Origin of the sequence: Arthrobacter mobilis, assembly GCF_012395835.1 — a bacterium.
Taxonomy (GTDB): domain Bacteria; phylum Actinomycetota; class Actinomycetes; order Actinomycetales; family Micrococcaceae; genus Crystallibacter; species Crystallibacter mobilis.
The window spans coordinates 55,756-107,672 of sequence record NZ_JAAZSQ010000014.1; the positions used below are offsets into that span (position 1 = coordinate 55,756).

Annotated in this window: 53 protein-coding genes, 1 tRNA gene and 1 pseudogene (1 of these 55 running past the window's edge); 30 read left to right on the top strand and 25 right to left on the bottom strand. The window is 70.9% G+C overall.

Translation table 11 applies throughout. From position 1 onward, the window contains the following. Window positions 1–439: the 5' portion of a hypothetical protein gene (locus HGG74_RS14050; RefSeq protein ID WP_168487319.1), read on the bottom strand. 92 nt of this gene lie to the left of the window's left edge; 439 of the gene's 531 nt are visible here — the first part of the coding sequence; it begins with the start codon at window positions 437–439; its stop codon lies beyond the left edge, outside the window. A gap of 334 nt (window positions 440–773) precedes the next feature. On the opposite strand from HGG74_RS14050, the gene HGG74_RS14055 reads away from it, so the two are divergent. Then, a complete protein-coding gene (locus HGG74_RS14055) occupies window positions 774–1,433 on the top strand; it encodes a transglycosylase family protein (RefSeq protein ID WP_376766144.1) in 660 nt (219 codons plus the stop codon). A 190-nt stretch (window positions 1,434–1,623) separates the two neighbouring features. On the opposite strand, the gene HGG74_RS14060 is transcribed toward HGG74_RS14055, so the two are convergent. The 3 genes and pseudogenes from HGG74_RS14060 to HGG74_RS14070 form a co-directional block, all read right to left on the bottom strand. Beyond that, window positions 1,624–2,208 (bottom strand): LOG family protein, encoded by a 585-nt coding sequence (locus HGG74_RS14060; protein WP_168487321.1) that lies wholly within the window; start codon window positions 2,206–2,208, stop codon window positions 1,624–1,626. A 42-nt stretch (window positions 2,209–2,250) separates the two neighbouring features. Continuing rightward, on the bottom strand, window positions 2,251–2,613 hold the full coding sequence (locus HGG74_RS14065) for a MoaD/ThiS family protein (RefSeq protein WP_312856854.1): 363 nt from the start codon (window positions 2,611–2,613) through the stop codon (window positions 2,251–2,253). Continuing rightward, a pseudogene (locus tag HGG74_RS14070) lies at window positions 2,599–3,693 on the bottom strand (WD40/YVTN/BNR-like repeat-containing protein); the annotation flags it as partial. The gene HGG74_RS14065 and the pseudogene HGG74_RS14070, both read right to left, overlap by 15 nt. 82 nt (window positions 3,694–3,775) lie before the next feature. Between HGG74_RS14070 and HGG74_RS14075 the strand changes: the two are divergent. The 3 genes from HGG74_RS14075 to HGG74_RS14085 all read left to right on the top strand — a co-directional run bounded on the left by HGG74_RS14075 (window position 3,776) and on the right by HGG74_RS14085 (window position 6,840). Then, the gene (locus HGG74_RS14075; RefSeq protein ID WP_312856851.1) at window positions 3,776–5,020 is read left to right on the top strand and encodes an MFS transporter; all 1,245 of its coding nucleotides are present in this window, start codon (window positions 3,776–3,778) and stop codon (window positions 5,018–5,020) included. A gap of 100 nt (window positions 5,021–5,120) precedes the next feature. After that, on the top strand, window positions 5,121–5,603 hold the full coding sequence (locus HGG74_RS14080) for a hypothetical protein (RefSeq protein WP_168487325.1): 483 nt from the start codon (window positions 5,121–5,123) through the stop codon (window positions 5,601–5,603). A 10-nt stretch (window positions 5,604–5,613) separates the two neighbouring features. Beyond that, the gene (locus HGG74_RS14085; protein ID WP_376766142.1) at window positions 5,614–6,840 is read left to right on the top strand and encodes an MFS transporter; all 1,227 of its coding nucleotides are present in this window, start codon (window positions 5,614–5,616) and stop codon (window positions 6,838–6,840) included. Between the two features lies 1 nt (window position 6,841). Here HGG74_RS14085 and HGG74_RS14090 read toward each other — a convergent pair whose 3' ends face one another. Continuing rightward, window positions 6,842–7,672, bottom strand: coding sequence for an alpha/beta fold hydrolase (locus tag HGG74_RS14090; RefSeq protein ID WP_168487327.1), 831 nt, complete (start codon window positions 7,670–7,672; stop codon window positions 6,842–6,844). Between the two features lie 57 nt (window positions 7,673–7,729). On the opposite strand from HGG74_RS14090, the gene HGG74_RS14095 reads away from it, so the two are divergent. The 3 genes from HGG74_RS14095 (at window position 7,730) to HGG74_RS14105 (ending at window position 10,167) form a co-directional block, all read left to right on the top strand. Continuing rightward, the gene (locus HGG74_RS14095; protein WP_168487329.1) at window positions 7,730–9,118 is read left to right on the top strand and encodes an MATE family efflux transporter; all 1,389 of its coding nucleotides are present in this window, start codon (window positions 7,730–7,732) and stop codon (window positions 9,116–9,118) included. Between the two features lie 29 nt (window positions 9,119–9,147). Beyond that, window positions 9,148–9,699, top strand: coding sequence for a hypothetical protein (locus HGG74_RS14100; protein ID WP_168487330.1), 552 nt, complete (start codon window positions 9,148–9,150; stop codon window positions 9,697–9,699). A 75-nt stretch (window positions 9,700–9,774) separates the two neighbouring features. After that, window positions 9,775–10,167 carry a hypothetical protein gene (locus HGG74_RS14105; protein ID WP_168487332.1) on the top strand — a complete coding sequence of 131 codons (393 nt, stop codon included), beginning with the start codon at window positions 9,775–9,777 and terminating at the stop codon, window positions 10,165–10,167. A 60-nt stretch (window positions 10,168–10,227) separates the two neighbouring features. Here the strand turns inward: HGG74_RS14105 and HGG74_RS14110 are convergent, their stop codons facing one another. Then, window positions 10,228–10,782 carry a CGNR zinc finger domain-containing protein gene (locus tag HGG74_RS14110; protein ID WP_168487334.1) on the bottom strand — a complete coding sequence of 185 codons (555 nt, stop codon included), beginning with the start codon at window positions 10,780–10,782 and terminating at the stop codon, window positions 10,228–10,230. 208 nt (window positions 10,783–10,990) lie between these two features. Here HGG74_RS14110 and HGG74_RS14115 point away from each other — a divergent pair, with 208 nt between their 5' ends. Continuing rightward, window positions 10,991–12,037, top strand: coding sequence for an EamA family transporter (locus HGG74_RS14115; RefSeq protein WP_168487402.1), 1,047 nt, complete (start codon window positions 10,991–10,993; stop codon window positions 12,035–12,037). 18 nt (window positions 12,038–12,055) lie between these two features. On the opposite strand, the gene HGG74_RS14120 is transcribed toward HGG74_RS14115, so the two are convergent. Genes HGG74_RS14120 through HGG74_RS14130 form a run of 3 tightly spaced genes read right to left on the bottom strand, consistent with a single transcriptional unit; the run spans window position 12,056 to window position 13,394 of the window. After that, the gene (locus HGG74_RS14120) at window positions 12,056–12,427 is read right to left on the bottom strand and encodes a fluoride efflux transporter FluC (protein WP_168487336.1); all 372 of its coding nucleotides are present in this window, start codon (window positions 12,425–12,427) and stop codon (window positions 12,056–12,058) included. Then, a complete protein-coding gene (locus HGG74_RS14125; RefSeq protein ID WP_168487338.1) occupies window positions 12,424–12,870 on the bottom strand; it encodes a fluoride efflux transporter FluC in 447 nt (148 codons plus the stop codon). Before HGG74_RS14125 ends, HGG74_RS14120 begins: the two co-directional genes overlap by 4 nt. Continuing rightward, a complete protein-coding gene (locus HGG74_RS14130; protein WP_168487340.1) occupies window positions 12,867–13,394 on the bottom strand; it encodes a universal stress protein in 528 nt (175 codons plus the stop codon). Before HGG74_RS14130 ends, HGG74_RS14125 begins: the two co-directional genes overlap by 4 nt. Window positions 13,395–13,588: 194 nt before the next feature. Between HGG74_RS14130 and HGG74_RS14135 the strand changes: the two genes are divergently transcribed. Both HGG74_RS14135 and HGG74_RS14140 read left to right on the top strand, forming a co-directional pair. Next, window positions 13,589–15,067, top strand: coding sequence for an HNH endonuclease signature motif containing protein (locus HGG74_RS14135; protein ID WP_168487342.1), 1,479 nt, complete (start codon window positions 13,589–13,591; stop codon window positions 15,065–15,067). A gap of 75 nt (window positions 15,068–15,142) precedes the next feature. Next, window positions 15,143–15,418, top strand: coding sequence for a DUF2277 domain-containing protein (locus tag HGG74_RS14140; protein ID WP_168487404.1), 276 nt, complete (start codon window positions 15,143–15,145; stop codon window positions 15,416–15,418). 51 nt (window positions 15,419–15,469) lie between these two features. Here HGG74_RS14140 and HGG74_RS14145 read toward each other — a convergent pair whose 3' ends face one another. The 4 genes from HGG74_RS14145 to HGG74_RS14160 form a co-directional block, all read right to left on the bottom strand. Next, on the bottom strand, window positions 15,470–17,836 hold the full coding sequence (locus HGG74_RS14145) for a heavy metal translocating P-type ATPase (RefSeq protein ID WP_168487344.1): 2,367 nt from the start codon (window positions 17,834–17,836) through the stop codon (window positions 15,470–15,472). A 113-nt stretch (window positions 17,837–17,949) separates the two neighbouring features. Then, window positions 17,950–18,174 (bottom strand): heavy-metal-associated domain-containing protein, encoded by a 225-nt coding sequence (locus HGG74_RS14150; RefSeq protein WP_168487345.1) that lies wholly within the window; start codon window positions 18,172–18,174, stop codon window positions 17,950–17,952. A 27-nt stretch (window positions 18,175–18,201) separates the two neighbouring features. Further along, window positions 18,202–18,585 carry a metal-sensitive transcriptional regulator gene (locus HGG74_RS14155; RefSeq protein ID WP_168487347.1) on the bottom strand — a complete coding sequence of 128 codons (384 nt, stop codon included), beginning with the start codon at window positions 18,583–18,585 and terminating at the stop codon, window positions 18,202–18,204. A 31-nt stretch (window positions 18,586–18,616) separates the two neighbouring features. Further along, entirely contained in the window at window positions 18,617–20,137 is a 1,521-nt protein-coding gene (locus tag HGG74_RS14160; protein WP_168487349.1) for an MFS transporter, read from the bottom strand. An 84-nt stretch (window positions 20,138–20,221) separates the two neighbouring features. Here HGG74_RS14160 and HGG74_RS14165 point away from each other — a divergent pair, with 84 nt between their 5' ends. Further along, window positions 20,222–20,761 (top strand): TetR/AcrR family transcriptional regulator, encoded by a 540-nt coding sequence (locus HGG74_RS14165; RefSeq protein ID WP_168487351.1) that lies wholly within the window; start codon window positions 20,222–20,224, stop codon window positions 20,759–20,761. Window positions 20,762–20,787: 26 nt separating this feature from the next. Here HGG74_RS14165 and HGG74_RS14170 read toward each other — a convergent pair whose 3' ends face one another. Further along, the gene (locus tag HGG74_RS14170) at window positions 20,788–21,222 is read right to left on the bottom strand and encodes an arsenate reductase ArsC (RefSeq protein ID WP_168487353.1); all 435 of its coding nucleotides are present in this window, start codon (window positions 21,220–21,222) and stop codon (window positions 20,788–20,790) included. A gap of 133 nt (window positions 21,223–21,355) precedes the next feature. On the opposite strand from HGG74_RS14170, the gene HGG74_RS14175 reads away from it, so the two are divergent. Beyond that, window positions 21,356–21,778, top strand: coding sequence for an arsenate-mycothiol transferase ArsC (locus HGG74_RS14175; RefSeq protein ID WP_168487354.1), 423 nt, complete (start codon window positions 21,356–21,358; stop codon window positions 21,776–21,778). Between the two features lie 41 nt (window positions 21,779–21,819). Here the strand turns inward: HGG74_RS14175 and HGG74_RS14180 are convergent, their stop codons facing one another. Then, window positions 21,820–22,266 (bottom strand): VOC family protein, encoded by a 447-nt coding sequence (locus HGG74_RS14180; RefSeq protein ID WP_168487356.1) that lies wholly within the window; start codon window positions 22,264–22,266, stop codon window positions 21,820–21,822. Window positions 22,267–22,479: 213 nt separating this feature from the next. Here HGG74_RS14180 and HGG74_RS14185 point away from each other — a divergent pair, with 213 nt between their 5' ends. Then, on the top strand, window positions 22,480–22,683 hold the full coding sequence (locus tag HGG74_RS14185) for a hypothetical protein (RefSeq protein WP_168487358.1): 204 nt from the start codon (window positions 22,480–22,482) through the stop codon (window positions 22,681–22,683). A gap of 38 nt (window positions 22,684–22,721) precedes the next feature. Beyond that, a complete protein-coding gene (locus HGG74_RS14190) occupies window positions 22,722–23,963 on the top strand; it encodes a pyridoxal phosphate-dependent aminotransferase (protein ID WP_168487359.1) in 1,242 nt (413 codons plus the stop codon). Between the two features lie 39 nt (window positions 23,964–24,002). Here the strand turns inward: HGG74_RS14190 and HGG74_RS14195 are convergent, their stop codons facing one another. Both HGG74_RS14195 and HGG74_RS14200 read right to left on the bottom strand, forming a co-directional pair. Then, window positions 24,003–24,443 (bottom strand): acyl-CoA thioesterase, encoded by a 441-nt coding sequence (locus tag HGG74_RS14195; RefSeq protein WP_168487360.1) that lies wholly within the window; start codon window positions 24,441–24,443, stop codon window positions 24,003–24,005. Between the two features lie 52 nt (window positions 24,444–24,495). Then, the gene (locus tag HGG74_RS14200) at window positions 24,496–24,984 is read right to left on the bottom strand and encodes a GNAT family N-acetyltransferase (RefSeq protein WP_168487361.1); all 489 of its coding nucleotides are present in this window, start codon (window positions 24,982–24,984) and stop codon (window positions 24,496–24,498) included. 201 nt (window positions 24,985–25,185) lie between these two features. Here HGG74_RS14200 and rlmN point away from each other — a divergent pair, with 201 nt between their 5' ends. Further along, complete coding sequence (gene rlmN, locus HGG74_RS14205) at window positions 25,186–26,439, top strand: dual-specificity RNA methyltransferase RlmN (RefSeq protein ID WP_168487362.1); 1,254 nt, start codon at window positions 25,186–25,188, stop codon at window positions 26,437–26,439. Window positions 26,440–26,607: 168 nt separating this feature from the next. Here rlmN and HGG74_RS14210 read toward each other — a convergent pair. After that, window positions 26,608–26,681 (bottom strand) — tRNA-Met (locus tag HGG74_RS14210). A 183-nt stretch (window positions 26,682–26,864) separates the two neighbouring features. Between HGG74_RS14210 and HGG74_RS14215 the strand changes: the two genes are divergently transcribed. Next, a complete protein-coding gene (locus tag HGG74_RS14215) occupies window positions 26,865–28,601 on the top strand; it encodes a hypothetical protein (protein ID WP_168487363.1) in 1,737 nt (578 codons plus the stop codon). Between the two features lie 105 nt (window positions 28,602–28,706). Here the strand turns inward: HGG74_RS14215 and purB are convergent, their stop codons facing one another. Beyond that, a complete protein-coding gene (gene purB / locus HGG74_RS14220) occupies window positions 28,707–30,122 on the bottom strand; it encodes an adenylosuccinate lyase (RefSeq protein ID WP_168487365.1) in 1,416 nt (471 codons plus the stop codon). Window positions 30,123–30,298: 176 nt separating this feature from the next. Here purB and HGG74_RS14225 point away from each other — a divergent pair, with 176 nt between their 5' ends. After that, the gene (locus HGG74_RS14225; protein ID WP_168487367.1) at window positions 30,299–30,598 is read left to right on the top strand and encodes a hypothetical protein; all 300 of its coding nucleotides are present in this window, start codon (window positions 30,299–30,301) and stop codon (window positions 30,596–30,598) included. Beyond that, window positions 30,595–32,028, top strand: a complete 1,434-nt coding sequence (locus HGG74_RS14230) for a hypothetical protein (protein ID WP_168487368.1) — start codon at window positions 30,595–30,597, stop codon at window positions 32,026–32,028. Before HGG74_RS14225 ends, HGG74_RS14230 begins: the two co-directional genes overlap by 4 nt. Here the strand turns inward: HGG74_RS14230 and HGG74_RS14235 are convergent. From HGG74_RS14235 to HGG74_RS14250, 4 genes are all read right to left on the bottom strand, one after another. Then, on the bottom strand, window positions 32,012–33,619 hold the full coding sequence (locus tag HGG74_RS14235; protein ID WP_312856853.1) for an FAD-dependent oxidoreductase: 1,608 nt from the start codon (window positions 33,617–33,619) through the stop codon (window positions 32,012–32,014). The two genes, HGG74_RS14230 and HGG74_RS14235, sit on opposite strands and share 17 nt — an antisense overlap. After that, window positions 33,616–35,787, bottom strand: coding sequence for a molybdopterin oxidoreductase family protein (locus HGG74_RS14240; protein ID WP_168487370.1), 2,172 nt, complete (start codon window positions 35,785–35,787; stop codon window positions 33,616–33,618). The genes HGG74_RS14235 and HGG74_RS14240 overlap by 4 nt, the downstream gene beginning before the upstream one ends. A gap of 2 nt (window positions 35,788–35,789) precedes the next feature. Next, a complete protein-coding gene (locus tag HGG74_RS14245) occupies window positions 35,790–37,214 on the bottom strand; it encodes an MFS transporter (RefSeq protein WP_376766143.1) in 1,425 nt (474 codons plus the stop codon). A gap of 149 nt (window positions 37,215–37,363) precedes the next feature. Further along, window positions 37,364–37,768: a phage holin family protein gene (locus tag HGG74_RS14250; protein WP_168487371.1), complete on the bottom strand. Its 405-nt coding sequence runs from the start codon at window positions 37,766–37,768 to the stop codon at window positions 37,364–37,366. 65 nt (window positions 37,769–37,833) lie between these two features. On the opposite strand from HGG74_RS14250, the gene HGG74_RS14255 reads away from it, so the two are divergent. The 6 genes from HGG74_RS14255 (at window position 37,834) to HGG74_RS14280 (ending at window position 43,795) form a co-directional block, all read left to right on the top strand. Beyond that, window positions 37,834–39,015: a histidinol-phosphate transaminase gene (locus HGG74_RS14255; RefSeq protein ID WP_168487372.1), complete on the top strand. Its 1,182-nt coding sequence runs from the start codon at window positions 37,834–37,836 to the stop codon at window positions 39,013–39,015. A 166-nt stretch (window positions 39,016–39,181) separates the two neighbouring features. Beyond that, window positions 39,182–40,378 carry a pyruvate dehydrogenase (acetyl-transferring) E1 component subunit alpha gene (gene pdhA, locus HGG74_RS14260; protein WP_168487373.1) on the top strand — a complete coding sequence of 399 codons (1,197 nt, stop codon included), beginning with the start codon at window positions 39,182–39,184 and terminating at the stop codon, window positions 40,376–40,378. Beyond that, window positions 40,378–41,352 (top strand): alpha-ketoacid dehydrogenase subunit beta, encoded by a 975-nt coding sequence (locus HGG74_RS14265; protein WP_168487374.1) that lies wholly within the window; start codon window positions 40,378–40,380, stop codon window positions 41,350–41,352. Before pdhA ends, HGG74_RS14265 begins: the two co-directional genes overlap by 1 nt. A gap of 21 nt (window positions 41,353–41,373) precedes the next feature. After that, window positions 41,374–42,864, top strand: a complete 1,491-nt coding sequence (locus HGG74_RS14270) for a dihydrolipoamide acetyltransferase family protein (RefSeq protein ID WP_168487376.1) — start codon at window positions 41,374–41,376, stop codon at window positions 42,862–42,864. 161 nt (window positions 42,865–43,025) lie between these two features. After that, on the top strand, window positions 43,026–43,511 hold the full coding sequence (gene rraA, locus HGG74_RS14275; RefSeq protein WP_168487378.1) for a ribonuclease E activity regulator RraA: 486 nt from the start codon (window positions 43,026–43,028) through the stop codon (window positions 43,509–43,511). Window positions 43,512–43,573: 62 nt separating this feature from the next. Further along, window positions 43,574–43,795 (top strand): hypothetical protein, encoded by a 222-nt coding sequence (locus HGG74_RS14280; RefSeq protein ID WP_168487380.1) that lies wholly within the window; start codon window positions 43,574–43,576, stop codon window positions 43,793–43,795. A 43-nt stretch (window positions 43,796–43,838) separates the two neighbouring features. Here HGG74_RS14280 and HGG74_RS14285 read toward each other — a convergent pair whose 3' ends face one another. Further along, window positions 43,839–45,143, bottom strand: a complete 1,305-nt coding sequence (locus HGG74_RS14285; RefSeq protein WP_168487382.1) for an aminotransferase-like domain-containing protein — start codon at window positions 45,141–45,143, stop codon at window positions 43,839–43,841. A 64-nt stretch (window positions 45,144–45,207) separates the two neighbouring features. Next, window positions 45,208–46,182 (bottom strand): helix-turn-helix transcriptional regulator, encoded by a 975-nt coding sequence (locus tag HGG74_RS14290; RefSeq protein WP_168487383.1) that lies wholly within the window; start codon window positions 46,180–46,182, stop codon window positions 45,208–45,210. 671 nt (window positions 46,183–46,853) lie between these two features. Here HGG74_RS14290 and HGG74_RS14295 point away from each other — a divergent pair. The 6 genes from HGG74_RS14295 to HGG74_RS14320 all read left to right on the top strand — a co-directional run bounded on the left by HGG74_RS14295 (window position 46,854) and on the right by HGG74_RS14320 (window position 51,786). Then, complete coding sequence (locus HGG74_RS14295) at window positions 46,854–47,828, top strand: lantibiotic dehydratase C-terminal domain-containing protein (protein WP_168487384.1); 975 nt, start codon at window positions 46,854–46,856, stop codon at window positions 47,826–47,828. Then, window positions 47,825–47,992 (top strand): hypothetical protein, encoded by a 168-nt coding sequence (locus HGG74_RS14300; RefSeq protein ID WP_168487385.1) that lies wholly within the window; start codon window positions 47,825–47,827, stop codon window positions 47,990–47,992. The genes HGG74_RS14295 and HGG74_RS14300 overlap by 4 nt, the downstream gene beginning before the upstream one ends. A gap of 291 nt (window positions 47,993–48,283) precedes the next feature. Continuing rightward, the gene (locus HGG74_RS14305) at window positions 48,284–49,267 is read left to right on the top strand and encodes an ABC transporter substrate-binding protein (protein WP_168487386.1); all 984 of its coding nucleotides are present in this window, start codon (window positions 48,284–48,286) and stop codon (window positions 49,265–49,267) included. After that, window positions 49,264–50,109 carry an ABC transporter permease gene (locus HGG74_RS14310; protein WP_168487388.1) on the top strand — a complete coding sequence of 282 codons (846 nt, stop codon included), beginning with the start codon at window positions 49,264–49,266 and terminating at the stop codon, window positions 50,107–50,109. Before HGG74_RS14305 ends, HGG74_RS14310 begins: the two co-directional genes overlap by 4 nt. Then, a complete protein-coding gene (locus tag HGG74_RS14315) occupies window positions 50,106–50,888 on the top strand; it encodes an ABC transporter permease (RefSeq protein WP_168487390.1) in 783 nt (260 codons plus the stop codon). Before HGG74_RS14310 ends, HGG74_RS14315 begins: the two co-directional genes overlap by 4 nt. 106 nt (window positions 50,889–50,994) lie before the next feature. Beyond that, complete coding sequence (locus HGG74_RS14320) at window positions 50,995–51,786, top strand: ABC transporter ATP-binding protein (RefSeq protein WP_168487410.1); 792 nt, start codon at window positions 50,995–50,997, stop codon at window positions 51,784–51,786. Window positions 51,787–51,917 lie beyond the last annotated feature (131 nt).

Consider the following 51,917-nt stretch of genomic DNA (forward strand, 5'->3'; position numbering starts at 1 on the left):
GGCCCAGGCTGAGGATGCCCAGCGGATTGCACAGCGCCGTGGACAGGCCCAGCGCCGAATCGCCGAGCAGCCGGGACATGACCGAGCCGCCCCGGGCGCCAAAATCCGGCACGGTGAAGCCGAAGCCGAGGGCCGCCAGCCAGGCGCCGGCGAGCACCGCGGAGGTGTCCGCCGGCGCGGCAAACGGACGGTACTTCGCCGCCGTCGCCGTCGTGCGCACACCCGCGAGCAGCAGCAGGATCAGCAGCACCGGGCCCAGCGTGAAGGCCAGCAGCACGGTCAGCTGGCCGCCGATGCCGAACAGCACCCGCCCGGCCGCCGCCCACAGCGGCACGAGGAGGGCCATCGGCACGCTCACCGCGGCGACGGCGGTGCGGAAGGCCCCTGCCGGGCGGCTGATGCGGGCCGGGCGGGGCGGACGGACGGAGGCGGAGTTCACCGTTTTACTGTACGTTCCCCGCCGGTCCGGCCGGCCGCCAGTCCGGAAACTTCCGGAACGGCGGCCGGTGGATGGCGGGAGGCCGGAGAGAAAATCTCGATTTGGTAACGGAATAACGTTCGTGTAACGTTGCCCGCGTGCCCGGGGCCAGTTCCCCGGCACGCCGGGCCTATCCGGCATCAAAAAACCGAATATGCTCGGCGCTGCCCACACCATACGCCGTCAACATGGCAGTCGTCGTAAATGACCTCGATCTGACGAGTGGTTGACGGCGGCGCTATGAAATCCGGGGACGGATGGAGCGAAGGTGGCCCTGCGGAGCATCGTGAACGTAATCAAAAACACCAAACTCGGCCGCGTCCTGCGCGGCGGCCTGGCCGTTGCGGCCCTGAGCGGCGCCGGCGTGGCCATGGCCACTCCCGCCAACGCTGCGGACGGCGCGACCTGGGACGCCCTGGCGCAGTGCGAGTCCGGCGGCAACTGGAGCATCAACACCGGCAACGGCTTCTCCGGCGGCCTGCAGTTCACCCCGAGCACCTGGGCTGCCTTCGGCGGCACCGGGGCTCCGGAGAACGCCAGCCGCGAGCAGCAGATCGCCGTGGCCGAGCGCGTCCTGGCCGGCCAGGGCTGGGGTGCCTGGCCCGCCTGCTCGGCCAAGCTCGGCCTGTACGGCAAGGCAGGCGCCGCTCCGGCCGCCGCCCAGGCCCAGGTGAGCACCCAGTCCACCCAGGTCAAGCCGGCCACCCCGGCCCCGGCCGCCCCCGTGCAGCAGCAGGCACCGGCGCAGCAGGCCCCGGCCGCCCCGGTCCAGGCCCCGGCCGCTCCCGCGGTCAGCGGCGACACCTACACGGTCCAGGCCGGCGACACGCTGGGCACCATCGCCGCCAAGCTCGGCATTGCCGACGGCTGGCAGGCCCTGCACGCCGCGAACGCCGGCACCGTGGCCAACCCGAACCTGATCTTCGTCGGCCAGGTTCTGCAGCTGCCGGCCTAAGGATCCGGGCCCTCGGGCCCGTTCCCGGCAGTCTGCCGGAGCGGCTGCGCCTCATGGGCGCGCCGCGACCAGGAAAAAGCCCCGCGCCCTTCCCCATCTGCGCGGGGCTTTTTCCTGCCCCGGGACTGCCCCAGGACGCTTCCGCCGCCGTGCGGCCCGGACCCTCGGCCGGCTGCCCGGCCGGGCCCGCTCAGCTGCCCGGGATCTCCGCGGGCCGCCGCCACTTCCGCTGCGGCGCCCGCCAGCGCACGATGGCTTCCAGCAGCCCCTCGGCGGTCTCCTCGACAATGAGCGCGTTGCGGAACTCGTCCGTGACGAAGCCGGCGCCGACCATGCCGTCCAGGCCCGCCAGCAGCGGATTCCAGAAGCCGTTGACATTGATGAAGGCGATCGGCTTCGCGTGGATGCCCAGCTGCAGCCAGGTCCAGGCCTCGAAGATCTCCTCCAGCGTGCCGATCCCGCCCGGCAGGGCCACGAAGCCGTCGGCGAGGTCGGCCATCAGCTGCTTGCGCTCGTGCATTGAACCCACCACGTGCAGCCGGCTCAGCCCGGTGTGCCCGACTTCCGCGGACTGCAGGGCGTCCGGTATGACGCCGATGACCTCGCCGCCGGCGGCCAGGGCGCTGTCGGCCACCGTGCCCATCAGGCCGACCCGGCCGCCGCCGTAGACGATGCCGACCGAATGCGAGGCGAGCCCGGCGGCGAACCGGCCGGCAGCCTCGGCGAACAGGGGATCATGACCCGGGGACGAACCGGTAAAGACAGCCAGACGCATGCCTGCCATTATCGCACCCGGGACGGGGCGGGCGCTGGATGCTCAGCCGCCGGCGACCGACTGGATGATCAGCACCTCCTGGCCGGGATTCACCCGGGTCCCGGTGCCGTCCAGGCGGCGGATGTCCTCGCCGTCCAGGAAGCAGTTCACATGCCGGCGGATGGCCCCGGTTTCGTTGCGCACCCGGCGGTCGAAGACCGGGTACTCCCTAGCCAGCTCGTCCAGCAGCTGCCCGATGGTGGCCGGCTCCCGGAGCCGGACCGGCAGTTCGCGGCGGTTGCCGGTGTGCTGGGCCAGCAGGCCGGGAACGACGACGGTGACCGTCGGCTCGGCATCGTCCACCTTCGGCGCTCCTTCTGCCGGTGTCCTCAGCGGCCCGGCAGCACGGCGGCGCACGCAGAGCACATCCGGCAGGTGCGCGGCCACCTCGGTGAAGTGCGCTCCCTCGTCCGCGCTGGCGTAGACGCTGCCGCCGCGGGTGCCCAGGTACACGCCCGCCGGTTCGGCGGTGTCGACGGCTGCCGCATCGCGCAGCACCACGTTGAATTCGTGCTCGGGAAGGCCGGCGTCCAGCCGCAGCCAGGAGGCTCCGGCGTCATCGGTGCGGTGCACCGCCAGCCGCCCGTCGGGCGGGATCCGCTCGCAGTCGGCCTTGATCGGCACGATCCACGCCGTGCCGGCGCGGTGCGGGTGGGCCAGCATGACGAAGCCGAAGTCCGTGGGCAGTCCGTCCGCGATGGAGACCCAGGTGTCGGCGTTGTCGTCCGAACGGTAGATGCCGTGGTGGTTCTGTGCGTACAGCCGCCGCGCGTCCCCGGCGTCCCGGGCGATCTTGTGCACGCACTGGCCGACTTCGGGGTTCGGATCCGGCAGGAAGTAGGCGCTGATGCCGTGGTTGCGGGCCTGCCAGGTGTGTCCGCCGTCGGAGCTGCGGTAGACACCGCCGGTGCTCATCGCCACGTGCACGGTGTCCGGATCCGCCGGGCTCGGCAGGATCGAATGTGCCGCCGCGCCGCCGTAGCCGGCGCCCCACCGGTCCTTGTCGGGATGTTCCCAGAGGCCGCGGTTGAGCTCGAAATGCTCGCCGCCGTCGGTGGACTTCCACACCGAGATCGGCTCGCAGCCGGCCCACACCACTCCCGGCCGGTCCGCGGCGTCCGGGGCCAGCTGCCAGATCCGCTCCACCGCCGCGCCGTCGCCGGGCCCGAAGCGGATGGCACCGTTGTCCGGTTCGGTCCAGGTTCCGCCCAGGTCGTCCGAATGGAACACGGTGGGGCCGAAATGCTCGGAGCGGGCGCCGACCAGCAGGCGCGTGCTGCCGCCGCGGGTGTCGATGCCGATGCTGGGGATCTCGTTCATCAGAAAGTGCGGACCGGACAGGGTCCATTCCGTCCGGTCCGCGCTGGTGGCCAGCCAGAGGCCCTTCTTGGTGCCGATGGCCAGCAGGGTGGTTCCGGGGGAGGCTGCAGCTGCCATGGAACCCATTCGACCACCGCCGCCGCGGTGGTGGCAACGGCCGGGCGCCGGGCGGGCGCCGCCGGGGAGGGATCCGGGAGAGAATAGCCGGGTGCCCGCCGAACCCGTACCCGAAGAGACCAGCCGCGCCCCCGGACCCGGACGGGCCTGGCTGTGGGTCCTGATCGGGGCCGCGATCCTGACCCAGACCGCGCTGAACCTGGCCCGGCCGGTGGTCTCCTACAAGGTGATCGCCCTCGGCGGGGACGCCGCGGCGGTCGGGCTCATCGCCGCCGTCTACGCCACGCTGCCGGTGGCGGCGGCCCTCTGGCTGGGGCGGGTCACCGACCGGCTGTCCTCGCTGCGGGCGCTGGTGGCCGCCGGAGCGGTGCTGCTGGCCGCCGCCTGCGCCCTGCTGGCCTGGGCCCCGGACCTGCTCTGGCTCGGGGCGGCCAGCGCGGTGCTGGGCATGGGGCACCTGGTCTTCACCATTGCCGGACAGTCGGCGATCGCCCGGTACGCGCCGCTGAACCTGCTCGACGCCGGGTTCGGCTGGTTCACCGCCGCGTTCTCCGGCGGCCAGCTGGCCGGCCCGCTGCTGGCGGGCCTGCTGCTCGGCCAGGGCCTGGCCGCGGGCGGGGACGGGCGGATGGCGGCGATCAATGCCGCGCTGCTGCTGGCCGCTGGCATCGCACTGGCGGCCTGGCCGCTGATGGCCGCCTACCGGCCCGGCGCCCGCCGGCGGCCGGCCGGACGGGCCGCCACCGCGCCGCCGGACGCGGCCGCGCCGGCCGACTCCGCGCTGCAGATCCTGCGCCGGCCCGGGGTGGCGTGGAACATGGTCGCCGCGCTGGCCCTGCTGGCCACCATCGACATCCTGGTGGCCTTCCTGCCGCTGCTGGCCGAGGAACGCGGCGTCGGCCCGGTGGCGGTCGGCGCGCTGCTGGCCGTGCGCGCCTGCGCCTCCATCATTTCGCGCCTGGCCCTTTCGAAGCTGCTGCAGCGCTTCAGCCGCCACCAGCTGCTGGTCGCCAGCCTGCTCGGCTCCGGTGCCGCGCTGCTGTTCACCCCGGTGTTCCTTGACCTGTTCTGGGCCGCAGCCCTGGCCCTGGCGGTCGGCGGGCTGCTGCTCGGGCTGGGCCAGCCGCTGACCATGTCCCTAATCACCCAGTCGGTCCGGCCCGAATCCCGCGGCGCCGCCCTGGCGCTACGGCTGCTGGGCAACCGGGTGGGACAGGTCGGGCTCCCGCTGGCGGCCGGCCTGCTTGCCGCCCCGCTCGGGCCCTCCGGCGCGGTCTGGTTCGCCTGCGCGGTGCTCGGTGCCGCCGGGGCCGCGAAGCTGCGCCGCCCCGGCTGAAACCCCGCCGCCGGGCGCCGGGCCCGCCGCGGCCTGCTTGTCCGCTCCCGGGTCCGGGAGCATGCTGGTACCGACGGACGCGGGACACGGGAGTATGGGCATGGACGAGGATCCGCAGCTGCGCAGGGAACTGTCGGAACGCATCGAACGGCGCCGGGCAAGCATCGGCGCCTACCTGCGCGAGGTCCGGCCCCGGCAGAACCGGCTGAGCACCCTGAGCGTGGTCGGCAGTTCCGTGGTGGCGGCCCTGACCGCCGGACCGGGGCTGGGCCAGGAAGGCTTTACCGACACCGTGGCCGGGCTGCTGTCGCTGCAGGACAGCTCGCTGGTCTGGCAGGTGCTCTGCCTGCTGGCCACCATCCTGTCCGTGGCGGTGGCCCTGGCCACCCACCTGGCCACGAACAAGGGCAAGGCCGACCAGATCAGCGCCGCCGAAACCAGCAGCGCCGAACTCGAGGGGCTGCAGACCGCCCTGACCTTCGGCAACCTGCCGCTGGGGGAAGCGGTGCGGCTGTACCAGCAGTACTCGGTCAAGGCGGCGTTCGTGCAGGACCTGCCGGGGGAGGCAGCCGGACGGGCTTAGCATCGTAAGGGTGACGACGGCCGAGAAGCAGCCCTGGCAGGGCCACCCCAAGGGCAGCAAGGCCTACCGGAACCTGCTGCTGGCCCTGCTTTTTGGCGGCCTGGCCACCTTCGCCCAGCTGTACTCGGTGCAGGCGGTGCTGCCCGGGATCGCCCGGGACTTCGGGGTCAGCGCCGCCGACGCCGCCCTAAGCGTGTCCGCGGCAACCCTGGGCCTGGCGCTCGCAGTCATTCCCTGGTCCTGGGTGGCCGACCGGGCAGGCCGCAAACGCGCGATGACCTGGGCGATCGCTGCCGCCGTCGCCTTCGGCCTGCTGCTGCCGCTGGCTCCGGGGTTCGGTTCGATGCTGGCGGTGCGCTTTGCCGAGGGCGCGGCCCTGGGCGGGATCCCCGGCATCGCCCTGGTGTACCTGAACGAGGAGGTGCAGAAGCTGCACGCGGCGGTCGCGGCCGGCACCTACGTGGCCGGGACCACCATCGGCGGACTCGCCGGGCGCCTGGTCGCCGGCCCTGTGGCGGGGGTGCTGGACTGGCGTGCCGGGGTGCTGGCCGTGAGCATGGCCGCGGCCGCGGCGGCCGCCCTGTTCGTCTGGCTGGCCCCGGCACCGCGCGGGTTCCGCCCGGTGGCGCGCGGGCAGGGGCCGGGCCTGGCTGCGCTGCTTCTGGCGAACCTGCGCCCGCCGCGGCTGCTGGGCCTGTACGCCCAGGGGTTCCTGCTGATGGGCGGCTTCGTGGCCGTCTACAACTACCTCGGGTTCCGGCTCGAAGCCCCGCCGTTCTCCCTGCCGGCCTCCCTGGTCAGCCTGCTCTTCCTGGCCTACCTGGCCGGTACGGTGTCCTCGCGCCTGGGCGGCGGGCTCACCGTCCGGTTCGGCCGGCTGCCGGTGCTGCTGGCCTCGCTGCCGGTGATCCTGGCCGGGCTGGCCGCCACGCTGGCGCCGGCGCTGCCGGTGGTCCTGGCCGGGCTGGTGGTGTTCACCGCCGGGTTCTTTGCCGCCCACTCGGTCGCCTCAGGCTGGACCCCGCGGCTGGCCGAGCAGGGCCGGGCGCAGGCCTCGAGCCTGTACAACTTCTTCTACTACGCCGGCTCGAGCCTGCTCGGCTGGGCCGGCGGGTTGTTCTTCGGCGCGGCCGGCTGGCCCGGCGTGGCGCTCTTTGCGGGCGCACTGGCCCTGCTGGCCGGGACGACGGCGGTGCTCACCCTGCGCGGGGCGCCCGGCGAGGGTGCCGGCCGCTGACTCACCGGCCGCGGGGCACCGGGCGGGCCTGCCGCCTGGAGAGCCCGTCGATGAATTCCAGCACGGCCGGGTGCGCCGGGTTGATCAGATGGCCCCCGTCCACCAGCACGGCCTCGCTCCGGGGCAGGGCCTCGGTGAGCCGGGCGGTCACCCGCCGGAGGGCTTCCGGCGAGTCCCGGGCGGAGACGACCAGGGCCGGCTGGCCGATCCCTGCCAATTCCTCCCCGGTCAGGGCGGACGCCTCGGCGCTGAGGTCCAGGCCCCGGCCCCTGATCTCGGCCAGGACCGCCGGGCTGGTGTCGTCGAGCATGGTCTTGACCACCTCGGGGAAGGTGGCCCACTCCCGGTCCCCGAGCACCTCGCGCAGCACGGTTTCCGCCGCCGACCCGGGATCCTCCTCCGCCGCCTGCAGCACCCGCTGCCGCAGTTCGCCGGCCCACGCCGCGGCCTCGGGATCCAGACTGAACACCGCCGGCTCGAGCAGCACCAGCGCCCGGACCTTGTCCGGGAAGCGGCGGGCCAGTTCCAGGGCGACCAGGCCGCCGGTACTGCGGCCGATGACCACCGCGGGCACTGCCGCGAGCGCGTCCAGCAGTGCGGCGGCGTCCGCGACATGCTCGGCCAGGTCCACGGCGGTGAACGGTTTGGGACGGGAACTGCGGTAGAAGCCCCGGCGGTCGTAGGTGATGCACCTGCCGTGCCCGGCCAGCTCCCCGGCGGCCTCCGCCCACAGCAGGGCCGAGCTCGGGGTGCCGTGGATGCCGAGGATGGCATCGCCTTCGCCGAGTTCCTCGTAGTACAGCTCGATGCCGTTTACGTGCACAGTGGGCATGGGGTCAGGGTAGGACTCTTCGGCGGCGCCGTACAGGCCGCGGCGCGGCGGGGGCCTATGCTGGCAGACGTGGAAGCTGAACGCACCCTGCCGGCCGCGCCTGCCCGGGGCCTGAACCGGCGCATCCTGGCCCTGGCCGTGCCGGCCTTCGGCGCGCTCATTGCCGAGCCGCTGTTCCTGCTGGCGGATTCGGCCATCGTCGGGCACCTGGGCGTGGCGCAGCTGGCCGGCGTCGGGCTGGCCGCCACCGTGGTGCAGACCGCCGTCGGGCTGATGGTCTTCCTGGCCTACTCCACGACCCCGGCCGTGGCCCGGCTGCTGGGGGCCGGGCGGATGCCCGAGGCCCTGGCCGCCGGCCGGGACGGCATCTGGCTGGCCGTGCTGATCGGCGTGGTGCTCTCGGTGGCGGGCTGGATCTGGGCCCCGCAGCTGACGGCCGCCATGGGCGCGGCCGGCCAGGTCCAGGGGTTCGCGGTGGACTACCTGCGCTGGTCCATGCCCGGACTGACGGCGATGCTGCTGGTGCTCGCGGCCACCGGCGTGCTGCGCGGGCTGCAGGACACCCGCACGCCGCTGGTGGTGGCCGGCGCCGGCTTCCTGGCCAATATCGCCATCAACCTGCTGCTGGTGTACGGGCTGGGGCTGTCCGTGGCCGGCTCGGCGCTGGGCACCAGCCTGGCCCAGTGGGGGATGGCGGCGGTGTACCTGGTCATCCTGTACCGGCTGGCGGCCCGGCACGGCGTGCCGCTGCGGCCCCGGTGGGCCGGCATCCGCGGCGCGGCGCACGTGGGCTCGTGGCTGATGCTGCGGACGCTGTCGATGCGGCTGGCGCTGCTGGCCACCGTGTTCGTGGCCGCCGCGCAGGGCGAGGTCAGCCTGGCCGGGCACCAGCTGGTCATGACCATGTACAGCTTCCTGGCCTTTGCGCTGGATGCGATCGCCATTGCCGCCCAGGCCCTGATCGGCAAGGAGCTGGGGGCCGGGCGCACCGCGGTGGCCCATGCGCTGACCCGGCGGATGATCCTGTGGGGCGTGGGCTTCGGCGCCGTGACCGGGACGCTGCTGGCGGCCGCAGCGCCGGTCGCCGGCTGGCTGTTCACCTCCGACCGGGCGGTGGTCGAGGCGGTTACGGCAGGGTTGTGGCTGCTGGCGGCAAGCCAGCCGGTGTGCGGCTACGTCTTCGTGCTCGACGGCGTGCTGATCGGTGCCGGCGACGCACAGTACCTGGCGGTGGCCGGCGTGGTGAACCTGGCGGTATATATTCCGCTGCTGGCATGGGTCCATACCGCGGCCCTGTCCGGGGCGGCCGGACTGGCCTGGCTCTGGGCGGCCTTTGCCCTCGGCTACACCTTGGCCCGGGCGGCCACGCTGGGCTGGCGGATCCGGACCGACGCCTGGATGGTCACCGGTGCCCGCCGGCCCTCCCGGCGCAGCATGGCCGCATAACCACCCGGACACCGCATAAACTCGGTACAGTGAGTGCTTCCCCTGCTGCCGGCTGCTGGCAGCCCGTCCTGTTCCGCGCCGTCGTGGCCGCCGCCTTCGGTGCCCTGTCCATCTTCTGGCAGGAGCCCGCGCAGGGGACGGCACCGCTGGCCATCGGGGCGTTCCTGCTGCTGACCGCCGCGGCGGTCTGGCTGCTGGCCCGGCGGCCGGCGCTGGCCCCGCAGCGTCCGCTGCTGGCCGCCGCGGCGGGCGTGCAGGCCGCGGCCGGGGTGCTCGTGCCGCTCTTTCCGGCGGCCTGCGCCTGGCTGGCCGCTGCCGCGCTGGTGCTCTCCGGAACGGCGGAACTGCTGCTGTGGTGGCGCAACCGGAGCCGGACGGCCGCCGCCGGCGCCCTGGCGCGGGACTGGCTGGTCACCGGTGCCGCGGCCGCCGGGGCCGGCCTCGCGCTGCCCTTCCTCGCCCCGCTGGGGGCGCACGCGCTGCTCGGCGTGGTCGGCGGCGCGGCGATCATCACCGCCGTCGTCCTGCTCATTGCTGCCCTCAGCTACCGCCACGACGAGGCCGCCGCCCGCGCTGCCTGACGCCGGCGGACCGGGCCGGAGCTGTGGCAGGTAGACTGGATAGGGATTTTCAGCAGTAACCAGGAGGAAACCACCGTGGGGAACAATGCGTCCGGACGCCCAAACGATCGGCGGCCGTCCGTCAAGGCGCCCCTGATTTTTTCCGCAGTGCTGGGTGTGATCGCCGGTTTCTTCACCATGATCTTCGCCACCGGCGGCGCAGCCAAGACCCTGCGCTGGGACCTGGGGCTGACCGCCGCGGGAATCGCCTTCATTGCCTCCCTGATGGTGGTGGCGGTGCTGACCATGTCCACCAGGGACAACCCCGAGCACCTGAGCCAGGGATCCGGGGTCAACCGGGTCTCCTCCAAGATTCCCGGCGGCGCGGGCTCGGTGAACCCGGGTGCCCCGGCGGCCGGCCGGCAGGAACCGGAGACCCGTCCGGACGCCGATCCCGACGACGACGACGGCGCCGCGCCGCGCGCCTGACCGGCGCTTCGGCTCCGCCGCCGTCCGGCGGTGCCGGCCTGCTGCCGGAAAGCAGGTGCCTTACGCGCTGCCGGCCGTAGCGTGTTTGCGGGCCCGGTAGGCGGCCACGTGGGTGCGGTTGGCGCAGTTGCCCGTGTCGCAGAAGCGCTTGGAGCGGTTGCGGGACAGATCCACCAGCACCGCGTGGCAGCCCTCGGCGGCGCACAGCTGCAGCCGGTCCAGTTCCTTCTCGCGGATCACGTCCACCAGTGCCATGGCCGCCTCGACCGCGAGCCGGACATCCACGGGGGCGTCCGGCGTGGTGGCGTGCAGGTGGTAGTCCCAGTGGTCGTGCTTGACCAGCTGGGGGAGGGCGCGGGCCTCGCGCAGGATGGCGTTGACGATCTGCACCGCCTCGTCCTCACCGGCCGTCCAGACCGCCCGGAGCCGCGGCCGCAGCTCCCGCACCGCTGCCAGCTCGGCCTCGGTGTGCGCCCGGGACCTGGTGAATTCGATCACGTCGAGGAACCCGTCCAGCTCCGCCGGAGTGCCCAGCTGGTCCACCTCCTGCTCCGCCGTGTTGACGAGCCTGGCCATGTCCAGGAGGGACCTCTCCGTGTCATAGGCAAACGTCACTTTGACTCCTGACCTCCTCCAAAGTAGTGTCATTAGTATACCTGCGGGTTGCTCCTGACATGCCTGCCGGATCCCGCGGCATTCCGCCGCTTCTTCCGTGCCCGCAGCCAGGACCCGCCATCCGATTCTGTGTTTTGGGAGGTTACCCATGCGTTCTTCCGCGGAGACCGCCGCCGGCCGGCCGCTGCGCCGCCCCCTGCGGCCGGGGATGTCCGGTGTCTGGATTGCGCTGGCCTCCTCCGCCGTCTTCGGGCTGTCCGGCTCCTTCGCCAAGTCCCTGCTGGAAGCGGGCTGGACTCCCGCCGGGGCCGTCGCGGTCCGGCTGCTCGGGGCGGCGCTGGTGCTCCTGCCGCCCGCCCTGCTGGTGCTGCGCGGGCGCTGGGGAAGCCTGCGCAGCAACTGGCGGACCATCGTGCTCTTCGGCCTGATCGGTGTGGCCGGCTGCCAGCTCTTCTACTTCAATGCCGTCTCCACGCTCTCGGTGGGCGTGGCCCTGCTGCTGGAGTACCTGGCCCCGGTGCTGATCGTGCTGTGGCTGTGGATTTCCACCCGGCGGATGCCGCGCCCGGCAACCATGGCCGGTTCGCTGCTGTCCCTGGCCGGCCTGGTGCTCGTGCTGGATGTGGCCGGCGGGATGAAGCTCGACGCCGGCGGCGTCCTGTGGGGGCTGGGCGCTGCCGTGTGCCTGGTCATCTACTTCTTCATCACGGCCAAGGCGAACGACACCCTGCCGCCGCTGGTGCTGGCCGCCGGCGGGATGCTGGTGGGCGGTGCGACCATGCTGGTGCTCGGCGCCGCGGGGGCGGTGCCCATCGCGTTCAGCCTGGCCGACACCCGGCTGGCCGCCTGGCACACTCCCTGGTGGGTCCCGCTGGCCGGCCTGGTCATCTTTTCCACGGTGCTGGCCTACGTCAGCGGCATCATGGCCGCCCGCGCCCTGGGTTCCACCGTTGCCTCGTTCGTTTCCCTGACCGAGGTGCTCTTCGCCGTGCTCTGGGCCTGGCTGCTGCTGGGCGAACTGCCGGCCGGCATCCAGCTCACCGGCGGGGCGCTGATCGTCGCCGGGGTCCTGCTGGTGCGCCTGGATGAACTGCGCCGCGCCCCGCGGCCCCGCACCGGCAAGGCCGGGCCGGCAGTGCCGGCGCCCGCAGCCGGCACCCGGCAGGACACGCATCCGCCGGCGGCTGCAGTCCACGCCGCCGTCCACACGGCCGGCGACACTGCCCCGGCCGGCACGGCCGGACGCCTGCGCTAGGCAGGACCGGCGGCGGGTTCAGAAGACCAGCCGCGCCACGGCGAGGCCGCCCAGGACCGCGGCGACGGTGAGCACACCGGTGCCCAGGGCATTGAGCACCGCCCGGCGGTGGTCGCCGCCCTGGGCCAGGCGGACGGTTTCAACCATGGCGGTGGAGAAGGTGGTGCAGCCCCCGCAGAACCCCACACCGGCGGCGGCGAGCGCCGGAGCCGGGAGGGCCCCGGCCGTGGCTGCGCCGGTGAGGACCCCCAGGAGCAGCGATCCGGTGACGTTGATGAACACGGTGGCCGCGGGGAAGACCGTGGACCAGCGCGCCCGGATGAGCCCGTCGACGACGAACCGGGCGGCGGCCCCGGCCCCACCGGCGGCCGCGATGAGGACAAGGATCATCGGCCGTTCCCGTCCCGGGGCCCGTTCCCGCTCCGGATTTGGCGGCGCCGGCCGGCGAAGGCAACGCCGGCCAGGCAGGCGAGGACACCGCCGAGGAGCGAGGCGGCGAAGTAGCCGGCGGCCACCGCCGCGGAACCCCCGGCCAGCAGCTGCTCGACCTCGAGGGCGAAGGTCGAGAAAGTCGTGAACCCGCCCAGCACCCCGGTGCCGAGCCCCAGCCGCACCATCCGCAGCCGGGAAGTTTCGTTCCCGGCCCGGACCAGGACTTCCAGCAGCAGCCCGAGCAGGAACGCCCCGGCCAGGTTCACGATGAGGGTGGCCAGCGGCCACCCGTCCCGGGCCGGGACGGCGGTGTTGAGCCCGTAGCGGGCCAGAGTGCCGGCGGCCCCGCCCAGGGCGACCAGCAGGACCAGGCCCGGGTGCAGGTGGGGCCTGGGGCTCATGGATGTTCTCCGGGCACCGGTCCGCTACCGGGGTGCGGGAGCAGGATCACCGGCCGGTGCTGGTGGGAGGCCAGCCGCGCGGCCACCGAGCCGGTGACTTTTTCCGCCACCCAGTGGCCAAAGCCCGGTTCCCGGGTGCCGACGGCGATGGCCAGCGCGTCCAGTTCCTCGGCCACCTTGTGCAGGGCCCGGGCCGGGGCCCCGGTGGTGTAGTGCAGCCGCCACGGCGCAGGGGAGCCGGCCAGGACCTCCTCCAGCCGGGCGGCCATAAGCTCCTCGCCGGTGGGCCGCGAAGGGTCGTCGACCGCGTCGGGGTCCAGCGGGGTGGCCACCCACGTGCCGTCGGGGCGTTCGGCGGCAACGTGCTCCCCGTCCGCCCACACGCAGACCAGTGAGGCACCCATCCGGGCGGTGAGCACGGCAGCTGCCTGGACCACCTGCGGGTGCTGGCCGGGCAGTGTTCCGAACACCACCGTGGAACCGGCAGGTTCCCCGTGCCAGGGCCGCGGCACAATGATGCTCACCGGGGCCGCCTGGTGGGCGGCTCCGCCGGGGTGTGGGTCATGCCGTCATTTAACCACGCCCCGTGGCCACGCTCCGCAGGACCTGCCGCGGCTGGCCGCCGTCGCTCCTGCGCCGACATTCCCGGCGGACATTCCCCCGGGCCGGCTTCCGCGGACAGGGCCAAACCGTTGGTACCGGCCGGTAACCTGCAGCCATGGACAACCGCCACGGCACCTTCCGGTTCCCGGACCAGGGGAGCGGTTCCGTGCTGGAGGTCTGCCTCCACAAGCTGCTGCTGGACGCGTGGACCGGCCTGCCCAACGTCCCGGCTGCCGCTCCGGTGCCCGCACCGCACCCCGTCGTCGAACTTGCGCAGCAGCTGGCCGGCCAGGACATCGGTACCCTGGACGACGCCGGAACCATCGACTTCCTGAAGGGCGCCACCCGCCTGCACAACATGGTCCAGTCCCTGGTCCTGGCGGCCCTGCACCGGTTCACGGTACTTCGTCCTGCCACCGGCAACGAGGCCGGCGCGGTGGACGGGTATTCCCGCTTTGCTGCAGGGGAAGTTTCCGCGGCCCTCGCCCTGGGTGAGGCAGCTGCCCGGAAGAACCTCAACGACGCCGCCTACATCTGCACCCAGCTGCCGGCGACGGCAGCCGCCATGGCCTCCGGGGAACTTGACCTGAAACGCGGCACAGCCATCGCCCGCGCCTCGGCGGACCTGCCGCCGGAGATCCTGCCGGAATTCGAAGCGGCAGCGGTCCCGGGCGCCGGCACCATCACCAGGCAGGGCGTCGAAGCGCGGGCCCGAACCGCCCGGCACCACCTGCATCCGGAACCGCTCCAGGAGCGCCACCGGCGCGCCTACGGGTCCCGCGACGTCGCCCTGGTGCCCCTGGAGGACGGGATGGCCGAGGTCTGGATCCGCACCGGCGCGGACAAGGCCTTCCTGATCTACCACCGCGTCCAGGCCCTGGCCCGCTCGCTGCAAGGCCCCGGCGAGGCCCGGATCCTGCCGCAGCTGCGCGCCGACGTGGTCACCGACCTGCTCCTTGGAACCGGGACCGGGCGGACGCGGGCAGCGGGCACGGCGGACATGGTGCGGTGCACCCGGTGCGGGCGCAGGCCGGGCGCCGGCCCGACGGTGGCGGGCGTCGCGGTGACCTTGTCGCTGGAAACGGCCGCCGGCCTCAGCAACCAGCCGGGCAGCCTCGCCGGCTACGGCCCCATCCCGGCAGCACGGGCGAGGGAGCTGGCCGCGCTGGCAAAATCCTGGCTCCCCGTCCTCACCGACGGCAACGGCCGGGCCATAGCCGCCGCAGCCAGGCTCCGCATTGCGCCGGAGTGGCTCAAACGCCAAGTGCGGCTGCGGGACCGGCGCTGCCGCTTCCCCGGCTGCCGCCGCGCGGCCGTCTACTGCGACATCGACCATGTCACCGCCTGGAAGGACGGCGGGGAAACCGTTTTGGAAAACCTGCAGTGCCTCTGCGACGTCCACCACGCGGCCAAGCAGCACGGCGGATGGACGGCGAGGCCCGGGCCGGACGGGCGCATTCAGTGGACCGCCCCCACCGGACACCGCTACACCACGGACCCGGACGACGATGGGGACATCGCCCTGCCGGTTGCGGACGTGCAGGCGGAGCCCGCCGGCGGGGAACCCGGGCCGGAGGCACCGCCGCCGTTCTGACCGGGCGGAACCGCTGTGCCGCCGGCCAGCTGCCGGGGACAATAACAAGAGGGACCCATGCCGAAGGGAAGCACCATGTGCCGCAATATCCACCAGCTGTACAACTTCGAGCCGGCCGCCACCAGCGCCGAGGTCGAGGCAGCCGCCCTGCAGTACGTGCGCAAGGTCAGCGGCAGCACCAAGCCGTCCAAGGCCAACGAGGCTGCCTTCAACGAGGCGGTGCACCAGATCGCGCACATCACCCAGCACCTGCTCGACTCGCTGGTCACCACCACGCCGCCCAAAAACCGCGAGGAGGAGGCCGCCAAGGCCCGCGCCCGGTCACTGGCACGCTTCGGCGCCGCCGGATAGCAGGCCAGGACCCGGGGAAGGCCTTGATCCCTTCCGGCCCGTCCGGCAGGCTCAGGCCCGGGCGCCGAAGCGGCGCAGCCGCAGCGAGTTCGCCACCACCAGCACGGAACTGGCGGCCATGGCGGCCCCGGCGATCATCGGGTTCAGCAGGCCCAGCGCCGCCACCGGAATGCCCAGCGTGTTGTACGCGAAGGCCCAGAACAGGTTGGCCTTGATCGTGGCCAGCGTCCGCCGGCTCAATTCGATCGCCTGGACCACCTGGCCCAGGTCGCTGCCCATGACCGTAATGTCCGCCGCCTCGATGGCCACGTCCGTCCCCGAGCCCATGGCAATGCCCAGGTCCGCCTGGGCCAGCGCCGCGGCGTCGTTCACGCCGTCGCCGACCATCGCCACGGTCCGGCCGGCCTCCTGCAGCCCCCTGACCGCCTCCACCTTGCCCTCGGGCCGCACCTCCGCGTAGACGTCGCCGGCGGCAATGCCGACGGCGGCGGCCACGTGGGCGGCCACGGCGGCGTTGTCCCCGGTGAGCAGGACCGGGCGCAGCCCGAGCTCCTTCAGCCGCCGGACGGCCGCGGCCGAGCCGTCCTTGACCGTGTCGCGGAGGCTGATTATGCCGGCCGGTTCGCCGTCCACCGCCAGCCAGATGGCGGTGGCCCCGGAATCCTGCAGTGCGGCGAAGGCCTGCTGCTGCGCGGCGGACGGGACAATGCCGTTTTCCTCCAGCCAGCCGGTGCGCCCGGCCACCAGCGCCAGGGCAGGGCCGCCGTCGTACGCCGCCGTGCCGCGCACGCCCCCGCCGGGGGCGCTGTGGAAGCCGGCCGGCACCGGCAGCGGGCCCGCGGCGCGGGCCGCCTCGACCACCGCCTTGGCAATCGGATGCTCCGAGCCGGCCTCCACCGCCCCGGCCAGCGCCAGCACCTCGGCGTCGCTGCGCCCGTCCAGGGCGGCGACGCCGGTGACCGCCAGCCGGCCGGTGGTCACCGTGCCGGTCTTGTCCAGCAGGATGGTGTCCACGTGCCGGGTGTCCTCGAGGATCTGCGGGCCCTTGATCAGGATGCCCAGCTGGGACGCGCGCCCGGTGCCGACCAGCAGGGCGGTGGGGGTGGCCAGGCCCAGGGCGCACGGGCAGGCGATGACCAGCACGGTCACCGCGGCGGTAAAGGCCGCCTGCAGGTCGCCGCTGAAGAGCATCCACAGCCCGAACGCGGCGGCGGCGATGGCCACCACGATGGGGACGAACACCGCGCTGATCCGGTCGGCCAGCCGGGCGATCGGTGCCTTGCCGGCCTGGGCCTGGCTGACCAGCCGGGCCATCTGCGCCAGCGTGGTTTCCGAGCCGGTCCGGGTGGCGCGCACCAGCAACCGGCCCGAGGTGTTGATGGTTGCGCCGATCACGGTGTCGTCCACGTCCACCTCGACCGGAACGGATTCGCCGGTGATCAGCGAGGTGTCCACGGCGGAACGGCCCTGGATGACGTAACCGTCGGTGGCGATCTTCTCGCCCGGGCGGACCACGAACTCGTCCCCGGGCACCAGCTGGCCGGCGGGGATCCTGGTTTCGACGCCGCCGCGCAGCACGGTGGCTTCCTTGGCGCCGAGGTTCAGCAGCGCCCTGAGCGCGCTGCCGGCCTTCTGCTTGGCACTGGCCTCCAGGTAGCGGCCCAGCAGCAGGAAGGTCACCACCACGGCGGCGGTTTCGAAGTACAGGCCGTGGCCGGCCATCTCGGCGTGCCCGTGTGCGGTCATCATCGGATCCATGCCCAGCTGCCAGGCGGAGAAGACGAAGGCTGCGAGCACGCCGAGGGAGACCAGGGTGTCCATGGTGGAGGCCAGGTGCCGGGCGTTGACGGCGGCGGCGCGGTGGAACGGCCAGGCGGACCAGAAGACCACCGGGGCCGAGAGGAGCAGGGCGGCCCAGCCCCAGTGCGGGAACTGGGCGCCGGGGACCATGGCGATGATGAAGACCGGAATGGTCAGGGCGGCGGCGGTCCACAGGCGCGGGCGCAGCCGGGCGGCGGTGCCGCCGTGGGCGAGGTGGTCCTCGGGACGGCCCAACCCGTGCTGTCCGGTTTCGACGGCCTCCGGTGCCGGACGTGCGCCGCCCCGGGTTTCCGCTGGTGCAACAGCCGTTGGCGGACCGGCAGGTGCGGGGGCTTCCTTCAGCCGGGCCTTGTAGCCAATGGCATTGACGGTGTCGACGATCTGCTGGTCGGTGACGTCCGCGGGCACGGTGACCTGGGCGGCCTCGAGCGGGAGGTTGACGCTGGCGGAGACGCCCTCGATCTTGCCGAGCTTGCGCTCCACGCGGTTCACGCAGGAGGCACAGGTCATGCCCTCGATCTCAAGTTCGACCAGCCGGGTGTCCGGCTTCCCGGCGTTGCCGGCGCCGCCGGCAGCGGTGCCCGTCTGCTGGACCATGGAACCTCGTTTCGTCTCTGGCGCGCCGGCGGTGCGGCGGCGGTTCCCCGGGGTGCCCGGGAAACCGCCGCCGGGGTGCGGGCGCCTGGCGCCGGGGAGCGCGGCCGGGCCGCTCAGGCGTCGGCGGCAACCACGAGGTAGCCGGCTTCGGCCACTGCCTCGCCGATCTGCTCCGGGTCCAGTGCTCCCTCGGAGGTGACGGTGGCGGTGGAAATGCCGCCCTTGTTCAGGTCGATGTCCACGTGCTGGACGCCCTCGAGGGAGGTCAGCTCCTCGGTCACGGCGTCGATGCAGTGGCCGCAGGTCATCCCGTCGATGCTGATCCGGGTAATGGTCATGGTGTTCTCCTTCTCCAGGCGGGGCGGTCAGCGCAGCAGCCGGCCGATGGCGTCCGCGGCTTCCTTGACTTTGTCCTGCACCAGCTGCGGATTCCCGGTGGCTTCGGCATCCCGGGCCGCACCGACGACGCAGTGGGCGATGTGGTCCTCGAGCAGGCCGAGGCTGACGGCGTGCAGGGCCTTGTTGATGGCCGAAACCTGCGTCAGGATGTCGATGCAGTACTTGTCCTCGTCCACCATGCGCGCGATGCCGCGGACCTGGCCTTCGATGCGCTTGAGCCGGCGCAGGTAGGCGGCCTTGTCCACGGTATAGGCGTGGCCGACATGCGCATCAGGCGCCCCGGAATCCGGGCCGCCTGATACGGCGTCCGCCGCGGCCAGGGCCTGGGCGATGTCCTTCTCGATGGTCATGGACCAACTGTATACCCCTGCAGGGTATGAATCAACCGGAATGCGCCTGCCGCGGCTGCGGCCGCAGCGACCAGTACGCCCAGGCGGAGGTGGCGAGCATCAGCCCCGCGCCGATCCCGGCCGTGACGGCGACACCGCTGTCGAAGGCGTGGAAGGCCGACGCCAGCAGTGCCTCGGCGGTGCCGGCCGGTAGGTCCGCCGCGGTATTGACGGCGCCGCCCAGCGTCTCGCCGGCGGCCGCCGCCTGCTCCGGCGTCAGGCCGGCCGGCAGGTCGATGTGGGTCCGGTAGGAGGAGACCAGGATGCTGCCCAGCAGGGCGGTGCCGAAGACCGAACCGACTTCATAGGCCGTTTCCGACACGGCCGAGGCAGCGCCGGCCTTGGCCGCGGGCACGCTGGCGAGGACCAGGTCGTTGGACAGCGTCTCGGATGCGCCGACGCCGGCGCCAAGCAGGGCAAAGGCTGCCATCAAGGTGCCGGCCGGGGCGCCCTGGCCGGCCGTGGCCACCATCGAGTAGGCGCCGGCCGAGAGCAGCAGCGCCCCGGCGACCACCAGGTGCGCCGGCACGCGCCGCACCAGCCGCACCACGAGGAACCCGGCGGCGATGGTGATGGCCAGGCCCGGCAGCAGCACCAGGCCTGCGTCCAGCGGGCTGAGGCCGAGCACCAGCTGCAGGTGCTGGGAGACGAAGTACAGGAACCCCACGAGTGCGAAGATGGCCAGCAGGTTCACCAGCACCGCGCCGGTGAACGGGCGGACACGGAACAGCCTCACATCCAGCATGGGGTCCGGCCGCTCCAGCTGGCGGCGGGTGAACAGCCAGCCGGCCAGCAGCCCGAGGCCGGCTGCGGCGGCGGTCTTGGCCAGGCTGCCGTCATGGGCCAGGTTCTTGATCGCGTAGACCAGCGGCAGCATGGTCAGCACGGACAGCACAATGCCGGGCACGTCGACCCTGCCGGGATTCGGGTCCTTGCTCTCGGGCACGAACAGCGGGACCAGCACCAGCATGGCCGCCAGCACCGGCACGGCCAGCAGGAAGACCGAGCCCCACCAGAAGTGCTCGAGCAGCATGCCGCCCACCAGCGGGCCGACGGCGGCCCCGGCGGAGAAGCCCGCCGCCCACACCGCAATGGCCAGGCGGCGCTGGCTGCGGTCGGTGAAGATATTGCGGATCAGCGAGAGCGTGGCGGGCATCAGCATGGAGCCGAAAATCCCCAGTCCGGCCCGGGCCGCCAGCAGCATTTCGGCGCTGGGGGCGAAGGCGGCCACGGCGGACAGGGCCGCGAAGCCGGCACCGCCGAGCATCAGCATCCGCCGGCGCCCGAACCTGTCCCCGAGGCTGCCCATGGCCACCAGCAGGCCGGCCAGTACCAGCGGGTAGATGTCGATGATCCACAGCAGCATGGTGCCGGTGGTGCTGAAGGCCAGCGAAATCGAGGGCAGGGCGAAGCTGAGCACCGTGTTGTCGACGGCGACCAGCAGGACCGGAAGCATCAGGACGGCGAGCGCCGTCCATTCCTTGCGGCCGGCGCGCAGTTCGAGGGCGAGCATGGTGTCTCCTTGAATCGTGGGTCCGCCCTTACTATACCGTCTGGACGGTTTAGTGGCAAAGCGGCGGCGACGTAGGATGGAGCCATGTCCAGTGCCAAAGACCGCATCCTCGACAGCTTCGAAGACATCCTGATCAAGGAAGGGGAGCGGGCCGCCACCATGGATGCGGTGGCAGCGGCCGCCGGGGTCTCCAAGGGCGGGCTGCTGTACCACTTCCGTTCCAAGGAGGCGATGGTCCAGGCCCTCTGCGAGCGCCTCGAGGCGCTGACCGCGGCGGAGTCGGAGCTGATCGTGTCAGCACCCGAGGGGGCGGCGCGCTACTACGTCAGGACGTCCCGGTACATCGACTCACCGCTGGACCGGGCCATCGTGGCGGTGGCGCGGCTGGTCCAGCAGGGCCATCCGGCGGCGGTGCAGACCTTCGCCCGGGTCCAGGAGGTGTGGCTGGGGGCGCTCGAATCCTGCCTGGGCAGCCGGGCGCTGGCGCAGGCAGTCAAGCTGATGGGCGACGGGCTGTACTACAGCGCGACGTTCTTCTCCGCCGGCACCACCGGTCCCCGGGTCACCGACGAGGAACTGGAAGCGGTGCTGGAGCAGGTGGACGCGCTCGTGGCGCGCAAGTAGCGCTCCCTGAGGGAGCCCGCTGAACGCTAGCTGGCGTCCGGATGGCGGGCGGGCAGCAGCTCGGTGAGCAGCTGCTGGACGCGGCCCTTGATCTCGTCCCGCACCGGCCGCAGGGCCGCCAGGTCCTTGCCGGCGGTGTCCTCCAGGTCCCAGTCCTCGTAGCGCCGGCCCGGGACCACCGGGCATTCCTCGCGGGAGCCGAGGGTGACCACGAGGTGGGCCCGCTCCAGGTCCTCCTTGGTCAGCGCCTTGGGCTGTTCGGCGGAGATGTCGACGCCGTCCTCGGCCATGGCCGCCACGACGTCCGGGTTGGCCCGGCGCGCCGGCCGCAGGCCGGCCGAGCGGACCTCGACGGTGCCGCGGGCCAGCTGGGCCAGGTAGCCGGCAGCCATCTGGGAACGGCCGGCATTGCGCTCGCAGACGAAGAGGACGCTGGGCTTGGCGGCATCGGTGTCGGTCATGGGGCTATTATTCGCTGGTACCCGGTGCCCTGAACAGCCTTGGCGCCGGATCCTTACTGGAATCGGAGAAGCGGCAGGGACCCCGTCCCGAGCCTGCGAGGGAAAGGGGAAGCTGCTGAACGGAAAGCAGCCCATGAACGTCAAAACCGGCAAGCCCAGCGTCCTTTTCGTCTGCTCCACCAACAGCGGCAAGTCCCCGATGGCGGCCGGCCTGATGGAACTGGCGGCAGCCGGGACGGTGGAGGTCAGCTCCTGCGGCACCGTGCCGGGCGAGGCGGTGAACCCGGAATCGGCGGCCTCGCTGGCCGAACTCGGCGTCGACATCGGCGCCCGGGTGCCCGTGGCGGTGACCGAGGAAGCCCAGCGGGCCGCCGACGTCGTCGTCATCCTGGGCAGCAACGCGCAGCTGGAGCAGCTGCCGGGCACCCGGTACGAGCGCTGGGAGATCGAGGAACCGAGCCTGCGCGGCATCCACGGGGCGGAGCGGATGCGCCTGGTCCGCGACCAGCTCAGGGCCCGGGTCGAGGCGCTGCACCGGGAACTGACCGGCCGGTAGCAGCCGCCGCCGGCCGCGGCCGGCGGCGCCGCCTGGTGTGCTCAGCCCTGGCCGGCCGCGGCGTTCTGCGCGCTGGCGGCCTCGACGGCCTCCGGCGACATCCAGAGCAGCTCCCAGACGTGGCCGTCGGGGTCGGCGATGGAGGCCCCGTACATGCCGGGCATCTGCTCCTTGGCCGGCAGGTAGACGCTGCCGCCGGCGGCCTCGGCCTTGGCCACGAGGTCATCCACCTCCTCGGCGGAGTCGCAGCTGAGGCAGTTGAGCACCTCCTTGGCGGCCGAATTCAGGTGTGCCGTCCCGCCCTCGCCGAGGAAGCCCTCGTACATCTGCTTCTCCAGCAGCATGATCGTGATGTTGTCGGCCACGGTGATGGCCGAACACTGCTCGTTGCTGAAGCGCGGGTCCTTGGCGAAGCCGAGGGCGGTGTAGAAACCGGTGGCCTTGCGGATGTCGCTGACCGGAAGGTTCGGGAAGATCATGCGTGCCATCAGGTGCTCCCTTGCGCGGTGGTCGGGTCTGCCGCGGCCGCGGGCGTTCCCCGTCCGCCGGCCGGACGGTGACCAGACTGGCACCGGCGGCGGGCAAAGGCAAGAGGCAGCTGCCGGGGCGGCCGGGACGGCAGCGCTGCCGGAGGCGGACCCTTGAAGCACCTGCCGGGCACGCCTACGGTGGAGGTACAGGCCGAACCGGAGGACCGAACCATGACCGAACCGCGCATTGAACAGTGGTGGCAGGAGCTGGAAACCGAGCACAAGGAATGGTTCCGCGAGAACCTGCGGGCCGAAACCATCGAGCCGGACGTGGCCCTGGCGGTCTACGAGGCCGGCGGCCCGGACCTGAAGGACAAGACGCTGCCTCCGCGGGACTGGGACTTCATCGAAACGCAGTCCGAGTTCGTCGACTAGCGGCTCCCCGCTCCTGCGGGAAACGCCGGACCGGTGGCATGCTGGAGGCAGCCGCCCGCCCGATTGGAGACGCCGTGACCCCGCTGAAGGCCGCCGACCGCGCCCTCGTCCCGCCCTTCGAAGTCATGAGCATCCTGGACCGGGTGGCCCACATGCGGGCAGCCGGCCGGGACGTGATCTCGCTGTGCGCGGGCGAGCCCTCTGCCGGCGCACCCCGGGCAGTCTCGGCCCGCGCCGCCGAAATCCACGCCTCCGGCCTGGCCCTGACCTACACCGGCGCCTTGGGCATTCGGCCGCTGCGCGAGGCAGTCGCCGCCCACTACGGCCGCTGGTACGGCCTCGACGTCGACCCGGACGAGGTGGCCATCACCACCGGATCCTCGGGCGCCTTCGTGCTGGCGTTCCTGGCCGCCTTCAACCACGGGGACCGGGTGGCGCTGGCCCGTCCGGGCTATCCGGCCTACCGGAACATCCTGCGGGCGCTGGGCTGCCAGGTGGTGGAGCTCGACTGCGGGCCGGCCGAGCGCTACCAGCCCACCCCGGCGCTGCTGGAGGCGGCGGCCGCCGCGCACGGCGGGCTGGACGGGCTCATCCTGGCCTCGCCGGCCAACCCCACCGGCACCATGGCCACCCGTGCCGAGCTCGGGGCGCTCACCGGCTGGTGCGCCGAAAACGGGGTGCGCCTGGTCAGCGACGAGATCTACCACGGCATCACCTACCCGGCCGATCCGCACGCCCCGGGCGCCCGCGGCGTCTGCGCCTGGGAACTGGACCGGACCGCCGTCGTCATCTCCTCCTTCTCCAAGTACTGGGGCATGACCGGCTGGCGGCTGGGCTGGGCCCTGATGCCGGCGGACCTGGCCGGGGCCATCGACGCGCTCGCCGGCAATGTGGCGCTCTGCCCGCCGGCCCCGGCCCAGCTGGCCGCCGTCGAGGCGTTCACCGAGGAGTCCTACGCCGGCGCCGACGCCGCGGTGGCCGGCTACGCGCAGGTCCGGGCGCTGCTGCTGGAGAACCTCGGCCGGCTCGACTGGGGCAGCGCGGCCCCGGCGGACGGGGCCTTCTACCTGTACGCGGACCTCGGGCCGCAGCTGGCCGGCTTCGCCGATTCGGCCGCCTACTGCCGGGCGCTGCTGGAGCAGGAGGGCGTGGCCCTGGTGCCGGGCGCGGATTTCGACGGCGTGCACGGCACCCGGTCCGTGCGCCTGTCCTTCGCCGCCGGCCGGGAGGCGGTGGCCGGGGCGCTGGGGCGGATCCTCAGGTTCCAGTCCCGGCGCTGACGGCCTGCCGCTGCTCGTCGGGCGCTGAAGGCGCCGCCGTCAGTCCTTCTCCGCGGGCGCCTTCAGGTCCAGGTGGTGGCTGGGCACCCGGTCCCGGTCATAGGTGATCTCGGTGAACCCGTGCGGGGCCGGGTTCCCGTCCTCGTCCAGGTTCACGAACACGATCTTCTCGATGGTCAGGATGGACTTGCGCGTGATCATGTTGCGCACCTCCGCGCGCATGGTCAGCGAGGTCCGGCCGAAGTGCGTGGCGGTCAGGCCCATCTCGATCAGGTCCCCCTGCCGGGCGGAGCTGACGAAGTTGATCTCGGACATGTACTTGGTCACCGCCATGCCGTTGCCCAGCTGGATGATGGCGTAGATCGCCGCTTCCTCGTCGATCCAGCGCAGCAGGCTGCCGCCGAAGAGCGTGCCGTTGGCGTTGAGGTCCTCGGGGCGCACCCACTTGCGGGTGTGGAAGGTAATGTCGCCGGTTGTCATGTTCCGAGGCTAGCCTGCCGTCCGGGCCCGCCCCAGCACGTGACGCTCCGGGTCAGCCGGGGACCGCGGCCGCGATGACCTTGGCATAGCAGCGCGAACCTTCCACCCCCTCGTAGGGGCCGAAGTTCGGGACCGGCAGGTAGCCGCCGCGTTCGTAGAAGCGCCTGCCGTCGGCCTGGACCGACCCGGCCTCGGCCCGGAGTTCCACGTACCCGGCGGCCAGGGCCTTCGCTTCCAGCGCGGCCAGGATGGCCGCGGAGACCCCGGAGCCGCGGGCGTAGGGGACCACGTACACCCGCTTGATCTCCGCGGTGGCCTCGTCCAGCCGCCGCAGCCCGCCGCAGCCGAGCGGTTGGCCGGAGGATTTTTCGTAGGCGACGAGGAAGACGGCCATGTCCGCCGCCGAGGGCGCCGGGCCCGGCTCGTGGCCGGCGGTGCCGAACCGCGCGTCCAGCTCCGCCTGCTGGGCCGCGCGCAGGTCCGCCCCGACCGGGTTGGACCAGGGCACCTCCTTGATGGTGAGCCGCGGGGTGTGCATCACTGCCTCCTGTCTGCCGAAGGTGTATGCACACCAAGCCTAGGAGCGGCCGGTTTCGCCGGTGTTTCCGCCCGGTGCACATCGGTTTACGGCACCCGGCGGACGGATGACGGCAGCCGGGCAGGCGCCGGCACCGCCGTCGTCCGTGGGCCGGGGGAGCTGCTGCGGGGGGAGAACTTTAGCCTGTGTGAGACAATAGTGCCAATGTCTTCCCAGAATTCCTCCACTGTGTCCTCTGCCGTGCCTGCCGCCGCGCCCGCCCCGGCCGCCGGCTCCGAGCGCCCCCAGGTCCGCCCCGCCGCCGAGGGCTGGCAGCAGGCCGTCACCCGCGAGGGCCGGCCGCTGCTGCAGTTCAAGTCCCCGCGCGTGTCCCAGCCGCCGGTGCACCTGGCGGACCTGAGCCTGGCCGAGCGCCAGGAGAAGCTCAAGGAGCTGGGCCTGCCGGCCTTCCGCGCCAAGCAGCTGTCGGTGCACTACTTCCAGCACTACACCACCGACCCGGAGCGCATGAGCGACCTGCCCAAGGCCGGGCGCGCGGAGCTGGTGCAGGCGCTGTTCCCGACGCTGCTGACCGAGGTCAAGCGGCTGACCACCGACAAGGGGGACACCATCAAGTTCCTCTGGCGGCTCTTCGACGGCTCGCTGGTCGAGTCGGTGCTGATGCGCTACCCCGGCCGGATCACCCTGTGCGTGTCCAGCCAGTGCGGCTGCGGGATGAACTGCCCGTTCTGCGCCACCGGCCAGGCCGGGCTGACCCGGAACATGTCCACCGCGGAGATCCTGGACCAGATCGTTCAGGCCAACCGGGTCATCGCCGAAGGCGGGCTCGGCGGCCGGGCCCGCGCCGGCGGAAGCGATCCGGAGCGGGTCACCAACATCGTCTTCATGGGCATGGGCGAGCCGCTGGCCAACTACAAGCGCGTGATGGCCGCGGTGCACCGGATGGCCGCGGAGGCGCCGGAGGGCCTGGGCATGAGCGCTAGGAACATCACCGTCTCCACCGTCGGCCTGGTCCCGGCGATCAACAAGCTGGCCGCCGAGGACATCCCGGTCACCTTCGCCCTGAGCCTGCACGCCCCGGACGACGAGCTGCGCGATGACCTGATCCCGGTCAACTCCCGCTGGAAGGTCGACGAGGCCCTGGACGCCGCCTGGAACTACTACAAGGCCACCGGCCGGCGTGTCTCGATCGAATACGCGCTGATCAAGGACATGAACGACCACCCCTGGCGCGCGGACCTGCTGGCGAAGAAGCTGAACAAGCGCGGCCGCGGCTGGGTGCACGTGAACCCGATCCCGCTGAACCCGACGCCGGGCTCGATCTGGACCAGCTCCGAGCCGGCCGTCACCCGCGAGTTCATCGACCGGCTGACCGCCGCCGGGATTCCCACCACCTTGCGTGATACCCGCGGCAAGGAGATCGACGGCGCCTGCGGCCAGCTCGCGGCTGCCGAGTAGCCGGGGAGCGGGGCACGGGCGGACCGGGAGCGGGCGGCTCCCGGTCCGGGCCCCGCGGCTGCCGGGCTGCCGGGACACCGGGGGTTCCCGGCAGTCCGGCAGAAATAAGTGCGGCAGAATTGCGAAGGCCCCCGGCCGGACGTGATCGTCCGGCCAGGGGCCTTTCCGTTGCGGGGAGAGGATTTGAACCTCTGACCTCTGGGTTATGAGCCCAGCGAGCTACCGAACTGCTCCACCCCGCGGCGTGTATAACGACTGTAAACCTTTTGTTCTTCCAACAACGACTTTCGTGTCCAGTCTCACACCGGCCGGCGCCCGGCGGCTGTCCGGCGGCCGGCCAAACCGTCGGTGGCAGCCGGTAGCGTCCCAGGTGGCGCCTCCGGCCCGGGGGCCGCCAGGGGACCCTCGGGGGAAGGGGCAATACCGTGGCACTGATTAAGTGGGACAAGACGGGTGCGGAGCTGGCGGAACTGATCCGTTCGGACAGGACCCGGCATCTGATCGTGGTTTCGCATCTGCCCGACCGGACGGACCTTAATCTGGACGCCGGTTACCTGGCCCGGGAAACCGAGGGCTGGGGAGACGTCGTGCTGATTACCAGCGGTCCGGTGAGCTATGGCCTGAAGGATGCGTTGCCGGAAGGAAGCGATGTCTACGGCAACGGGGCGCGCGTATACCGTGCGGCGGCGGGGGACCGCCCGGCCGGCGATCCCACCCGGTTCGTGCTGCCGAGCACCCGGGGAGAAGTCGGCAGGAAGGCCGAAGAGCTGCTGGATATCTTCTTTGGCCTCCCGGTGGACCAGGCCGTGCTGGAGCAGGCCGCCACCGGACCGGTCCCACTGGTGGCCGGCCCCGACATCCGGTCCGGAACGGTGACGGGCTTCCTGGGCGCCGGGGAGCTTGCCTGGGTGAGGCTGGAGGACGGCTCCCCCGCCACGGTCGCGCAGCCGGACCTCGTGCCGGGGGTGCGGCTGGACTGGCTGCTGGCACGCGGGCAGAAGGTCAGCGGCCCGGTGGATCCGGTGTCCTGGCGGATGGACCTCTCCGGCTCGCTGGTACGGCTGCCCAACGCCCAGTCCCACTACGGCTGGGGCAAGGTCGTGCTGTGCCTGGTGGAGGCGGTGGACGGGGACCGGGCATGCCTGGAGGTTCTGCCCGGCGACAAGATCCGGATTTCCCGCGAGGACGTGACCTCGAACGAGTTGGACGCCCTGGAAGACCTGCTCACGGCCGGTGCCGTGGTCGCTGCGCGGCTGGGCCAGGAAAAGGGCGTGCGCAAGCTTTCGCTCCGGGAGGTGGACGACGACGAGGTGGTCGAGCCCGCTCCGGCGGTCATCGAAGGCGGCCTGCCCTGGCTGCTGCCCGGCCGTGACCTCCTGCCGCCGAGCCAGGAGGAACTGGAGCAGCCGGCGGACACCGCGGACCCAAAGGCACTGGTGTCCGGGACGGAGGGCCCCGGGGAACCGGCCGCCCGGTCGGGCACCGCCCTGAAATCCGTCCTGCGGGAACTCGACGCCGCGCGCGCCGAAATCCGCCGCCTGCGCGCCGAGGAGGAGGAACGCCTGGGCAAGGACCAGGTCATCGAACGGCTCCGGAACGAACTGGCGGGCACCCACGCGGCCCTGGTGGAGGCCGGTTCCGAGCTTTCCGAACTCCGGGCCCTGAACCGGAAAACCCAGGAACGCCTGCTGAAGGCCCAGAAGCGCGTCCGGGAGGCGGAAAGACCCCGTCCAGCGGCCATGTATCCCCGGGTGTTCGCCGCCAACGAGGACCAGTTCCGCCACGAGCTCCACCTGCAGTGGACGGAACGGGTCCAGGCCTCGGAGAAGGCCCGGTACCCGCTGGCAGAACCTGCCCTGGGCCCGAAGTTCCTCCGGTCCTACTTCGGCCACCCGCCGGAGCTGCGCCTCAAGGCGCTGCGGGCGCTGGTGGACCTGCTGACGGGCCGGGCGGAGCGGATGGGGACGCGGGATGTCCATCCGCTGCGGAGGGGCAGGGGTGCGGGGGAGCAGCAGTGGGTCCGGGAGGGTGACGGGGCGGGGTACTGGCGGATGTCGGTGGAGGGAGACACCCCGGCTTCCCGAAGGATACATTATCTGGTGCTGGGGAACAGGAGGATCGAGCTGCACGAGCTGGTGCCGCATGAGGTGATGGAACCTTGATGGAACCTTAGTGCCGGGCTGAGGCCGGTTAACAGTACGGCGGCCCGGGTTGCACAACCCGGGCCGCCGCCGTCGTCCGCCGCGCTTCACGGCGGCGAGGGATGCCTACTTCTTGAGGTGGTCCACCAGCTGGCTGGCGATGCCGTTGTAGGTGGCCGGGGTCAGCGCGAGCAGGCGCTCCTCGGCCTCGGCGGACAGGCCGAGGCCGGAGACGAATTCCTTCATCCGCGCGGCGTCGACGCGGTGGCCCCGGGTCAGCTCCTTGAGCCGCTCGTACGGGTCCTCCATGCCCGGCACCCCGGCGACGGCCTCGGCGCGCATCACCATCTGGATGGCCTCGCCGAGCACCTCCCAGTTCTCGTCCAGGTCCGCGGCGAGCACGTCGGTGGCCACGTCCAGCCGGTCCAGGCCCTTGGCCACATTGGAGATCGCCAGCAGCGAGTGGCCGAAGGCGACGCCGATGTTGCGCTGCGAGGAGGAGTCCGTGAGGTCGCGCTGCCAGCGGGAGGTGACCAGGGTGGCGGCCAGGGTGTCCAGCAGGCCGTTGGAGATCTCCAGGTTCGCCTCGGCGTTCTCGAAGCGGATCGGGTTGACCTTGTGCGGCATGGTCGAGGACCCGGTGGCGCCCTCGACCGGGATCTGGGCAAAGTAGCCGATGGAGATGTAGCTCCAGATATCCGTGCAGACATTGTGCAGGATCCGGTTGAAGCGGGCGACGTCGGCGTAGAGCTCGGCCTGCCAGTCGTGGGATTCGATCTGCGTGGTCAGCGGGTTCCAGGTCAGGCCCAGCCCCTCCACGAAGCTCCTGGACACGGCCTGCCAGTCCGCGCCGGGCACGGAGGCGTAGTGCGCGGCGTAGGTGCCGGTGGCACCGTTGATCTTGCCCAGGTACTCGGTCTTGGCGATCCGGTCCAGCTGGCGGGTCAGCCGGTGCACGGTGACGGCCAGTTCCTTGCCGAGCGTGGTGGGGGTGGCCGGCTGGCCGTGGGTGCGGGAGAGCATCGGCACGTCGCGGTTGGCCTCGGCCATGGCGGCCAGCTGGGCGACCAGGTCCCGGGCGGCGGGCAGCCAGACCTGCTCGACGGCACCCTTGACGCCGACGGCGTAGGAGAGGTTGTTGATGTCCTCGGAGGTGCAGCCGAAGTGGACCATCGCCTTGAGCCGGTCGATGCCGATGTCGGCCAGGCGGCTGCCGATGTAGTACTCCACGGCCTTGACGTCGTGGACGGTCACGGCCTCGATATCGGCCAGTTCGCGCACGGAGTTGCCGTCGAAGTCGGTGACGATCTTGCGCAGGGCGCTCTGCTGCTCGGCGGTGAGCGGCCCGGCACCCGGGAGCACGGACTGGTTGGTCAGATGGATCAGCCATTCGACTTCCACATGCACCCGGTCACGGTTGAGCGCGGCTTCGGAGAGGTAATCCACCAGCGGGGCGACGGCGGCGTGGTAGCGCCCGTCCAGGGGGCCAAGCGCGATTGCGGGGGAAACTTCTGCCAAAGAAACGCGGTGATGTTCAGCCATGGCCCCTATTCTTTCATGCCTGCTGCCCCCGGCCGCGGCGGTGGCGGACGCCGACCCGCCCTCCACAGCCGGCCTCCCGGCCCGGCTGCGCACATCCGCCAGCCGTGCGCTGCCCCCGCACCGCAGCGCACCGTAGCGTCGGTGGCGGGGAGACGCAGTACCAAGGAGAACCACAGATGGATTTCTGGACGACGACGCCGGCTGACTCCCGTACTGGGGCCGGCGGGGAGGTCCGGCAGCTGGCGCAGCGGCTGCTCGAATGCGAGGCCAGGCTGCTGGAGGTGAACGTTTCGCTGGCAGGACTGGAACTTGCCGCCTGGGAGTCCCCGGCGGGACAGGCCTTCCGGCGTGCGCTGGCGGAGAAGTGCCTGCGGGTCGACGACGCCGCGGACAAGGTCCGCGCGGCCGCCGGCCAGGTGGGTGCCTTCGGACAGGCCGTCGAGGCGGCCCTGGCCGAAAGCCTGCGGTTCCCATGACGGCCGAGGACTGGCATCCGGAGTCCGCCCGCTGGTGGGAGAACCGTTTCGGCTCCAGCGACTATCCCGGCTACACGGTTTCCGGCGGCGTGGGCGGTGCTGCCTTCCAATGGGAGGAACTTGAGGACGCCGCTGCCCGGCTGGAGGCCATTGCCGGCCGGGTGGAGCAGATCCGGGCGGATGCGGCGGAAGTGGAACGGCAACTGCTGGACGGTACGCTGGCCGCGGTACCGGGATGGTTTGCCGTCCGGATGGCGGTATTGGCGGCATGGTCAGCCATCGGACAGGGCGGCCGCCGGATTCGGGAGCTCTCGGACCACGTGCACCGGGCGCACCAGGTGTACCTGGCGGCGGAGCAGGCCGTGCGGTCCACGCTGGCCGCGGCGGACCGGCCGACCTGGTGGATCACCGCTCCGCTGGGGGCGCTGGGCAACGAGGGCCGGCCCACCCGCGAGGGCACCGAGCGCGTGCTCAACAATGCGCCGGAGGCATTGGCGGTCCTGCTGGGCCTGCCGCCGGCACTCGCCGGGCCGCTGCTGCGCGATGTCCGCCATTGCGGTGCGGGCGGGACCACAGTTCCGGGGCGGCTGGCACCGGCCCTGGTGGCCGCGGCGAACTCGGCCGGGCTGCTCCGCTCCGGGCCGATCGTGGTGTCGCGCGCCGGACCCGCCGGGCCCGTGTCGCTGCCCCCGACGGCTGCCGGGCTGCTTGCCCGCACCGCTGCGGCGGAACAGGCAGGCCCGGGGCACCTCGAACTGGTCGAGATCCGCCGGAACGGCAGCAGCAGCTGGATCGTGGCCCTGCCGGGAACCCAGGCCAGCGGGGGAGCGGCCGCCACCGCGAATCCCTTCGACGAAACCGGTATTGCCGAGGCGCTGGCCGCGGAGAGCAGGTTCGTGGCCGAGGCGGTTTCCCAGGCCCTGGCGGAGGCAGGCGCGGCGGCCGGCGAGCCGGTGATCCTGGCCGGATACAGCCAGGGCGGCCTGCACGCCATGAACCTGGCCCGGAACCGGGAGTTCCTGTCCCGGCACCCGGTCGGCTATGTCCTCACCGCCGGCTCGCCGGTAGGGGACCGGACGCCGGCTCCGGGAACCAGAAGCCTGCATCTGGAGCACCGGCAGGACTGGGTGGCCGGCGCGGACGGGGTGCCGAACCCGGATACCCGCGGGCGGGTGACCGTCACGCTCACCGGCCGTGTGGCAACCCCTGCCGGCGAGGACGGCGGACTGGGGCCCGGCCACGATTTCGGCAACTACCTGGCGGCCGCGCGGACCCTCGAGCACAGCCCGGATCCGTCCGTGGCGGACTCGGCGGCAGTGGTCGCGGCCGCGCTTGCCGGCGGCACGGCCCGGCGGCACGTCTTCAAGCTCACCCGCCGGGCGCCCGGGCCTCCCCGCCCTGGTCCGCCGCCCGTTAGGGGGCCCCGGTGACGGCCGCCTCCAGACGGGACTTGATCAGTTCCGTGATGCGTGCCCGGCAGCCGCCGCAGCCGGTTCCGGCCCGGGTTTGCTCGCCCACTGCGCCGGCGCTACTGCAGCCGCCGGCCACCGCCGCTTCGACCTGGCCGAGGGTGGCCCCGGTGCAGCGGCACAGGACCGAATCCGGGTCCGCCGGGCCGGAAAAGTCCGGCAGCTGCTCGGCGGCATCGAGCCGGAACAGCGCCGTGCGGTCGGCGGGAAGTTCGGAACCTCGTTCGTACAGCAGCACCAGTTCGGCGGCCGTGCGCGGCATGCCGACGCAGACCAGGCCCTCAAGCAGGCCGCCGCGGGTGACCAGCTTGGCGTACCGTCCGTGCTCCGGGTCCGCCCACTGGGCCACCCTGCGCGGCGGCACGACGCCTCCGCAGCCGTCGGTGCACGGCACTGCCTCATCGTCGTCCCAGAGTTCGGCGTCGATCGTGCCGGCCGAAGCCATGTCCACGTTCCGGGCCTTGAGCAGCATGACGGCGGGCTTTTCGGCGGCCAGCTCCGGCAGCGGCGCCACATCGTCCGCGGCCTGGGGGCCGGCCTCGCGGATCAGGTGCCGGGCGAGCCATTCGGCCTGCCGCCAGCCGGGTCCGATCAGGCCTGCCGGCCCGCCCGCCCCCGCGCAGGACCGGCAGGAGGAGTCGCCGCAGCGGACCTCGGCACAGTCGCCGATGGCGAAGATCGTGCCTTCCGTGTCCGCTGCCAGCCGGTGGTTGACCACAATGCCTGCCGCCACCGGCAGCCCGGCGCCTTCGGCCAGGCCGGTGCGCGGCCGGACGCCGCAGGAGAGCAGCAGCAGGTCACCGCCGATCCGGCGGCCGTCCTCGAGCTCGAGGGCGTCGAAGCGGTGCCGGCCGCCGGCCTGCGGCCGGAAACTGACGCCGGTGGAGCGTGCCCCGGAGATGAGGTTGATGCCTGCGGAGCGCAGCGCCCTGGCCAGGGTTCTGCCTCCGCCGTTGTCGATATTGCGGGCCAGCGGCCGGTCGCCGTGATGGACCAGCGTCACCCGTGCGCCTTCCTCGGCGGCAGCAAGGGCGGCCTCGATGCCCAGGATTCCGCCGCCGAGCACGATCACGTGCCCGCCGCCGTCCACTGCTTCCCGCAGCCGTGCGGCGTCGCCCAGGTCCCGCAGTGCGGTGACGCCCGGGGGCAGCAGGTGCAGGGCGGCGGGGTCCGGATTCAGTCCGGTGAGGGTGGGCACGACGGCGCGGGCGCCGGTGGCCAGCACCAGCCGGTCGTACGGTGCCCACGTCCCGTTGTCCAGCTCCAGCATCCGGCGGGGGCGGTCGATCCGCCGGACGGTGGTTCCGAGCAGGACGTTGACGCCGGCGGCGCGCAGCTCGCCGGCGTCGGCGAGTCCGATGGCGTCGGCAGTGGTCCGGCCGACCCCCAGGTCGGCCACCAGAACGCGGTTGTAGGCGGGGACGGTTTCGGCACCGATCACCGTGAGCAGTACCTGCCCGCTGCGCACGGGGGGCAGCAGCTCCTCGATCAGGCGGGCAGCCACCGGCCCGAAACCGACCACGGCAATCCGCACGGGGGTCTTGGGATTCACAGGATTCCTGCTTTCTCCAGCACGCGCACCCGGACGGCGCTGGTCTTGAACTCCGGCATCCCGGAGACCGGGTCCGTTGCGGCCTGGGTCAGCAGATTGGCGCTCTGTTCCCCGGGGAAGTGGAAGGGCAGGAAGACCGTGTCGGGCCGGACGGCGGTGGTCAGTTCGGCGCGGGCCCGCACGGTGCCCCGGCCGTTGCTGATCTCGGCCATGTCCCCGTCCCCGATGCCCAGGGGCAGTGCGGTGGCCGGGTGCAGCTGGAGGCGGGGTTCGGGCTGTGCCGAGGACAGCTCGGCCACCCGCCGGGTCTGCGCTCCGGACTGGTAGTGCTCGAGCAGGCGGCCGGTGGTGAGGATGAGCTCTCCGGCACGGTGCAGCTGCTCGGCCGGGACACCGGGGGAGACCGGGGTCAGCTTCGCCCGTCCGTCCGGGTGGGCGAAGGCCTTGAGGAAGAGCCGGGGCGTGCCGGCCGAACCCGCCGGGAACGGCCAGTAAGCCGGCGCGTCGTCGTGCTCGAGCTGCGCATAGCCGATGCCCGAGTAGTCGGCCAGGCCCCCGGCAGAGGCCAGCCGCAGTTCCTCGAACACCGTCTCGGGATCGTCGCTGAACGTCGACGGCGCCTGCAGCCGGGCCGCCAGCTCACGCATGATCCACAACTCCGAGCGCGCCCCCTCCGGCGGATCGACCGCACGGCGGCGCCGGATGACCCGTCCTTCCAGGTTGGTCATGGTGCCCTCCTCCTCGGCCCACTGCAGCACCGGCAGGACCAGGTCCGCCTCGGCAGCGGTTTCGGACAGGACAAAGTCCGCGACCACCAGGAAATCCAGGCTCCGCAGGCCGGCCAGCACGGCACCGGCATCGGGCGAGGACACCGCGATGTTCGAGCCGTGGACAAAGAGGCAGCGGACGCCGCCGGGCCGGCCCAGGGACTTCAGCAGCTCCACCGCCGGCAGGCCCGGCCCCGGCAGCTGCTCCGGGGCGACGCCCCACACGGCGGCGACGTGCTCGCGCGCCGCCGGGTCGGTGATCTTGCGGTAGCCGGGCAGCTGGTCGGATTTCTGTCCGTGCTCACGCCCGCCCTGGCCGTTGCCCTGGCCGGTCAGGGTGCCGTAGCCGCTGTGGCTGCTGCCGGGCAGCCCGAGCAGCAGGCTCAGGTTGATCGCGGCGGTGGCCGTGTCGGTGCCGTCAACGTGCTGTTCCACGCCCCGGCCGGTGAGGATGTACGTCCCGCCGGCCGAGAGCCCGGCACGGGCGCTGCGGACACCCTCTGCCAGCCGGCGCGCGGTTTCGCGGACCAGCTCGGCCGGCACACCGGTGACGGACTGGACCCGCTCCGGCCACCAGGCGTTGAGGCTGCGGACCAGCGGCCGGTAGCCGTCGGTGCGCCGCTGGACGAAGTCCTGGTCCGCGAGGCCCTCGTGCACCACCACGTGGGCAATGCCGAGCAGCAGCGCCATATCGGTTCCGGGGGTCGGCTGCAGGTGCAGTCCGGCCCCGCCGCCGGTCAGGGCCGCAGTGGCAGAACGTCGCGGATCGACGACGATCAGTCCGCCGGCGTCCCGGGCACCCTGCAGGTGCGCCACGAACGGGGGCATGGTGTCCGCGACGTTGGAGCCCAGGAGCAGGACCGTGTGCGCGTGGTCCAGATCGGCCAGCGGGAAGGGGAGTCCGCGGTCCAGGCCGAAGGCCCGGTTTCCGGCCGCCGCCGCCGAGGACATGCAGAACCGCCCGTTGTAGTCGATGCGCGGGGTGCGCAGCGCCAGCCGGGCGAACTTGCCCAGCTGGTAGGCCTTTTCGTTGGTCAGCCCGCCGCTGCCGAAGACGCCGACGGCGTCGGTTCCGTGCCGCTCCCAGGCCGCGCGCACCGCGTCCGCGGCCCGGTCCAGGGCTTCGTCCCAGCCGATCGGGCGGAGGACGCCGTCGGGGCCGCGCAGCAGCGGCGCCGTGAGCCTTTCCGGCGAGTTCAGCAGGGCGGGGGAGGTCCAGCCCTTGCGGCACAGTCCGCCCCGGTTGGTGGGAAAGTCGCGGCCGGATGCCTCCAGGGCCGTCCCGGCACTGGAATCACCGGCGCCGGAGGCTGCACCCGCGGGAACGGCTATGCGGCCGGCCGGAGCCAGCCGCATGGCACACTGCAGCGCGCAGTAGGGGCAGTGCGTGTTGGTGGCCATTGCTAGACCCCTCCCTGGGCCATCTTGCTGCCCGGGCGCAGGTAGCAGAACCAGGCCAGGGCCAGCATGAGGGCATAGGTGGCGACGAAGCCGTAGAACGCGCCGTCGTAGCTGCCGGTGGAAGTGCTGGAGGCGTTGAGCACCTGCGGGATGAGGAAGCCGCCGTACGCGCCGATGGCGGAGATGAGGCCGAGCGCCGCCGAGGACTTGCGCTGGCTGTCGACGCCGCCGCTGACCGGCCCGGTGTCCTCGCCACGGATGGCGAAGATGCGCGGGATCATCCGGTAGGTGGCCCCGTTGCCGAAGCCGCTGGCGGTGAACAAGGCCAGGAACAGGAGCAGGAAGAGCCAGAAGTTGGCCAGCGGCAGGGTCCACACCACGGTCAGCGCAATTGCCGCCATGGCCGCGAAGGAGGCCACCGTCATCCGCGCCCCGCCGAAGCGGTCCGCCAGCTTGCCGCCGAAGGGCCGGGCCAGCGAGCCCACCAGCGGCCCGAGGAAGGCCAGGGAGAGGGCGGCCGAACCTACGGCAAAGGCCGAGAAGTCGGGGAAGACATCCTTGATCAGCTTGGGAAAGACCCCGGAGAAGCCGATGAAGGATCCGAAGGTGCCGATGTAGAGCAGGGCCATGATCCACAGGTGGGGCTCGCGCAGGGCGGCGATGGAACCTGCCACGTCGCCCTTGGCGTGGGAGAGGTTGTGCATGTAGCGCCGGGCACCCCAGACCGCGAGCAGGATCAGCGGTACCCAGACCAGCCCGGCCAGCGGCAGCTGCAGGCCACCGGTCGCGCCGAAGGCGCCGACCGTAATTGCCACCGGCACCACCAACTGGGCGACGGCGGCGCCCAGGTTTCCGCCGGCGGCGTTCAGGCCCAGGGCGTAGCCCTTTTCGGAGGCCGGGTAGAAGTAGGTGATGTTCGCCATCGAGCTGGCGAAGTTGCCGCCGCCGAAGCCTGCCAGGCCCGCCATCAGCAGCAGGACGCCGAACGGCGTCTCCGGGTTGGAGGTGCAGACGGCCAGTCCGATGGCCGGAATGAGCAGCAGCAGGGCCGAGATGATGGTCCAGTTGCGTCCGCCGAACTTGGGCACCATGAAGGTGTAGGGGATCCGCAGGGTGGCCCCGACCAGGCTGGGCATGGAAATGAGCCAGAAGATCTGCGGACTGCTTAGGTCGAAGCCGGCCGCGGGGAGCTGGACCGCGACGATGGACCACAGCTGCCACACCACGAAGCCGAGGAACTCGCAGAAGATGGACCAGCGGAGGTTGACCCGGGCGATCCTCCGTCCGGTTCCCTCCCAGAATCCGCGGTCTTCCGGGTCCCAATTGTCGATCCAGCGCCCTGAGCGCAGCCGCAGACGGTCAGGACCTGTAACGGCCGGCGCGGCCAGGACGGTGTGGCGGGTTTGTGTGGTCTGGTCAGTGCTCAACGGTATCCTCCAGGGGTCGGCGGTTCACCCGGTGGATAAAACGTTAGGCAGCGCGTGTTTCGGCTATTGCGGCCGCCGGTTACGAATGGATCAAACGTGGTTAACCGCTGCCGGCGGAGGCGGTTAGGTGCGGGGCAGGCAGCGGACGTTTAGCGGCGGCCGCCGGTGAACACGTTCGCCACGAGGGAGACCACGCTGATGATCAGGGCGCCGAGGACCGCGGTCCAGAAGAAGGAATCCACCTCGAAGTGCACCGGCGTGTAGCCGGAGATCCAGGCTGTGAGCATGAGCATGGCGGCATTGATGATGATGGTGAAAATGCCGAGCGTCAGGACGGTCAGCGGCAGTGCCAGGAAGGCCACCACCGGCCGGACGAGCGCATTGACCAGCCCGAAGATCAGGCCGATGAACAGGTAGGCCAGGATAATGCCCGCGGTCTGGTTGCCGCCCGCCGCCTCGGCCGCTGCCCCCGCCTCGATGTCCAGGCCCGGCAGCAGCCAGCTCGCCACCCAGAGCGCCAGTGCATTGACAATTACCCTGATGAGGAAGCCCATGGCTCCATCGTGGCACACCGGGCAGCAAGGCGGTGGCGGTGCTGGCCGCACGTATCCTTTAACGCATGACTTCCACCCAGCACCCCGCCAACGACGCTGCGGTTCCGGCAGCAGACGGCACCCTAGGCGAGCACGCCGCAGGTGAAAACACAGCCGAAATCCCGCCGCGCACTGTGCTGGGCCGGCTGCCGAAGTATGCTGCCGGCAAGCCTCCGGTGGCCGTCGAGGGCCTGCAGGCCTACAAGCTCTCCTCCAACGAGAATCCGCTGCCGCCGATCCCCGCCGTGCTGGCTGCCGTCCATGGCCGGACCGACATCATGCGCTATCCGGATCCGCTCTGCACGGCGCTGCGCACCGAACTCGCCTCGTTCCTGGACGTGCCGGCCGAGGATATCGTCACCGGTGCCGGCAGCCTGGGCGCCCTGACCCAGATTCTGCAGACCTTCGCCGGCCAGCGCGAGGACGGCACCGAGGACGAAGTCATCTACCCCTGGCGCTCCTTCGAGGCCTACCCGATCGTGGTCGGGCTCTCCGGTGCCCGGAGCGTGCAGGTTCCCAACCGCCCGGACGGCACCCACGATCTGGAAGCAATGGCCGCCGCGGTGACGGACCGGACGCGGGTCATCCTGTTGTGCACGCCGAACAATCCGACCGGCCCGGCCCTGACCGGTGCCCAGGTCGAAGGTTTCCTGGCCAAGGTCCCGCGCGATGTGGTCGTGGTGATCGACGAGGCCTATACCGAGTTCGTCCGGGACCCCGAGGTGGTCGACGGCATCAGCATGTACAGGAAGCACCCGAACGTGGTGGTGCTGCGCACCTTCTCCAAGGCGCACGGCCTGGCCGGCCTGCGCGTGGGTTACTCGGTATCCCGGCCGGCCATCACGCAGTACCTGCGGGTGGCCGCCACGCCGTTCGCCGTTTCCAGCCTGGCTGAGCAGGCAGCCATCACGTCGCTGCGCCACTACGACCAGGTGCTCGAGCGGGTGCAGAGCCTGGTCGACGAGCGGGAGCGCGTGGTGGCCGGACTGCGTGAACTGGGCTGGGAGTTCCCCGAAACCCAGGGCAATTTTGTCTGGCTGCCGCTGGGCGCGCGGGCGGAGGAGTTCGCCGAGTTCGCCGGGCGGCAGGCACTGTCCGTGCGGGCCTTCGCCGGCGAGGGGGTCCGCGTGAGCATCGGCGAGGTCGAGGCAAACAGCCGGTTCCTGGAGCTCTGCGCTGCGTACGTCCAGGCCCGGACCGCTTCCTGAAGCTGGCGGATTCCCGCCCCGCTCCTTTGTCATGTGGCGGAAGAAGTCCCTGACTGCCGGTAGGCTGGACAAGTAACGATCAGGATATATTCCCACAAAGGAACGTATTCCGTCAAGGGAATATATAGGAAGTGATGGCACCGCCCCCGGGCGGGGAGGAGTTCGCATGGGCGCTGACCACCTGCCCACCACGGAATTCGAGATCGAGGAACTGGAGCAGTCCCTGGACGTGGGGAACGCGCCGGCAGATGCACCCGAGATGGTGCAGCTGCTGGATGCCGAGGGCGCGCTCCGCGAGGACCCTGTGTACAGTCCGCTGGTAGCGGACCTGGATGACGGGGCCCTGCGGGGGCTGTACCGGGACATGTTCATCGTCCGCCGCTTTGACATGGAGGCGACGAGCCTGCAGCGGCAGGGCGAGCTGGCGCTGTGGCCGCCGCTGCAGGGTCAGGAGGCGGCGCAGATCGGTTCCGGCCGCGCCCTGCGGCCGCAGGACTACGTGTTCCCCACCTACCGCGAACACGGCGTGGCACTGACCCGCAACGTGGAGCTGGCCGAGCTGCTGCGTCTGTTCAGGGGTATCTCCAACGGGGGATGGGACCCGAGGCAGACCAACTTCCACCTCTACACGATGGTGCTGGCCGCCCAGACGCTGCACGCCGTCGGTTATGCCATGGGCATCCAGCGCGACGGCGCGGACGCGGTGAGCGTGGCCTACTTCGGCGACGGCGCCAGCTCGGAAGGGGACGTGCACGAGTCGATGGTCTTTGCCGCCTCGAACAAGTCCCCCGTGGTCTTCTTCTGCCAGAACAACCACTGGGCCATTTCGGTGCCTACCGAGGTACAGTCCCGCATTCCCTTGGCCAACCGGGCCAGCGGCTACGGCTTCCCGGGCATCCGCGTGGACGGCAACGACGTCGTCGCCGTCCACGCAGTAATGAAGTGGGCGCTGGAGCATGCGGCCTCCGGCCGGGGCCCGGTGCTCATCGAGGCCTTCACCTACCGGCTCGGTGCCCACACCACCGCGGATGATCCGACCAAGTACCGGCTCTCCGCCGAAGAGGAGGCCTGGCGGCTCAAGGATCCGCTGGTGCGCCTGGAGAAGCACCTGCGCTCCACCGGTGCCGCCGACGATGCCTTCTTCGCCGGCCTGAAGGAGGAGGCGGACGCCTTCGCCAAGCGGATCCGGGCGGCGCTGCCTGCCATGGAGATCCCGGTGCTGGAGGACAGCTTCAACACCGTCTATGCCGATCCCCACCCCCTCGTGGCGGAGGAACTGGCCTGGTTCAAGCAGTACGAGGCAGGCTTCGCCGACGTCGAAGCCGGTGCGAATGCCGATGGCAAAGTGCAGGAGGCCCACTGATGGCGACGATGACGATTGCCAAGGCGATCAACGAGGGCCTGCGTGCCACGCTGGCCAAGGACCCGAAGGTCATGCTGATGGGCGAGGACATCGGCAAGCTCGGCGGGGTCTACCGGGTCACCGAGGGGCTGCAGGCGGACTTCGGCGCCGAGCGCGTGGTGGACACCCCGCTGGCCGAATCCGGGATTGTCGGCACCGCCATCGGGTTGGCCTTCCGCGGCTACCGGCCGGTCTGCGAAATCCAGTTCGACGGCTTCGTTTTCCCGGCCTTCAACCAGATCACCACCCAGCTGGCCAAGATCCATGCCCGCAGTTCCGGCATGGTCACCGCGCCCGTGGTCATCCGCATCCCCTACGGCGGCGGCATCGGCTCGATCGAACACCACTCCGAATCCCCGGAAGCGCTCTTCGCCCACACCGCCGGCCTGCGCATCCTCACCCCGTCCAATGCGCACGACGCCTACTGGATGATCCAGCATGCGGTGGCCTCGAACGATCCGGTGATCGTGTTCGAACCGAAGCGCCGCTACTGGCTCAAGGGCGAAGTGGACACCGCGAACCCGGGACCGGACCCGTTCACCGCGCAGGTGCTGCGCGAAGGCACGGACGCCACCATCGTGGCCTACGGTCCGCTGGTGCCGGTGGCGCTGGCCGCGGCCCAGGCGGCGGCGGAGGAGGGACGCAGCGTCGAGGTCATTGACCTGCGCTCGATCTCCCCGATCGACTTCGACACGGTCACCGCGTCCGTGCACAAAACCGGCCGGCTGATCGTGGCCCACGAAGCCCCCACCTTCGGCGGCATCGGCGGCGAGATCGGGGCCCGCATCAGCGAGCGGGCCTTCCTGAGCCTGGAGGCACCGGTGATCCGGGTCGGCGGCTTCCACATGCCCTACCCGGTGGCCAAGGTGGAGGAACATTACCTGCCGGACATCGACAGGATCCTCGAGGCGCTCGACCGCTCGCTGGCCTACTGAGCCGACTTCCAAGGAGAACAGATGCCCAACCCCCAAGTCTTCAAGCTGCCCGACGTCGGTGAAGGCCTGACCGAGGCGGAGATCGTGTCCTGGAAGGTCAAGCCGGGGGACGCTGTCGCCGTCAACGACGTGATCGTGGAGATTGAGACGGCCAAGTCCCTGGTCGAGCTGCCCAGCCCCTACGACGGCGTCGTGGCCGAACTGCTGGTGCCCGAGGGCCGGACCGTCGAGGTCGGCACGCCGATCATCGCCGTCACCACCGCCGGCGCCGGCCCGGAAGGAGCCGCTCCCGCGGCCCCGGCCGCAGCGCCGTCGGACGCGGGCCAGGAGGCAGGACCGGCGGCCGGGCCGCTGGTGGGCTCCGGCCCCAAGGCCGACGCCGTGAAGCGCCGTCCGCGCCGCCCGCTGGGCATCCCGCCGCGGGCACGGCCGGGCAGGCAGGCACCCGCAGCCCAGGCCCCGGCCGTTGAGGTCCATCTGCCGGCCCCGCACGGCCAGGCTCCGCACGTGCCGCCGGCTCCTACTGGTGACGCCGCGGCGCCGGCCGGGGAGGAAGCGGTGCCCGGAGCCCGACCGGCCCAGCGCGGCGAGGCCGTGCAGGCCGCCGTCAGCCGGCTGATCACCCGCGTGCTGGCCAAGCCGCCGGTGCGCAAGGCCGCCAAGGACATGGGCATCGACCTGGCCGACATCACCCCCACCGGCCGGGGCGGGGAAGTGACCCGCGAGGACCTGATCTCCTATCAGGCCCAGCGCGATGCCGAGGTGGACGCGGCGGAGAAGTTCTGGGGACCGGCCCGGCAGCCGCAGGAGCAGCGGATCGAGCGCATCCCGGTCAGGGGCATCCGCAAGATCACCGCGCAGAACATGGTGAAGTCGGCCTTCAGCGCCCCGCACGTGAGCATCTTCGTGGACGTGGATGCTTCCCGCACCATGGAGTTTGTCAAGCGGCTCAAGGCCAGCCGGGACTTCGAGGGGATCAAGGTCTCCCCGCTGCTGATCCTGGCCAAGGCGGTCATCTGGGCCGCGGCGCGCAACCCGTCGGTGAACGCCACCTGGGCCTCCGGACCGGAGGGTGACGAGATCCTGGTCCACCACTACATGAACCTGGGCATCGCGGCGGCCACCCCGCGGGGGCTGCTGGTGCCCAACATCAAGGACGCGCAGGACCTGTCCCTGAAGGAACTGGCTATTGCCCTGAACCAGCTGGCGTCCCGGGCCCGCGAGGGCAAGACCCAGCCGGCCGAGATGCAGGGCGGGACCCTGACCATCACCAATATCGGGGCCCTGGGCATCGATACCGGTACCCCGATCATCAATCCGGGCGAGGTGGCGATCGTGGCCTTCGGCACGATCAAGCAAAAGCCCTGGGTGCTCGACGGCGAGGTCATCCCGCGCTGGGTCACCACCCTGGGCGGTTCCTTCGACCACCGCGTGGTCGACGGCGATCTCTCGGCCCGCTTCATGGCGGACGTGGCCTCGATCATGGAGGAGCCCGCGCTGCTGCTGGATTAGCGCCCGAGGGCCCCCACACGGGCTTGCGAGTCAAGAGAGCGGCTAGGGGTCCCCGCATGCGGAGCATGTGGGGCAGGCCGCGAACGGGAAGGGCGCTAATCGTTAGCCACGCCGGCGGCATCGGCTAGGATCGAGGGCATGTGGCGATCAGGAGCCTGTCCATGACTGAAACCAACGCCCTGCCGGTTACCACCGCCGACCTGTACGACGAGCGCGGCGACGAGCTGCAGTCGGTGTCCCTGCAGTTTCAGGACCTCGGCGGCCGGGCCGCCTTCAGCGGCCCGGTCCGCACCGTGCGCTGCCGCGAGGACAACGGCCTGGTCAAGTCGGTGCTGAACTCGCCCGGCCGCGGCGCGGTGCTGGTCGTCGACGGCGGCGGCCTGCTCACTACGGCGCTGATGGGGGACCTGATTGCCGCCGCTGCGGTGGCCAACGGCTGGTCCGGGGTGGTCATCAACGGCGCCGTCCGGGACCGGCAGGCCCTGGCGGCGCTGCCGCTGGGCGTCAAGGCCCTGGGCAGCAACCCGCGCAAGAGCGCCAAGGCCGGTGCCGGCGAGGTTGATGCCGTGCTGGAGATTGCCGGCGTCGCCTTCCGCCCGGGCGCGATGCTCTACGCGGATCCGGACGGCATTTTGATCGAATACTGAGAACTGCCTACTGAGCCGCGCCCGGAACCGGCAGGCGGGCAAGGGCATGGTTGACTGGGACCATGAGCAACTACCGGCCGCAGCGGCCTTCGCAAAACGGCGGCGGCATGCCCCGCATCGACTGGCGCGGCACCCTGTGGGCGATGCTGGCCGTGTTCCTGCTGAGCTACCTGCTGATCTTCCTGTTCCCGGGCATGCACCCGGTCCTGCGGATCATCGTGGTGCTGGGCCTGTATTTCGGCGGCCGGTACGCCTGGCGCCGGTACCGCAGGCAGCGCCGCTGACCGTCGGGCGGCTCCCTCCGGTCCTTGTCCAGAGGCCGTAAGCTCAGGAACGGGACTCCTGCCGCCGCTTTTCCACCGCCTCCTCCAGCACGGGAGCCAGCCGGCGGACGCCTTCGCGGATCAGTTCCGTGGAGACCGCGCTGAAGGCCAGCCGGAGCTTGTTGGACGGCTTGTCCGACGGCGTGAAGGCGGCGCCGGGGATGAAGACGACGCCGGCGTCGATCGCCGCGTGCAGCAGGGGATAGGTGTCCACGTGCTCCGGCATTGTGACCCAGACGAAGAACCCGCCGTCCGGCCGCGTCCAGCTCGTCCCGGCCGGCATGAACTCGTCCAAGGCGTCGAGCATCGCGGCGCAGCGCTCGGCATACAGCCGCCGGTAGGTGCCGATCTGGCCGCGCCAGTCGTGGCTTTCGAGGTAGCCGGAGACCAGCATCTGGTTCAGCGTCGGCGGGCACAGCGTGACGGACTCGCTGGCCAGGTAGAAGCGCCGCTGCAGATGGGCGGGCACCAGCGCCCAGCCAATGCGCAGGCCCGGGGCGAGGATCTTGGAGAAGGAGCCCAGGTAGATGACGTCGTCCGGGTTGCCGGCGCGCAGCGGCAGGAGCGGGTGTCCGTCGAAGCGCAGCAGCCCGTAGGGGTTGTCCTCCAGTACCAGGACATTGGCCTCCCGGCATATGTCCACGATCTGCTGCCGGCGCCCGGCGTCGAGGGTAATGCCGGAGGGGTTGTTGAAGCTGGGGATGGTGTAGAGGAACTTCACGTTCGCGCCGGAGGCCCGCAGTTCGGCGATCCGGCGTTCCAGCTCCTCCGGCACCAGGCCCCGGTCGTCCACCGGCACCGGCTCGGCCCGCACCTGGTAGGACTCGAAGGTGTTCAGCGCGCCCACGTACGTCGGGTCCTCGCACAGCACCACGTCGCCGGGGTTGCAGAAGACCTTGCAGGCGATGTCCTGGGCTGACTGCGAGCCGACGGTGACGACGACGTTGGCCGGGTCGGCGTCCGTGATGCCTTCCTCGGCCATCACCTCGCAGATCTGCCTGCGCAGTTCCGCTGTGCCCTGGCCGCCGCCGTACTGCAGCGCCGTCAGGCCCTGCTCGGTGACCAGCTGGTACGCCAGGCCGCCGAGCTTGTCCAGCGGCAGGGACTGCAGGAAGGGGTTGCCCCCGGCCAGCGAAACCAGGCCGGGGCGCATCGAGATGTCGAAGACATCCCGCACCGCGGACTGCTTGATGTTGGCGGCACGCTCGGCAAACAGGTGCTCGTGCCGGTGCGCGGCCACCGCACGTTCGAGCGCGACCTCGACGTCGTTGGGAATGGACGGGGAATTGAGCCGTTCCTCTGATCTCACGCCCACAGAATACCCCGCAAGGTTGCTAAATGGGCAACACCTGTTTTCTATTGGTTTTCACGTTTCATACCCAGCCCCGGTCGCGGGCCTTCAGGGCGGCCTGGAACCGGCTCTCCGCGCCAAGTTCCTCCAGCATCCAGGCAATGTGCCGCCGGCACGTGCGCACACTGATGTTCAGGCGGCGGGAGATGACCTCGTCCGAATAGCCGGCCGCCATGCCCCGGAGCACCGCGGCCTGGACACTGGTGAGTCCGGTGTCCTCGCCGTCGCCGTGCTCCTGCCACGGGTAGGGCGCCGCCAGGTCCCAGCCTACGTTGAACAGGTGCGTGAAGATGTTGATCAGGCCGACGTCGCGCACCACCAGTGCCGCGCGGTCCCCGGGGTGGTGCTGGCGGCCCACCAGGGCCAGGCTCCGGTCGAAGATCATCAGCTTCAAGGGGACGTAGGTGAGGGTCCGGTATTCCAGCCCGGCCGGGGCGGTGGCGGCAACCGCCTTGCGGGTCGGCACATGGTCCACGGTGCTGGCGTTGTACAGGTTCTTGCGGATGACGCCGCGCTCGAGCAGTTCCAGGTCCTTCTGGATGCCCTCCTGATGCACATCAGCCGTGGAAGCTGCCGGCTGCGCGATCAGGACCTGCTCGCCGACATCCCGGCCGTAGTCGATCAGCAGGTTGCGGATCACCACCGGATCCTCCAGCACCTCGACGCCTGAATCCATGGCGATCTTCCGGCGTGCGGCCACGTAGGCCGGCACCAGCGCCGCCATGTCGCTGCGGTGGCTGGCAATCTTGGTCCGCAGGTCGATCAGCAGCCGTTCGTCCGCCTCCACGAGCTGGGACAAGGCCACGTCCGGGGAGATGGCCACCATATGGTCGGCGCCCTCGGCCGGCAGCTGGAAGAGCCGCCGGGCGATCAGTTCCTCGATGGCCTTGTCCAGGTCGCGCAAGGTGTAGCCGAGCGCGGTCGAGGCGTCTTCCCGGGACCACCCGGGATGGGTCACCGCGTACTGGTACAGCTCGAAGGCGGTGGTGCTGATCATCGAAAGCCTCCTTCCATTGGTCCCGTCGGTGCACTGGGCGGCGCGTGTGCCGGCAGGCGGCCATGGCCGGAATTAGCACCACTTTATCGGCGCTGCGGCGGCATTCCGGACCATTTTGAAAGTGTAACTATATGACATGGCAGGATTGTGACATACCTGCGGACAGCCGCCGGAAGCCCCGCCTCCAAACCGCCAATCCCTGTCAGGACAAGGGCTTTTGCCTCCGGAAGCGGCTGGCACCTAGAGGACAGAGGCTGCCGCAAGTCCTCTACCGGGCATGTCATGAAGTTGCCCCGGCAGTGGCTGGACTTAGGTCGCGGCCAGCGGAATTCTGGTGGTGCCGGGTTCGCCACCCACCGCAAGTTTCAGCCACTCGAAGGGGATAGACATGTTGAAGAAGATTACATGTACAACAGCTGGATTACTGGTCGCCCTGGGCGCAGTGACTGCTTCCATCCCCGCAGTAGCTGCCGACTCCGCCCAGACCGACAGCGTCCAGCCGGACAAGTCCTCCGGCGCTGTCATCAGCGCCCGGGCCTGGGACTGGTAGGACGTCCCCGCAAGAGGAAACCCCCAAGCCGCCCCATCCGGAAGCCATGATGCTGATCCTGTAACCAGGACGGCCGGCCTTCCCTCCCCCACCCACCAGCGAGCAACGTTAGGAGCAGCGCATGAGCCAGCTGACAGCCATCCGCACGTCCGAGTCGCTCGGCCTCGAACCATACTGGTGGGTCCTGTCTGTTTATACAGGTAGACAGGACGAGGCCGAGGCCGTCATAGGAGAACTGGTTACGCCATTAGTGGCCCACGCCCGCCGCGAAGGCGTGGGACGCTGGTACTTCAGCCAGCATGTCGACCGGATGGGGCACCACGTGAAGGTCCGGTTCCTGGGTTGCCGTTCCACCCTCGACAAGCTTCGGCGGTTCGAGATGGCAGCCCGGAACCGGACGGAATCCCTGGCCGCGGCCAGGACCGCGCAACATTACGTCCTCTCACCGCTGCACGAGGGCGCCTATGCCGGCCTGCCTGCCGGCGTGGAGCTGCAGGAAGTCCAGGAGGCTGAACTGGACCGCTTTGGCGGCGCCGAAGGACTTGAGCTGGCGGAGGAAGTTTTCGAGCTGTCCTCGGAGCTGGCCATGTGGGCCACCCAGCGCTTCAGCAAGCGCCAGGGCCGCTCGGCGCTGGCCGCCCTCCTGCTCTCGGATGCGGCCTGGGCGATGTCGCACGGTCCCCGGGCCGCGCAGTGGCCGGACCGGACGCGGCTGTCCTGGGACTACTGCTGGGAGAACCACCTCCGGGCCTCCACCGCGGAGCTGGGCCGGGGCGGCGCCAAGGCCCGGGCGGGGCTCGAAGCCGGCCTGATGTCCCGGACCACGCCGATGCACCGCCTGATGGCGGCAACGGCGGCCGAAAGCAGCGTGCAGAACTGGCGCCGCCGCTGGACCCGCGCCATCGATACCTACCTCTACCGCGCGGATAAGGCCCGCGTCAGCAGAAGCGCCCACCACCTGACGTTCAGCCAGTCCCATCTGATGGTCAACCGCCTGGGCTTTAGTTCCTGGGAAGAGGCCTCGCTGGGCATTTATGCCCGCGGCTGGACTCCGGATGTCGAGTCTTTCCTGTTGGAGAAGAAGAGGGAACTATGAGCTCACAGAATTCGTCCTCAGCCGCTCCGGAGCTTGCAGACCAGGGCTCATCGATGGAGGCGCTGGGCGCGCTGGGCAGCCACGGCCAGGACGGCGACATGCTGAACCTGCGCTCCGAGGACTACTTGCGCGACGCCGCGTGGGCTGATCACTCCTGGCAATAGCGGGCCCGCCCGCAAAACTTCATAAGCCAACTGGCCGGAACTCCCCCCAACGGTTCCGGCCAGTTTTATGCCCGGAGGAGCTCCGCCGCGATCCGCGCCGAAACCCCGTACCGGCGGCATAATAATTGATTTTTCCAACTGTTGAAAAGATTAAGTTGCTTGCGTATCGTGTGGGTAACGATCAATTGGCGTGTTTGACCTCACATCTTGAGGTGAACCACAGTGGAGGCGGAACACTGTTCGACCTTCGAACGGGGCGCCGGTCCTGCCGGCAGCTTTGAAGGAGTGGAAATGAAACGTGCATTGACCGCGCTTGCGGCCGCGGCTTCGGTGCTGGCCTTATCGGCCTGCGGCGGAGGATCGCCGAGCGGTCCGGATCCTGCAGCGACCGGCACGGCAGGGAACGGCGGCGACCTGACCAGGATCAGTGTCGGGGTGATTCCGATCGTGGACACCGCCCCCATTTGGCTCGGCGAGGAAAAGGGCTTCTTCAAGGAGGAAGGGCTGGACCTGGACATCCAGACAGCCAGCGGCGGAGCCGCCATCGTTCCCGGTGTGGTCAGCGGCAGCTTCGACTTCGCCTTCTCCAACCTCATCTCGGTCATGGTGGCCAGGGACAAGGGCCTGGACCTGAAGTTCGTGGCCAACGGCGCCTCCAGCACCGGCGACACCGGCAAGGACATCGGTGCCGTGGTCGTGCCGGCGGACTCGGATATCCGGTCGGCGAAGGACCTGGCCGGCAAGAGGGTCTCCGTCAACAACCTCGCCAATATCGGTGACACGACCATCAGTTCGGTGGTCGAGGAGGACGGCGGGGATCCCGAGGCCGTGGACTTTGTGGAAGTCGCCTTCCCGGATGCCCCGGCAGCCTTGGAGAACAAGCAGGTCGACGCCGCCTGGATCCTGGAGCCGTTCCTGAGTGCTGCCCTGGAGGACGGCGCCCGGGTCATCTCGTACAACTTTGCCGATTTTGATCCGGAGCTGGACATCGCCGGTTACTTCACCAGCGGCGATACGGTGGCCAATGACCCCGGGCTGGTGGAGAAATTCACCCGGGCAATGAACAAATCCCTGGAGTACGCGCAGGAAAACCCGCAGGAAGTCCGGGACATCGTGGGCACCTACACCCAGATCGACGAGGCGACGCGCAATAAGATGACGCTTCCGCGCTACCGCGTTGAGTTCAACGAGGACGCTGCCGGGAAGCTCGGCGAGGCCGCCGCCAAGTACGGCACCGTCTCGAAATCCCCGAACCTTCAGGAGCTGCTGCCATGACGCAGGATGCTGTAGCAGTCGCCGGTCCCGCCGCCCCCAGCGGAGGCAAGCAGGCGGCCCCGGCCCGCAAATTGCCCACCAAGCAGCTGCTGGGGCTGGCCGGGATCGTGGGGTTCCTGGCTGTCTGGGAGCTGATCCCGCGGGTAGGGATCGTGGATCCGCGCTTCCTGCCGCCGGCCTCCGAGGTGATCGCTGCCCTGTTGCGCGATTTCGGGCTGACCGCGTTCTGGCTTGCGGTGGGCGAGACGATGCTGGCGTGGGCCATCGGCCTGGTCATCGCGATCGTTGCCGCCACGGTCCTGGGCTTCATCATCGGCTCCTCGTCCTTTTTGCGGAAGTTCACCAACTCCACTGTCGAGTTCCTGCGGCCAATCCCGTCGGTGGCGCTGATCCCGCTGGCGGTGCTGCTGTTCGGGGTCAAGATCGAGTCCACGCTGATGCTGGTGGTGTACGCCTCCTTCTGGCAGGTGTTCATCCAGGTGCTCTACGGGGTCGCCGACGTGGACAACGTGGCGATGAACACGGCGAAGTCCTACGGGTTGGGCCGGATGGCGCGGGTGAGGCACGTGGTCTTCCCGACGGCGCTGCCGTACCTGATGACGGGGGTGCGCCTGGCGGCCTCGGTGGCGCTGATCCTGGCGATCACGGCCGAGCTGGTCATCGGCTCCCCGGGCCTGGGCCGGGAAATCGCCCTGGCCCAGTCCGGCGGCGCGATCGCGGGCATGTACGCGCTCGTGCTGGCCACCGGGCTGATCGGGGTGCTGATCAACCTGCTGATGCGCTTTATTGAGCGCAAGACCCTGTCCTGGCACTCCTCGATCCGCTCGGAAGTGATCGTATGAAAGCGTCAAACGTAGTGAAAGGGATCCTGTACGCCATCGGGCTGCCGGCGATCCTGGTGGCCATCTGGTGGGCGGCCACCCGGGCCGGGACGAACTTCTTCGTGCCCACCCCCGGGGTGCTGGCCGAAACGTTCGCCGAGACCTGGTTCGGTGAGCGGATCCTCTCGGATGTGCTCCCGAGCATCGGCCGGCTGATCGTCGGCGTGGCCTCCGCGATCCTGCTGGGCATCGTGGCCGGGCTGCTGATCGGCTCGGTGCGCTGGCTGCGGGCGCTGACCGAGCCGGTGCTGGAGTTCTTCCGCGCGATCCCGCCGCCGGTGCTGGTGCCGGTGCTGATGCTGCTGATGGGCATTACCGACTCGATGAAGGTGGTCGTGATCATCTCCGGCTGCGTCTGGCCGGTGCTGCTGAACACCATCGAGGGCGTACGCGCGATCGATTCGGTGCTCTCGGACAGCGCCCATACCTACGGGATCGGCGGCGCCGCCCGCATCCGGTACCTGGTGCTGCCCTCGGCGGCCCCGCAGATCATGGCAGGGGTGCGCCAGTGCCTGTCCATCGGGTTGATCCTGATGGTCATCTCCGAAATGTTCGCCTCGTCCTCGGGGCTGGGCTTTACCATCGTGCAGTTCCAGCGCTCCTTCGCGATTCCGGAAATGTGGTCCGGCATCGTGGTCCTGGGCCTGATCGGTGTGGCCATGTCCTTTATCTTCCAATTCACCGAGCGCAGGATCCTGCGCTGGTACCACGGACTGCGAGAGGTAGAAAATGCAGCCTGACACCAACACCAACACCGGCAGCACCGCCTCCGGCGCCGCAGCCGGCACCGCCGGCAGCAATACCGTGCCCGCCCCGGCGGGGCGGACCCTGCCCGAGGGCCAGGCGATGCTCTCGGTACGCGGGCTGAAGAAGGTCTACCAGACCGACGGCGGCCCGATCGAGGCGGTGCGGAACCTGACCTTCGATTTGCGCCCGGGGGAGCTGGCCTGCCTGGTCGGCCCGTCCGGGTCGGGCAAGACCACCCTGCTCAAGTGCATCTCCGGGCTGATGGCCCCCACCGAGGGCGAGGTACTGCTGAACGGGGTGAAGGTCTCGGGCCCGCCAAAGAAGATGGCCGTGGTCTTCCAGGAATACGGCCGCTCGCTCTTTCCCTGGATGCGCGTGCGCGAGAACGTCGAGCTGCCGCTGAAGAACCAGGGCATGCCCAAGGCCCAGCGCGACAAGCTCGTGGACGAGGCCCTGGAGGCGGTGGGCCTGGACCACGTGCCCATGTCCTACCCCTGGCAGCTCTCCGGCGGCATGCAGCAGCGCGTGGCGATCGCCCGGGCCGTGGCCTACCAGCCCGAGGTGCTGCTGATGGACGAGCCCTTCGCCGCCGTGGACGCCCAGACCCGGGCCGACCTGGAGGACCTGATCCGCACCGTCTGGCGCAAGCTGGGCGTGACCGTCTTGTTCGTCACCCACGACATCGACGAGTCCGTCTACCTGGGCGAGCGGGTCATCATCCTCTCCTCCTCGCCCACGGTGATCCAGGAGGACCTGGTCATCGACCTGCCGGACGAGCGCGACCAGCTCAACACCCGCTCCCTGCCCCGCTTCACCGAGCTGCGCCACCACGTCTACGAACAGATCCAGCTCGCCAAGGCCGGCCACCGCCCCGCCGCCGCGGCGCACTGATCCTTCCACAGGCACCGGTGGGCGCTCTCCCCAAATCCGGATTCCCCCAAACCCGGATTTCCCCCGAAACGGGAATCTGCTCCATGTTCAACGGTATAAATCAACCTGGTTGTGACAGGTTGGGTTGGTTG

Excerpts from the sequence above, each read along its gene's own strand:
- HGG74_RS14060 (WP_168487321.1), bottom strand. The coding sequence starts at position 2,208 with ATGCGTCTGGCTGTCTTTACCGGTTCGTCCCCGGGTCATGATCCCCTG.
- HGG74_RS14080 (WP_168487325.1), top strand. The coding sequence starts at position 5,121 with ATGGACGAGGATCCGCAGCTGCGCAGGGAACTGTCGGAACGCATCGAA.
- HGG74_RS14090 (WP_168487327.1), bottom strand. The coding sequence starts at position 7,672 with ATGCCCACTGTGCACGTAAACGGCATCGAGCTGTACTACGAGGAACTC.
- HGG74_RS14095 (WP_168487329.1), top strand. The coding sequence starts at position 7,730 with ATGCTGGCAGACGTGGAAGCTGAACGCACCCTGCCGGCCGCGCCTGCC.
- HGG74_RS14115 (WP_168487402.1), top strand. The coding sequence starts at position 10,991 with ATGTCCGGTGTCTGGATTGCGCTGGCCTCCTCCGCCGTCTTCGGGCTG.
- HGG74_RS14120 (WP_168487336.1), bottom strand. The coding sequence starts at position 12,427 with ATGATCCTTGTCCTCATCGCGGCCGCCGGTGGGGCCGGGGCCGCCGCC.
- HGG74_RS14125 (WP_168487338.1), bottom strand. The coding sequence starts at position 12,870 with ATGAGCCCCAGGCCCCACCTGCACCCGGGCCTGGTCCTGCTGGTCGCC.
- HGG74_RS14135 (WP_168487342.1), top strand. The coding sequence starts at position 13,589 with ATGGACAACCGCCACGGCACCTTCCGGTTCCCGGACCAGGGGAGCGGT.
- HGG74_RS14140 (WP_168487404.1), top strand. The coding sequence starts at position 15,143 with ATGTGCCGCAATATCCACCAGCTGTACAACTTCGAGCCGGCCGCCACC.
- HGG74_RS14145 (WP_168487344.1), bottom strand. The coding sequence starts at position 17,836 with ATGGTCCAGCAGACGGGCACCGCTGCCGGCGGCGCCGGCAACGCCGGG.
- HGG74_RS14150 (WP_168487345.1), bottom strand. The coding sequence starts at position 18,174 with ATGACCATTACCCGGATCAGCATCGACGGGATGACCTGCGGCCACTGC.
- HGG74_RS14155 (WP_168487347.1), bottom strand. The coding sequence starts at position 18,585 with ATGACCATCGAGAAGGACATCGCCCAGGCCCTGGCCGCGGCGGACGCC.
- HGG74_RS14160 (WP_168487349.1), bottom strand. The coding sequence starts at position 20,137 with ATGCTCGCCCTCGAACTGCGCGCCGGCCGCAAGGAATGGACGGCGCTC.
- HGG74_RS14165 (WP_168487351.1), top strand. The coding sequence starts at position 20,222 with ATGTCCAGTGCCAAAGACCGCATCCTCGACAGCTTCGAAGACATCCTG.
- HGG74_RS14170 (WP_168487353.1), bottom strand. The coding sequence starts at position 21,222 with ATGACCGACACCGATGCCGCCAAGCCCAGCGTCCTCTTCGTCTGCGAG.
- HGG74_RS14175 (WP_168487354.1), top strand. The coding sequence starts at position 21,356 with ATGAACGTCAAAACCGGCAAGCCCAGCGTCCTTTTCGTCTGCTCCACC.
- HGG74_RS14180 (WP_168487356.1), bottom strand. The coding sequence starts at position 22,266 with ATGGCACGCATGATCTTCCCGAACCTTCCGGTCAGCGACATCCGCAAG.
- HGG74_RS14185 (WP_168487358.1), top strand. The coding sequence starts at position 22,480 with ATGACCGAACCGCGCATTGAACAGTGGTGGCAGGAGCTGGAAACCGAG.
- HGG74_RS14190 (WP_168487359.1), top strand. The coding sequence starts at position 22,722 with ATGCTGGAGGCAGCCGCCCGCCCGATTGGAGACGCCGTGACCCCGCTG.
- HGG74_RS14195 (WP_168487360.1), bottom strand. The coding sequence starts at position 24,443 with ATGACAACCGGCGACATTACCTTCCACACCCGCAAGTGGGTGCGCCCC.
- rlmN (WP_168487362.1), top strand. The coding sequence starts at position 25,186 with ATGTCTTCCCAGAATTCCTCCACTGTGTCCTCTGCCGTGCCTGCCGCC.
- purB (WP_168487365.1), bottom strand. The coding sequence starts at position 30,122 with ATGGCTGAACATCACCGCGTTTCTTTGGCAGAAGTTTCCCCCGCAATC.
- HGG74_RS14225 (WP_168487367.1), top strand. The coding sequence starts at position 30,299 with ATGGATTTCTGGACGACGACGCCGGCTGACTCCCGTACTGGGGCCGGC.
- HGG74_RS14230 (WP_168487368.1), top strand. The coding sequence starts at position 30,595 with ATGACGGCCGAGGACTGGCATCCGGAGTCCGCCCGCTGGTGGGAGAAC.
- HGG74_RS14240 (WP_168487370.1), bottom strand. The coding sequence starts at position 35,787 with ATGGCCACCAACACGCACTGCCCCTACTGCGCGCTGCAGTGTGCCATG.
- HGG74_RS14250 (WP_168487371.1), bottom strand. The coding sequence starts at position 37,768 with ATGGGCTTCCTCATCAGGGTAATTGTCAATGCACTGGCGCTCTGGGTG.
- HGG74_RS14255 (WP_168487372.1), top strand. The coding sequence starts at position 37,834 with ATGACTTCCACCCAGCACCCCGCCAACGACGCTGCGGTTCCGGCAGCA.
- pdhA (WP_168487373.1), top strand. The coding sequence starts at position 39,182 with ATGGGCGCTGACCACCTGCCCACCACGGAATTCGAGATCGAGGAACTG.
- HGG74_RS14265 (WP_168487374.1), top strand. The coding sequence starts at position 40,378 with ATGGCGACGATGACGATTGCCAAGGCGATCAACGAGGGCCTGCGTGCC.
- HGG74_RS14270 (WP_168487376.1), top strand. The coding sequence starts at position 41,374 with ATGCCCAACCCCCAAGTCTTCAAGCTGCCCGACGTCGGTGAAGGCCTG.
- rraA (WP_168487378.1), top strand. The coding sequence starts at position 43,026 with ATGACTGAAACCAACGCCCTGCCGGTTACCACCGCCGACCTGTACGAC.
- HGG74_RS14280 (WP_168487380.1), top strand. The coding sequence starts at position 43,574 with ATGAGCAACTACCGGCCGCAGCGGCCTTCGCAAAACGGCGGCGGCATG.
- HGG74_RS14290 (WP_168487383.1), bottom strand. The coding sequence starts at position 46,182 with ATGATCAGCACCACCGCCTTCGAGCTGTACCAGTACGCGGTGACCCAT.
- HGG74_RS14295 (WP_168487384.1), top strand. The coding sequence starts at position 46,854 with ATGAGCCAGCTGACAGCCATCCGCACGTCCGAGTCGCTCGGCCTCGAA.
- HGG74_RS14300 (WP_168487385.1), top strand. The coding sequence starts at position 47,825 with ATGAGCTCACAGAATTCGTCCTCAGCCGCTCCGGAGCTTGCAGACCAG.
- HGG74_RS14305 (WP_168487386.1), top strand. The coding sequence starts at position 48,284 with ATGAAACGTGCATTGACCGCGCTTGCGGCCGCGGCTTCGGTGCTGGCC.
- HGG74_RS14310 (WP_168487388.1), top strand. The coding sequence starts at position 49,264 with ATGACGCAGGATGCTGTAGCAGTCGCCGGTCCCGCCGCCCCCAGCGGA.
- HGG74_RS14315 (WP_168487390.1), top strand. The coding sequence starts at position 50,106 with ATGAAAGCGTCAAACGTAGTGAAAGGGATCCTGTACGCCATCGGGCTG.
- HGG74_RS14320 (WP_168487410.1), top strand. The coding sequence starts at position 50,995 with ATGCTCTCGGTACGCGGGCTGAAGAAGGTCTACCAGACCGACGGCGGC.